The organism is Streptomyces sp. NPDC002935, from assembly GCF_040611295.1.
GTDB lineage: Bacteria > Actinomycetota > Actinomycetes > Streptomycetales > Streptomycetaceae > Streptomyces.
In genome coordinates this window covers 169830-227500 of sequence record NZ_JBEXNW010000014.1, presented here as the reverse complement: position 1 = coordinate 227500, position 57671 = coordinate 169830, and the positions used below count along the sequence as shown (strand labels likewise).

The following is a 57671-nucleotide window of genomic DNA, read 5'->3' as shown; positions in this document are numbered from 1 at the left end:
GCGCCTCCGAAGAGGTGCGGGCCGTCGTCGTGGAGCTACTCGACGTCACTGGTCGGTGTCGTCCTTCTTCTCATCGTCGCCTTCGCCCTCGACCACGGGGATGAGGGAGAGCTTGCCGCGGGAGTCGATCTCGGCGATCTCGACCTGGACCTTGGAGCCCACGGCCAGGACGTCCTCGACGTTCTCCACGCGCTTGCCGCCGGCGAGCTTGCGGATCTGCGAGATGTGCAGCAGTCCGTCCTTGCCCGGGAGCAGCGACACGAACGCACCGAAGGTCGTCGTCTTCACGACGGTGCCCAGGTAGCGCTCGCCGACCTCCGGCATGGTCGGGTTGGCGATCGCGTTGATCGTGGCGCGCGCGGCCTCGGCCTGCGAGCCCTGCTGGGCACCGATGTAGATGGTGCCGTCGTCCTCGATCGTGATGTCGGCGCCGGTGTCCTCCTGGATCTGGTTGATCATCTTGCCCTTGGGGCCGATGACCTCACCGATCTTGTCCACGGGGATCTTGACGGTGATGATCCGCGGGGCGTTCGGGGACATCTCGTCCGGCGTGTCGATCGCTTCCATCATCACGTCGAGGATGTGGAGGCGGGCGTCGCGGGCCTGCTTGAGGGCCGCGGCCAGGACGGAGGCCGGGATGCCGTCCAGCTTGGTGTCGAGCTGGAGAGCGGTCACGAACTCCTTGGTGCCGGCGACCTTGAAGTCCATGTCACCGAAGGCGTCCTCCGCACCGAGGATGTCGGTGAGGGCGACGTAGTGCGTCTGGCCGTCGATCTCCTGGGAGATCAGACCCATGGCGATACCGGCGACGGGGGCCTTGAGCGGCACACCGGCGTTCAGCAGCGACATGGTGGAGGCGCAGACCGAGCCCATGGACGTCGAGCCGTTGGAGCCGAGGGCCTCGGACACCTGACGGATCGCGTAGGGGAAGTCCTCGCGGCTCGGCAGGACCGGCACGATCGCGCGCTCGGCGAGCGCGCCGTGGCCGATCTCGCGGCGCTTCGGGGAACCGACGCGGCCCGTCTCACCGACGGAGTACGGCGGGAAGTTGTAGTTGTGCATGTAGCGCTTGCGGGTCACCGGGGAGAGGGTGTCCAGCTGCTGCTCCATACGGAGCATGTTGAGGGTGGTGACGCCCAGGATCTGGGTCTCGCCACGCTCGAACAGCGCCGAGCCGTGCACGCGCGGGATGGCCTCGACCTCGGCGGCCAGCGTACGGATGTCCGTGACGCCGCGGCCGTCGATGCGGACCTTGTCCTTGATGACGCGCTCGCGGACCAGCTTCTTGGTCAGCGCGCGGTACGCGGCGGAGATCTCCTTCTCGCGGCCCTCGAACTGCGGGAGCAGCTTCTCGGCGGCGATCTCCTTGACGCGGTCCAGCTCGGCCTCGCGGTCCTGCTTGCCGGCGATGGTGAGCGCCTGGGCGAGCTCGCTCTTCACCGCGGCGGTGAGGGCCTCGAAGACGTCGTCCTGGTAGTCCAGGAAGATCGGGAACTCGCCGGTCGGCTTGGCGGCCTTCGCGGCGAGGTCCGACTGCGCCTTGCACAGGACCTTGATGAAGGGCTTCGCGGCGTCGAGGCCGGCGGCCACGACCTCCTCGGTCGGCGCCTCGGCGCCACCCTGAACGAGCTGGATCGTCTTGTCGGTGGCCTCGGCCTCGACCATCATGATCGCGACGTCGCCGTCCTCCAGGACGCGACCGGCGACGACCATGTCGAAGACGGCGTCCTCGAGCTCGGTGTGCGTCGGGAACGCGACCCACTGGCCGTTGATCAGCGCGACGCGGACGCCGCCGACCGGGCCGGAGAAGGGCAGACCGGCCAGCTGCGTGGACGCGGAGGCGGCGTTGATCGCCACGACGTCGTACAGGTGGTCGGGGTTGAGGGCCATGATCGTCGCGACGACCTGGATCTCGTTGCGAAGGCCCTTCTTGAAGGACGGACGCAGCGGGCGGTCGATCAGGCGACAGGTGAGGATCGCGTCCTCGGAGGGACGGCCCTCACGGCGGAAGAAGCTGCCGGGGATCTTGCCGGCGGCGTACATCCGCTCCTCGACGTCCACCGTCAGGGGGAAGAAGTCGAGCTGGTCCTTGGGCTTCTTGGAAGCGGTGGTGGCCGACAGCACCATGGTGTCGTCGTCCAGGTACGCGACGGCGGAGCCGGCGGCCTGCCTGGCCAGCCTGCCCGTCTCGAAGCGGATGGTGCGGGTGCCGAAGGAACCGTTGTCGATAACGGCCTCGGCGTAGTGGGTCTCGTTCTCCACTAGCGTTTTCTCCTCGTCTTCGTCCCGTCCTGCCCGTGTGGCAGGGGGACGGTGGCGGAGAGGCGCTCCTTCTGGTGCGGGCCGGTCTTCGATCGAAGCACCCGGGGCTCTTTCGCCCGGGCGCCACTACCGAGGACCGGCGGCGGCGAGGTGCGCTTCTCCTCGTTCATTGTCGTGAGATGCCCTACCCGGCGGGTACGGCGTCATCACGCTGTGTTCGTACGTGCTGTTTCCTGCGTATTGCGTTGTGCTACCACACTACAAAGCGTCCGTGACACTCCGCACGTACAGAGCGCGTGCGGCAGCACATACAGCAAAAGGAGCGGCTCCCAAGAAGTGGGAACCGCTCCCTTCACGGCGTCTTACTTGGCGCCCGCCGCACCGCGGCGGATGCCCAGGCGTTCGACCAGCGCACGGAAACGCTGGATGTCCTTCTTGGCCAGGTACTGCAGCAGGCGGCGACGCTGACCGACCAGGATCAGAAGACCACGACGGGAGTGGTGGTCGTGCTTGTGCGTCTTGAGGTGCTCGGTCAGGTCCGAGATCCGGCGCGAGAGCATGGCAACCTGGACCTCGGGGGAGCCGGTGTCGCCCTCCTTCTGACCGAACTCGCTGATGATCTGCTTCTTTGTAGCGGCGTCGAGCGACACGCGTACTCCTCGTAGTCTCATGTCTGCCACCGAGTGCCCCTGGTCCACTTCTCAGGGGAGCTTCCGTTACTCGGGAGGCGGGGATCCGCTGGGCGCGGCCTCCAGAGCAGCGCTCCGGGGGTGCGTACACAAACGGCCGTTACACAGGGTACCAGCCTGGCCGGATGCGTCTGTCCGGGTCCGCAAACCTTCCCGGACGGCGCGGACCAGGCCACTAGGGTGACGGCAGAGGTCATTCGTACGTGGGGAAGGGGCCGGCGGAACATGCCCGAGGAAGCGGACAAGGACGTCAAGGCGCGCAAGGAGCGGGAGAAGGACGAGCTCTACGCCCTCGACATCTCGGACGTCGAATGGCAGAGCGCACCGGGCACGGAGGAAGACGAGGAGCGGGTCGAGATCGCGTATCTGCCCGCGGGCGCGGTGGCCATGCGGTCGTCGCTCGACCCCGGGACCGTCCTCCGGTACACGGAGGCGGAATGGCGGGCCTTCGTGCTGGGTGCCCGCGACGGCGAGTTCGACCTGGAGCCGGCGCCGCACACGGGCGGCCTGCCGACGGAGTAGCGGCGGTCGGCCCGGGGCGGCCCCGGGCCGACCGGTCGGCTGACCGGTGACCGGCTGACCGGCTGACCGGCTGACCGGCTGACCAACGGGCATCGTGGGCCGGCGGGAACGCCGGGAACTGTGGGGCCGACGCGGAGAGAGGTTTTCCGCGGCGGCCCTTTTCCCTGTCCGCCTTGCCTGTCTTCCGTCCCTGGGGTTCGGAGCGCGCGCCGAGGAACGATGCCGTCCCGGTCGTTCGTTCACGGGAGGCAAGCGCCCGTCTCGATGCCGTTGTTGTCCGCTTTGGGGGTCAATTGGGGGTCAATAGTGAGCGTGCGTACGCCACTTCTGGGCACGGTGTGACGTAGCGGGCGGCCGCGGTGGGGTGGACAGGCCTGCCCTACGGACAGTCATGGTGATTAGGCTGGGACCGGGCGCGACGCCGGAACCCGTGGACGGGTGGCTCGTGTTCAGGGGGAGCCGGGTCAATTCGGACGACCTCGTACGGACTTGGGACGTCCTCGGACGGCCTCGGACGGTCAAGGCCGTCCACGGAAGACAAGTAGACGGTCGCCCCGGCACGGCTTGAGGGTGCTCGACCACACCAGGAGGAATTGTGAACAGCGATCGGGACGGGATCCGCGGGGGCTGGGCCACGCCCGGCGATGACCAGTCCGACGCCGAGTCCGCCGTCGAGACGACGGGCGAGTTCACCATCGACTACGCGCCGCCCGCCTGGTACACGCAGAACGCCTCGGGTGGTTCCGGGGATTCGGGGGGCAAGGGCGGCTCGCAGGAGTCGAGCGACTCGGAGGCCTCGGAGAAGGCGGAGGGCTCGGAGGAGCCTGACTTCGGGGACGGCGACCTGGAGAGCGGCGCGACCATGCGGTTCTCCGCTGTCGCGCTGAAGCGTGAGATCGCGGAACGGGCGGCTTCGGAGGCCACCGAGACCGGGACCGAGGACGTGGATGCGCCTTCGCCTTCGCCTTCGACTTCGGCTTCGGCTTCGGCCGGGTCGGACAGCGAGGGTGCGGAGGCCACCGCGTCAGAGGCTGATGGCGCGGCGGAGGCCGAGGACAGCGCAGAGGACAGCGCCGGTGACAGCGCCGGTGACGACAGCGGCACGGTGGAAGCCGAGGCCGCGGCTGACGACGCGACTGCGCCCGCGGGCGCGGACGAGCCCGACGCCGTGGTCCAGCCCGAGCCCGCAGGCCGGCCCGAACACGTGGTGCAGCCCGGAGAATTGGTGCAGCCCGAAGATTTGGTGCCGGCTGAGCACACGGATGGGCCCGAGCCCGCGGTCCCGGTCCACCAGCCCACGCCGGCAGCCGCACCTGTGGCTCCGCCCGCGCCCGTGATCGACCCCGTGCTCGCCTACCAGTCGCTGGAGGCCGGCACCCAGCGTGTGATCGTGCCCGCGGTGCCGGTGCCGGACCAGCCCGCCCAGGCCGACGCCGAAGTCACCTCCCCCGGTGTCCCGTCCGACGAGGAACCGAGCGGTGCCCCCGCCGAGGCCGAGGTCGCCGACGCCGTGGAGCCGCGCTCCGCCGACGAGGCCGTCGACACGGACGGTGGGGTCCGTACAGACGACGGCCTCCAGCCGCAGGACGCCGTTCACGACGAGGTGCCGACGCCGGGGGAATCACCCGTCGCGGAGCCCCAGGACGCCGCCCCGCAGGACACTCAGGACACGGCCCCGCAGGACAGCGAGCCCCAGGACGCGGTGCCGTCGGTCCGGCCGGAGGAGCCCGAGGGCGTACAGGACACGCCGCCCGCCTGGGCTCCGCCGCCGCTGCCGCAGGGTGGGTTGCCGCCCCTGCCGCCCGCCTACCAGCCCGCGGCACCCGCCCCGGCCCCGCAGTGGCCCGCCTCCACGGAGCCCGCACCGGCCGCGCAGGACCGGGTGCCGGACCAGGCGCTGCCGCATCAGGCGCCCGCCGCCCCGGCGCCGGGCCGGCCCTTCCAGCCTCCCGCGCCTTCGCCCGCTCCGGGCCGGCCCTTCCAACACCCCGCACCTGGCCTGCCCTACCAATCCCCCGTCGCACCCGCGCCCGGCCAGCCCTTCCAGCCGCCGGCTCCGGCACCCGCACCCGCACCCGCTCCGGGCCAGCCTTTCCAGCACCCCGCGCCCCAGCCCGCGCCGTCGGCATGGTCCTCCCCCGGTGCGCCCGTCCCGGCGGGGTCGCCGCCCGGGCCCGTACCCGTGCAGCAGGCCGCATCCGAGAGCCCCGTTCCGGCGCCGCCGCAGGCTCAGCCCCCGGTAGCGCCCGCCCCGGCCGCCGAGGTGCCCGCGCCGGCCCCGCCGCAGCAGGGGAGTTACGGGTTCCCCCAGTCCGGCGCCCCGGACCCGGCGTCCGCCCCGCAGGGCAGCTACGGCTTCCCGCAGCCCGGCGAGCACGCACCGGTTCCGGCGGCCCCGCCCGCCCAGGATTCGGGATACGGGTTCCCGCAGCACAGCGCCCTCGCCCCGGAGCAGCAGGCACCCGCTCCGCCCGCCCCGGCACCCTCCCCGGGCTACGGGTTCCCGCAGCAGAGCACCGCGCCCCAGGACCAGCAGGCGGCGTACCCCGCCGCCCCGCAGGCTCCCGGCTACGGCTTCCCGCAGCCCCCCGCGCCGAACGCCGCGCCGCCGTACGCCCCGGCTCCCTCTCCCGCTCCCGTCCCGCAGCAGGGCTACGGCTTCCCGCAGCCGACGGCCGAACCGCTCGCCCCGCAGCCCGGTTACGACCTCGCGCAGCCGCAGCCGCAGCCGCAGCCCCCGGCTCCCGGCCGGCCGGCGGCGCCCGCCCCGGAGCGGGCCGCCCCGCCGTACCAGGCGCCGGCCCAGCCGGGGGCTCAGCAGCCCCAGGCCCAGACCCCGCACCAGCAGGGCCCCCAGCCCGTACAGCAGCAGCCCGCCGCCCCGGCTGCCCCCGTCGACCCGCGGGCCGGCACCGCCTGGCCGCAGCCCGTTCGGCACGATCAGCGGCAGCCCACCAATCCCGGTGCGGCCCCGCTCGGGTACACCGCGGCGGTGGAGCTGTCCTCCGACCGGCTGCTCAACAACAAGAGGCAGAAGGCCAAGAGCGGTCGTCCGGCCGCCGCGTCCTCGCGTTTCAAGCTGGGCGGGAAGAAGGAAGAGGCCGAACGGCAGCGGAAGTTGGAGCTGATCCGGACTCCGGTTCTCTCCTGCTACCGGATCGCCGTCATCAGCCTCAAGGGCGGTGTCGGCAAGACGACCACGACCACGGCGCTCGGCTCCACGCTCGCCACCGAGCGGCAGGACAAGATCCTCGCCATCGACGCCAACCCGGACGCCGGCACGCTCGGCCGCCGGGTGCGCCGCGAGACCGGCGCCACCATTCGTGACCTCGTGCAGGCGATCCCGTACATCAACTCGTACATGGACATCCGGCGGTTCACCTCCCAGGCGCCCTCCGGGCTGGAGATCATCGCCAACGACGTCGACCCGGCCGTGTCCACGACCTTCAACGACGAGGACTACCGGCGCGCGATCGACGTCCTGGGCAGGCAGTACCCGATCATCCTGACCGACTCCGGTACGGGTCTGCTGTACAGCGCCATGCGCGGGGTGCTCGACCTCGCCGACCAGCTCATCATCATCTCGACGCCGTCGGTGGACGGTGCGAGCAGTGCCAGTACGACGCTGGACTGGCTGTCGGCGCACGGCTACGCGGACCTCGTCTCGCGGTCCATCACGGTCATCTCCGGAGTGCGCGACACCGGCAAGATGATCAAGGTGGACGACATCGTCAGCCACTTCGAGACGCGCTGCCGCGGGGTCGTGGTCGTGCCGTTCGACGAGCACCTGTCCGCGGGCGCCGAGGTCGACCTCGACATGATGCGGCCCAAGGTGCGGGAGGCGTACTTCAACCTCTCCGCGATGGTGGCCGAGGACATCGCGCGGCACCAGCAGTCGCACGGGCTGTGGACGAACGACGGCAACCCGCCGCCGGTGGCCGCGCCGCCGATGCCGGGCCAGTACGTTCCCGGACAGCAGGCTCCGGGACAGCAGGTTCCCGGACAGCAGGCTCCCGGACAGCCCGCGCCGGGTCAGGCTCCGCAGCAGCCTCAGCCCGGTCAGCCGTACGCCCAGCCGGGACAGCCGTATCCGCAGCAGCCCGGGCAGCCGTATCCGCAGGCTCCGGGGCAGGGCTACCCGCAGCCCGGGCAGGCGTACCCGCAGCCGCCTCAGCCGGGTCAGCAGTTCCAGCCCGGACAGCCCTACCCGCCGAACCAGGGGCAGACCCCGCCGCCCCCGGCGCCTCAGGCACCCCCTCAGCAGTAACCCGATCGGCCCCATCGAGGGACCGATTCCCGCTCGGGCCCGCACCGTTCACGGACGGTGCGGGCCTTCGTGTTTCCGGGGAGGTCACCGGCGCGCATCCAGGGACGTCAGGAGCCGTCAGGCCGTCACCTGGGGTGCTTCACCGGTATGGACCAATGAGCGATGAATTCGCGTCAACTCGTTATTTCCGCAGGCCACATGGGGTGCATGCGCCGTTGACTCGCGCAGACGAGCGCTGGTAGACACACACATCAACCCGTCGGCGCCAGCCCGATCACGTCGTTCAACCAGCCATCTCTGTGCAAGCGATGACGCGAGGTCACCGACCCATGAACACACAAGATCAGCACCACAGAGGCCTGCTGCGCCCCCGGCTCGTCGCCGCCGCAGGGGTCGCCGCCCTCACCCTCTCCGCCGGTCTCGCGACCCCGCTCAATCCGGCGCCGCAGCAGGCCCAGGCCAAGGAGAGCAAGAAGGTCCTCACCGTCGCGGTCGCGCAGAGCATCGACTCGCTGAGCCCCTTCCTGGCGTCGCGGCTCGTCAGTACGAGCATCCACCGGCTCATGTACGAGTACCTGACCAACTACGACCCGGCGGACAACCACGCGATCCCGGGCCTCGCCACCAAGTGGGAGCCGTCCGCGGACAAGCTGACCTGGACGTACACGATCCGCTCCAACTCCACGTGGTCGGACGGACAGCAGGCCACCGCCGAGGACGCGGCGTGGACGTTCAACAAGATGATGACCGACGACGGTGCGGCCACCGCCAACGGCAGCTTCGTCGCCAACTTCAAGAAGGTCACCGCGCCGAGCGCCACCCAGCTGGTGATCGAGCTGAAGAAGCCGCAGGCCACGATGGCCGCGCTCGACGTGCCGATCGTGCCGAAGCACGTCTGGGAGAAGGTCGGCGACTTCTCCAAGTTCAACAACGACAAGAGCTTCCCGATCGTCGGCAACGGACCGTTCGTCCTGACGGACTACAAGGCCGACAGCTACGTACGTCTGAAGCCCAACAAGAGCTTCTGGCGCGGGGCGCCCAAGTTCGACGAGCTGGTCTTCAAGTACTACAAGGACGGGGACGCGGCCGTCGCGGCGCTGCAGAAGGGCGAGGTGTCCTTCGTCTCCGGTCTGACTCCGGCGCAGTCGGCCGCGCTCCAGTCCGAGCGGAACATCAAGGTCAACGACGCCCCGGGACGCCGCTTCTACGCCCTGGCCACCAACCCCGGTGCCCAGGCCAAGAACGGCAAGCACTTCGGTGACGGCGCCGAGTCGCTGCTCGACCAGAAGGTCCGCCAGGCGCTGTTCCTGTCGATCGACCGGCAGACACTGATCGACAAGGTCTTCCAGGGGCACGCCGTCGCGGGCGAGGGCTACATCCCGCCGCGCTTCTCGACGTACTTCTGGAAGCCGTCGGCGAGCCAGACGCTGGGGTACGACCCGGCGAAGGCGGCGAAACTCCTCGACCAGGCGGGCTACGAGAAGAACGGCGACGGCAAGCGCGTCGAGAAGAACGGCAAGCCGATCAACTACCGGATCCTGTGCCACGCGACCGACCCGAACGACAAGGCGGTCGGGCAGTACGTGAAGGAGTGGTTCGGGAAGCTGGGCATCGGGGTCACCCTCAACTGCCTGGACAACGTGACCGACCCCTGGCTGGCCGGCACGTACGACCTCGCCTTCGACGGCTGGTCCGTCAACCCGGACCCCGACTTCGTCCTGTCGATCCACACCTGCGGCGCCCTGCCCGCCACCCCGAAGGACACGGGCGCGACGGACAACTTCATCTGCGACAAGACGTACGACGGGCTGTACGACCAGCAGCTCGCCGAGTACGACACCACCAAGCGGACGGACCTCGTCAAGCAGATGGAGTCGCGGCTGTACGACACCGGGTACATGAACGTCATGGCGTACCCGAACGCGGTCGAGGCCTACCGCACCGATCAGATCAAGTCGATCGAGACGATGCCGAAGGCCGCGGGCAACATCTACGGCCAGGACGGCTACTGGAGCTGGTGGTCGGCGGTTCCGGCGGGCTCCTCCGGTGCGTCCTCCGACGGTTCGAGCTCGACGGGCGTCATCATCGGCATCGTCGCGGGCGTCGTCGTCCTCGTGGGCGCCGGTGCGTTCTTCGCGATGCGCCGCCGCTCGACGGCCGAGGACCGTGAGTAGCGCACGCACCGCCCCCGAGGGCGCCCCGCACGAACGAACGCGGGGTCCCGATGAACGTACGAGCGAATGAGTAGTTCATGACCGCTGAGGCAACACCCTCGCTGGTCGAGGCGACCGGCGGTCCGGCTCAGGCCGGGCCGTCGGTCCGCGGGCCGAAGGCACGCAATCGGACCGCCTATCCGCGGTACGTGGCGGGCAAGTTGGGCGGCGCGGCCGTCTCCCTGCTCGCCGTCCTCGTCACCAGCTTCTTCCTCTTCCGACTCATCCCCGGCGACCCGGTCAAGTACATGACGGGCGGCCGCCAGGTCTCCGCCGAACAACTCGCCAACTACCGCAAGGAGTTCGGGCTCGATCTGCCCATGTGGGAGCAGTTCACCGACTACTGCGGCAAGGCGCTCAGCGGCGATCTCGGCACCTCGTACCAGTTCCGCGCCCCCGTCATCGACAAGATCACCGAAGCGCTGCCGAACACGCTGCTGCTCACCGGGACGGCGTTCGTCCTCTACACCGCGCTCGGCATCTTCCTCGGCACCCGCTCCGCGTGGCGCAACGGCGGAACGAGTGACCGCGTCAACACCGGTCTGGCGCTGACCCTTTACTCGATTCCGTCGTTCTGGCTGGGACTGCTGCTCATCATCGTGTTCTCGGTGGGCATGGGCCCGATCCCCGGCCTGTTCCCGACCGGCGGCATGGAGTCGGGGGGCGAGGAGGGCTTCGCGTACGTCATCGATGTCGCCCACCATCTGGTGCTGCCGGTGGTGACACTGGTCGCCGTCGAGTACGGGCAGACCCTGCTGGTCACGCGCTCGGCGCTGCTCGACGAGATGGGCAGCGACTATCTGACCACGGCCCGGGCGAAGGGCCTGCGGGACGACCTCGTACGCCGCCGGCATGCCGTGCCCAACGCGCTGCTGCCCACCGTCACCCTGATCTTCATCAACCTCGGCCGGACGGTCGCGGGCGTGATCCTCGTCGAGACCGTCTTCTCCTGGCCCGGCCTCGGCGGGCTCTTCTACCAGGCGCTGAGCGTGCCCGATCTGCCGCTGGTGCAGGGGCTGTTCTTCGTCTTCGCGGCGGCGGTGATCGTGATGAACACGCTGGCCGATCTGATCTATCCGCTGCTGGATCCACGGGTGGGCCGATGACCACGACCGAACCGGACGGGCCGATGACGACCGAAGCACCCCCGCGGGTGTCCCAGCCGAGTCCGCGCAGCCTCGCCCGGCAGCGCCGCCGTCGCTCCGCCGCCCGCTTCTGGAAGCAGTACCGCACCCATCGGGCGGGCGTCTTCGGGCTCGCCGCCCTCGGCCTCTTCGCGCTGATCGCGGTGACGGCGCCGCTGACGGTGGGCTCCGACGTGCAGAGCGTGACCGACGCGCCGGGTGACCCGCTGGAGAGCCCGAGCGCCGAATTCCCGCTCGGCACCGACCAGTTCGGGCGCAATCTGCTCGGCCTGGTGGTGTGGGGCGCCCGTGTCTCCCTGCTGGTCGGACTGCTCGCCGCCGTGCTGTCGGTGGCGATCGGGGCACTGATCGGGATCACCGCCGGACACTTCCGCGGCTGGTACGCGACCGTCCTGATGCGGATCACGGACTGGTTCCTGGTGATGCCGACACTGGTCCTCGCCATCGCGCTGGCGACCGTGATGACCCGCTCCCTCGGCACGATCATCCTGGCGATCGGCGTCACCACCTGGCCCACGACGGCCCGGCTGGTGCGCGCGCAGACCCTCGCGGTGGAGTCGCGGCCGTACATCGAGCGGGCCAAGGCGCTCGGCGGCGGCCACTGGCACATCATGTCGCGCCATGTGCTGCCCAATGTGATGCCGCTGGTCCTGGCCCAGACGACGCTCATCATCTCCTCGGCGATCCTCGCGGAGGCGACGCTGGCGTTCCTCGGTCTCGGCGATCCGACCGTCGTGTCGTGGGGCGGCCTGCTCCAGGACGCGCGCGAGGCGGGCGCGGTCAGCGCGGGCAAGTGGTGGTACCTGGTGCCGCCGGGCGTGGCGATCGCGGTGGTCGCGCTGGCGTTCACGCTGTGCGGTCGCGCGGTCGAGTCGGTCCTCAACCCGAAGCTGGGGGTGGCGCGTTGAGCACGGCGACCGAGGGAACCGCGAGTGCTCCGAGCACGGCGAGCGGGCGACCGCTGCTGGAGGTCAGGAACCTCGAGGTGACGTACCCGGGTGGCGCGGCCGCCGTTCGCGGGGTGGACCTCTCGCTCGACGCGGGCCAGAAGCTCGGCATCGCGGGTGAGTCCGGCTGCGGCAAGTCCACACTGGCGCTGGCGCTGCTGAGGCTGCTGCCCGCGGGCACGCGCACGAGCGGGGAGATCCTCCTCGCCGGCGAGGACGTGCTGAAGATGAAGTGGGGGCGGGTGCGGGCGGTGCGCTGGGCGGGCGCGTCCATCGTCTTCCAGGGCGCCATGCACTCACTGAACGCCGTGCACCGCGTCGGCGACCAGATCGCCGAGCCGATCCTGCTGCACAAAAAAGCGACTCCGGCGGGTGCGCGGAAGAAGACCGGCGAACTGCTCGAACAGGTGGGGCTGCCGGCCGCCCGCGCGGACGCCTACCCGCACGAGCTCTCCGGCGGCCAGCGCCAACGCGTCATGATCGCCATGGCGTTGGCCTGCGACCCCCAGCTGGTCATCGCCGACGAACCGACGACCGCGCTCGACGTGATGATCCAGGCGCAGATCCTCCGGCTGATCCAGCAGCTCGTCAGCGAGCAGGAGGTGGGGCTCGTCATGATCAGCCACGATCTCGCCGTGCTCGCCGACACCTGCGACCGGCTCGCGGTGATGTACGCGGGCCGCGTGGTCGAGGAGGGACCCGCCCGGCAGGTCTACGAGGACGCCCGGCACCCGTACGGCAAAGCCCTGTCGGCGGCCTTCCCGCGCATCGGCGACACGGCGTCGCGGTTCGCGCCGCGCGGGCTGCCCGGCGATCCGCCGGACCCGTCGGCGCTGCCGTCCGGCTGCACCTTCCACCCGCGCTGCCCGGTGGCGCTGGACGTGTGCGGGACGGACGACCAGGTGCCGCGGGACGCTGGGGCGGGACGATGGGCGGCCTGTGTCCACGTGGGCACGGCCGTGGGCGCGGAACCGGTCAGGAGCACGCCATGACGACAACCCCCGCGACGACCGGCCCGCTCCTGCGCGCCGAGGGCCTGCACGTCTCCTTCCCGGGCCGGCAGGGCACCGCCCGTGCCCGTGCCGTCGACGGCGTCGACCTCGACATCCGGCCCGGTGAGATCGTCGCCCTGGTCGGCGAGTCGGGCTGCGGCAAGACGACGCTGGCCCGCTCGCTCCTCGGCCTGGTCCCGCCCTCCGACGGCGCTGTCACCTTCGACGGCAAGGCGCTGGACTACTCCTCGCGTGCCCTGAAGGCCTACCGGAAGCGCGTCCAACTGGTCCTCCAGGACCCGAGCGGCTCGCTGAACCCCCGGCACACGGTCTACGGCGCGGTGGCCGAGGGGCTGCGCATCCACCGGTACGGCGGCGACGAGCGCGCCGCGGTCGCCGAGGCTCTCTCCCGGGCGGGCCTGCGTCCTCCGGAGCGCTTCTTCCTGCGCTACCCGCACGAGTTGTCCGGCGGCCAGCGGCAGCGCGTCGTCATCGCCGGCGCGCTCGTCCTGGAGCCCGAACTCATCGTCGCCGACGAGCCGGTGGCCTCCCTCGACGCCTCGGTCCGCGGCGAGATCCTCGCGCTGCTGCTGCGGCTGCGGGACGAACTCGGCCTGTCAGCCCTCGTGGTGACCCACGATCTGGGCCTGGCGTGGAACATCGCCGACCGGGTCGCGGTGATGTACCTCGGCCGGATCGTGGAGACCGGAGCCGTCGAGCAGGTCCTGGCGGCACCTCAACATCCGTACACCCAAGCCCTGTTGTCCGTTCTTCCGGAAGCCCCGGGCGATCCCGTCGTGCTGAGCGGCGAGCCCCCGGACCCCTCCCGCATCCCCGGCGGCTGCCGGTTCCACGCCCGCTGCCAGATCCTGGCGAGCGGGGAGGCCGAGCGGGCGGGTGTGGCGGACGCCTGCCGGAGCCAGGACCTGGAGGTGCTGGACGGCGGCGGCGGAACACAGGTGGCCTGCCACTGGGCGCGGGCGGTAGGCACCGAAGCCTGACCGGTGAGGGGGCGGCCGGTGCCAGGCGAGGCACCGGCCGCCCCCGTCGCCGTACATCGGAGCGGGCCGCGCGCGAAACGGATGCGCCTGGACCCGCCGTTTCAGGAAGGCAGCCCCCGAGAGGGCACTCGGGCGGATCAGAGGCCACTCGGCAGCCGCCGAAGCGGCAGGCAGGCGAGCGGGACGGAGCGAGGGGACTACTCCCCGTCGTACGCCTCGATCAGTGCCCGTGAGCGCTTCACATCGTCGGCGATGGCCACCAGCAGGTCCTCGATGGAGTCGAACCTGGCCTGGCCGCGGACGAAGGCGAGGAAGTCGACGGCGACGTGCAGACCGTAGAGGTCGAGGCCGACGCGGTCGATGGCGTACGCCTCCACCGTGCGCTCGGTGCCGTCGAACTGCGGGTTCGTGCCGACGGAGATCGCGGCGGGCATGGCCTCGCCCTCGACGTGCAGCCAGCCCGCGTAGACGCCGTCGGCGGGGATCGCGGTGTGCGGGAGGGTCTCGACGTTGGCGGTGGGGAAGCCGAGCTCGCGGCCGCGCTGGGCGCCGCGGACGACGATGCCCTCGACGCGGTGCGGCCGTCCGAGGATCTCGCGCGCGCCCTCGACATCGCCCTCGGTGACGAGGCGCCGGGTGAGGGTCGAGGAGAACGGCTCGCCGCCACCCGCCTCACCGGACACGTACAGGTCCACGACCTCGACCTCGAAGTCGTACGTCTTCCCCTGCTCGCGCAGGAAGTCGACGTTGCCCGCGGCCTTGTGGCCGAAGCGGAAGTTGGGGCCCTCGACGACGGCCTTGGCGTGCAGCTTGTCGACCAGCACCTTCGCCACGAAGTCGGCGGGCGACAGCTTCGAGAACTCGGTGGTGAACGGCAGGATGAGCAGGGCGTCCACGCCCAGTTCGGCCATCAGTTCGGCGCGGCGGTGGTGCGGGGCGAGCAGCGGCGGGTGGCTGCCGGGGCGGACCACCTCGCTGGGGTGCGGGTCGAAGGTGACCACGACGGAGGGAACGCCCAGCTCACGGGCGCGGTCCACGGCATGCCGGATGATCAGCTGGTGTCCGCGGTGCACCCCGTCGTAGGAACCGATGGTGACGACGCTGCGCCCCCAGTCCTCGGGGATGTCCTCCAAGCCACGCCAGCGCTGCACTGTGACCGCTCCTTGTCGAACCCGTGTCCGTGATTGCTCATTCGCAGCTCTAAGGGTGCCATGCCGTGTGCGCTCGGCTTGCATCGGCATCGGGCTGTGACACATTGCTCAGCGCCGTGGAGCGCCGTGCGCGGGCGGTGGTTCAGGCGGGAACCCGCGCCCCGGCCAGGTTCTCGATCATGCGGCGGGTGCTGGGGCCGACCACGCCGGACCACTCCTCGGGGGTGCCGGTCAGCCAGCGGGCGAGCAGGGTGGCGAAGCCCGGGACGCGCCGGGCGAGGTCGACGAGGCCCCGGTCGAAGCCGGTGGCCCCGGCCGGTGTGCGGACGAGGAGGAGGCCGACGCGGTGCACCAGCTCGCGGGTGCGCTCCTCACCCCGCCGGTCGAGGCCGTCCACGGCGGCCCTCAGGACGGCGTCGAGAACGGCCGGCTCCCGCTCGTGCGCCAGCAGCAGATCGAGCAGCTCGCGCCGCAGCGGGGCCGAGGCCTTGCCGCCCGGGGCGGCGAGGACCTGGGCCAGCGCCGTCCGCACCAGCACGGAACAGCCCTCCAGCAGACAGCTGACCAGGGGAAACAGCACCCCGGCAGCGGCGCTCCCGTCGTCGAGGCGCCGGTCCACGTACGCGGCCAGGTACGCGGTGGCGCCGGGGCACAGGTCCACGGCCTCCCGCACCATCGCGGCGACGCGGCGGGCCAGCGCCGGCGTGGTGACGTCGGCGAGGGTGCGCAGCAGCTCGGCCGTGTCGGGGCCGGGCCGGCGCAGCCGGTCACGGAAGGCGGCGAGCACGAGCTCCTGATGGGTGGTGAGCGCGGCGGCCAACGCGCTCGGGGGCAGCCGTGCGTCGCCGGCCGCGAAGCGCTCCAGGGCCTGCGGCAGGTAGTGGGCTCGCGTGAGCGGATCCCGTACGAGGATGCCGAGCGCCCCGCCGTGCAGCGTGCAGTCGGCGGGGCGGGCGAGCAGGGCGAGGGCGGCGTACCGCAGCAGCTCGCGGTCGGCCGAGGTCCCCGCGAACGGCGCCGCCCGCAGCCCGTAGGCGACGGCCGCCACCCGCCGCGCGGGCTGTTCGTCGTGCGCCCACCGGTCCACCGCCCGGCACACGGCCGACGGCTCCTCCTCGGCAAGCACGGCCAGCAGCTCGTCGCCCCGCCGGTGCGCGCAGGCCACCAGGGCTTCGGCCAGATCGTCCAGCGCCCGCCGCCGGTGCGCGTACAGCAGCGCCTGCGCGGCCGTCGCGACGGTCGCGTGCGGGGTCGCGGGGAGCGGTCGCTCGTCGTCGAACCAGCGGGTGAGGTGGTGGTGCACGGCGGTGGGGTCGGCGGCGAGGAGACGGGAGACGGTGTCGAGGTAGCGCGGGGCGGCGGGGGCCTCGCCGGGGCACGGGGGCTCGGCCGCCGGGGCGCGGCGGGCGTCGGCGACCACCAGGCGCCTGAGCAGGTCGAAGCGCTCCGCGTCCGGTACGGGCAGCGCCGCCCAGAAGGCCGGACCGAACTCCGCCGGTACGGCTCTCCCGTGCTCCCGCCACGTCACGATCCGCTCGGTGAGCAGCCGCAGCACCCCGAGGTACGGGGTCGCGTCGGGTACCCGGAGCAGGACGGTGGAGCAGAGTCGGGCGGCCCACCAGAGGGGGTCGCCGAGCGGGTCCTGCGCGTCGGGCAGCAGATCGTCGACCGCGTGGACGAGGTCCTCCAGACGGAGGGTCAGTTCGGCGGTGCCCTTTTGACGGGCCAGCAGGAGCAGGGTCTCCACGACGGGGCCGATGCGGTGGCGGGGGACGGGAAGGGTGTCCGCCCCGGAGTCCGCCGCCGTGGACCGGGAGCGGCGTGCGTGCCGACGGCCGGGCGCCGTGGTCCCCGTGTGCCCGGGGTCGGTGCCGGGCGCGGTGTCGGGTGCGGTGTCGGGTGCGGTGCGCCTCCGGTGGACCAGGCTGTGCAGGGCCGCGTCCAGGTCGAGGTGGGTGCCCTGGATCCAGTCGGCGAGCTCCTCGTGGGCGAAGCGGTAACCGTCGCCCGCGGGGACGAGGAGTCCCTCGGTGAGAACGGCGTTCGCCCAGCCGGTGATGCCCGCGAGGCGGCGTCCCGGGGCGGGGCCCCAGGGGAAGACGGCTTCGAAGGACGCCCCGTCCAGTTCGCCCTGCCCGGGTCCCAGGCAGCGGCGCGCGGCCTCGTGCACCTGGCCGGAGACCCGGGCGGCTAGCCGGCGTACGGCGGTGCCGCGCACGCCGTTCGCCGCGGCGAGCCGGACCGCGACGCGCAGGCACATCAGGTCGAGGTGGGCGGCGAACACGTCGTCGCGGTCGAGCCGCCCGGCCGGGACGTCGGGCACCGTGGCCCGTACCTCGGACAGCAGCCGCAGCACCAGCGGATGGCCGGCGTCGGCCGGCGCCAGGGTGCCTTCGGGAATCCCGGCGCGCGACCGGGCCAGCCGGGCCTCCTCCTCGGTCAGATCGCCGAGCCGTACGCAGGCGGGCAGGCCGTCGGCGTCCCCGTCCCGCGGCGGCTGCCCGCCCGGGTACGCCGACGGCCGGTGCAGCAGCTCCGCGGGAAATCCCGCCCCCGCGCGCTCCCAGTACTCCGCCCGGCACCCGATGACGAGCCGTACGCCGGTCTCCGCCAGCCAGGCGGCCGTTCCCTCGGTCCAGGCGGGGAGCCGGTGGGCGAGCTCGGGCGGCATCTCCTCGGGACCGTCGAGGAGGAGGAGCAACGGCCGACCGACGGCACGCGCCGCCAGGGCCAGCCGGTTGGGCCCGATGTCGCCGAGTTCGCCGCCGTATCCCTGGGGAGGGAGCACGCCCGCGTCCGCGCGCCGCCGCGCGCCCCCTCCCCCGGCCGCCCCGGGGCCCTGCCGCGACGCCGCCACGATCCTGCCGGCGCGCTCCAGGGCGCGTGTCGCCGCGTCCGCCACCGAGGTGTCGTCGGCGAGGAGGTCGGCGCCGCGCAGCCACAGGGTGGGGGCCGGTTCCGGGCCCCTGAGGCGGCGGGCGGCGAGGGCGGCGAGTTCCGTCGTACGGCCACTGCCGGGCGGGCCGACGAGTCCGAGGACGGCGGCCGGGCCCCTCTCGAAGGCCGTGAACTCCCTGATGACATCGGCCCGTTCGACGGGTTCGGGACCCATGCCCGCGGCACCGGTCGGGGCCGGCGGAGGGGGCCCGTCCGATCCCACCGAGGTCGCGGTGAGTTCCAGCGCTCCCGCGAGATTCAGATCGGCGCCGTACGCGGGCACGGTCTCCGCGTTACGGGCCAGCAGGTCGGCGAGCGGCCCCGCGACGCCTCGCAGGGGGACGGCGAAACCGGGTGACCGATGGCCGGCCGGGGTCTCCCCCGGCCCGGTTCCGTCCGGGGTCCGGGGAAGCAGGACGGTGCCGACGACCGCCACCACGGCGCCGGTGCCGGCGTCGAGGACCGGTCCCCCGGCGGCTCCGCCGCCCGGCCGGAGCGCGTCCGCGCCCGCCGTCCCGATCGCCAACTCCAGTGCGTCGCGCAGGAGATGGAAGCGATCGGTGGCCGTGTACGTCACGGCGGAGGTGCCCAGCACCCGCGCCTCGCGCCAGCCGCCCGCCGCGATCCGGACGTACGCACCGGTCTCGACGCGGTCCCGCACGGTGACGGGGAGCGGGCCGAGGCCGAGACCTTCGGTGCGTACGAGGGCCAGACCGGCGTCGGGCAGGGGCGTGACGGCGTCGGCGGTCACCACGCAGGTACGGTCGCCGGGGGCGTGCAGGACGAGTCGGGCCAGGCCGTCGACCGCCTCGTGGCTGGTGATCACGGTGCCGTGGTGGTCGGCCGCGAAACCCGTGCCGCGTGGGCGGCCCGCCAGGTCGCAGACGCGTACCAGCGCTTCGTCCCACGTCTGTCCGGTGGCGTCCGCCGCCTCTTCGGTCCCGGTCCGCGGGCCGCGTCCCGCCATGCTCGAACCTCCCCGCCGTGCTCCTGCTCCGACGGTAGGGGCGAGGTGATCGGCGGGACAGATCCTGTGGCGAACGCGCCCCCTTCTACTCCCTCGGTTCACTCCGAGCGCCCGCCCGAAGGGGTGAATACGCGAGGTCGGATGGATACACCCTTGGGTGGGGGAGCCGGGGGAGGGAGTGGAGCGGCGGGCACGAGACCCCGTGACCGCCGCTCCACGGGCGGAGTGTCCTCGCGGGCGCCCCGCCTCGTGTGCGGGGAGCCCGGGCGCCCCGCCCGGTGTGCGCCCGGGGAGCCTCAGCCGAAGACGGCCAGGCTCTTCGCCTTGCCCTTCGACTCCTCCACCAGCGCGATGAACTGCCCCTCGGGGTCGAAGACCGCGACGGTGCCCTTGCCCGCGTACTCCTCGGGCATGTCGAGCCGGACGCCGTTCAGCAGCAGCCGGGCCCGCTTGGTGTCCACGTCCCAGCGCGGGAACGCGGCCGCGGCCGCCTCCGAGATCGGCATCACCGTCAGCTCCTCCTGGAGCTGGTCGAGGGTGCGCGCGGAGTCCAGCTTGTAGGGGCCGACGCGGGTGCGGCGCAGGGCGGTGAGGTGACCGCCGACGCCCAGGTCCGCGCCGAGGTCGCGGGCGATCGCCCGGATGTACGTCCCGGAGGAGCAGACGACGGAGACGACCAGGTCGAGCACCGGGGTGCCGTCCTCGGCGACCGCGTCACGGATGTCGTACACCGCGAACGACGAGATGGTCACCGGGCGGGCCGGGATCTCGAATTCCTCGCCCTCGCGCGCCCTCTTGTACGAGCGCACACCGTCGATCTTGATGGCGCTGACCTTGGACGGCACCTGCATGATGGCGCCGGTCAGCTTGGCGACCCCGGCGTCGACCGCGTCGCGCTTCACACCGGAGGCGTCCGTCGAGGAGGTGATGTCGCCCTCGGCGTCGTCGGTCAGCGTGTTCTGGCCGAGCCGGATCGTGCCGAGGTACTCCTTCTCGGTGAGCGCGAGGTGCCCGAGGAGTTTGGTGGCCTTCTCGACACCGAGGACGAGCACACCCGTCGCCATGGGGTCGAGGGTGCCCGCGTGGCCCACCCTGCGCGTCCTGGCGATCCCGCGCATCTTGGCTACCACGTCGTGCGAAGTGAAGCCCGACGGCTTGTCGACAATGACAAGCCCGTCGGGCGTCTTGGGGTTCTGCGTCATTCCGCCGCGTCGTCCTCGTCGTCCTCGCCCGGCTTCTTGTACGGGTCCGCGTCACCCGCGAAGGACGCGCCGGCCGAGACCTCGCGCACCTTCTCGTCCGAGGCCCGTGCCTTGTCGAGCAGGTCCTCGATGGTCTTGGCGGTGTCCGGCAGGGCGTCCGCGACGAACGTCAGCGTCGGCGTGAACTTCACGCCCGCCGCCGCGCCGACGGCCGAGCGGAGCACGCCCTTGGCGCTCTCCAGGCCCGCGGCCGCCTCGGCACGCTGCTCATCGTCCCCGTACACCGTGTAGAAGACGGTGGCCTCCCGGAGGTCCCCGGTGACCCGGGTGTCCGTGATGGTGACGTGAGTACCGAGCCGCGGGTCCTTGATCCCACGCTGCAGCTTCTTGGCCACCACCTCTCGGATGAGGTCCGCCAGCCTCTTCGCCCGCGCGTTGTCGGCCACTGGTCCGTCTCCTTCTTCGCCTTGCTTGTTTCGTCAGTCTTCGTCTGTGTGGACTCTGCGCCGTACCGACAGCAGTTCCACCTCCGGCCGCGCCGCGACCAACCGTTCGCACCGGTCCAGTACGTCGGTCAGGTGCGTCGTGTCCCCGGAGACCACCGCCAGGCCGATCTCTGCCCTGCGGTGAAGGTCCTGGTTGCCCGTCTCGGCGGCACTCACCGCGTACTTCCGCTGGAGTTCGGCGACGATCGGCCGGACGAGAGAGCGTTTCTCCTTGAGCGAGTGAACGTCGCCGAGGAGCAGGTCGAAGGACAGCGTCCCCACATACATGTGTAACCGGATGTCCCGCCGGTACGGGATAGATGGCCTGCCAATGCACTTGGCAGGGACATCAGAACCGTACAACGAACCGTCGGCCGGCTCGACGGGGTTTCCGGGCCCCGGGTCGTTCACCGGCCGGGGCCGGTCACGCAGTTCCCCGCGCCCCGAAGAGGGACGCGGGGAATTGCGTGATCTTGTAAACGGCAAGCTGGCCGGCGGTGACTGCTCACCGCCGGCCAGCTCAGGCAACCGCTTTACGAGCGCGGCTTCTCGCGCATCTCGTAGGTCGCGATGACGTCGTCGACCTTGATGTCGTTGAAGTTGCCGAGGTTGATACCACCCTCGAACCCTTCGCGGATCTCGGTGACGTCGTCCTTGAAGCGACGCAGCCCGGAGATGTTGAGGCTCTCCGCGATGACCTTGCCGTCGCGGATGAGGCGCGCCTTGGTGTTGCGCTTGACCTCGCCCGAGCGGACCAGGACACCGGCGATGTTGCCCAGCTTGGACGACTTGAAGACCTCGCGGATCTCCGCCGTGCCGAGCTCGACCTCCTCGTACTCCGGCTTGAGCATGCCCTTGAGGGCCGCCTCGATCTCCTCGATGGCCTGGTAGATCACCGAGTAGTACCGGACGTCGACGCCCTCGCGCTCCGCCATCTGCGCCGCGCGGCCCGCAGCGCGGACGTTGAAGCCGATGACGATGGCGTCGGAGCCGGTCGCCAGGTTGATGTCGGACTCGGTGACCGCACCCACACCGCGGTGCAGGACACGGATGTCGACCTCTTCGCCGACGTCGAGCTGGAGCAGCGAGGACTCGAGAGCCTCCACCGAACCGGACGCGTCGCCCTTGATGATGAGGTTGAGTTCCTGCACCAGACCGGCCTTGAGGGCCTCGTCCAGGTTCTCCAGGGAGAACCGGACACCCCGGCGGGCGAAGTTGGCGTTGCGCTCACGCGCCGCGCGCTTCTCGGCGATCTGACGCGCCGTGCGGTCCTCGTCGACAACCAGGAAGTTGTCGCCGGCGCCCGGGACGTTCGTGAGACCCAGGACCAGGACGGGGGTCGACGGACCCGCTTCCTCGACGTTGTTGCCGTTGTCGTCGAGCATCGCCCGGACACGGCCGTACGCGTCGCCGACCACCATCGTGTCGCCGATGCGCAGCGTGCCGCGCTGGACCAGGACCGTCGAAACGGCACCGCGGCCACGGTCGAGGTGGGACTCGATCGCAATACCCTGCGCGTCCTGCTCCGGGTTGGCCCGCAGGTCGAGCGAGGCGTCCGCGGTCAGGACCACGGCCTCCAGGAGAGCCTCGATGTTGAGGCCCTGCTTGGCGGAGATGTCGACGAACATCGTGTCGCCGCCGTACTCCTCGGCCACCAGACCGAACTCGGTGAGCTGACCGCGCACCTTGGTCGGGTCGGCACCCTCGACGTCGATCTTGTTGACCGCGACCACGATCGGCACGTCGGCCGCCTTGGCGTGGTTCAGCGCCTCGATCGTCTGGGGCATCACACCGTCGTTGGCCGCCACCACGAGGATCGCGATGTCGGTCGACTTGGCACCACGGGCACGCATGGCGGTGAACGCCTCGTGACCGGGGGTGTCGATGAAGGTGATCCTGCGCTCTTCGCCGTTGACCTCGGTCGCGACCTGGTACGCACCGATGTGCTGCGTGATACCGCCGGCCTCGCCCGCGACGACGTTCGTCTTGCGGATGGTGTCGAGAAGGCGGGTCTTACCGTGGTCGACGTGACCCATGACGGTCACGACCGGCGGACGGACCACGAGGTCGTCCTCGTCGCCCTCGTCCTCGCCGAACTCGATGTCGAAGGACTCGAGCAGCTCGCGGTCCTCCTCCTCGGGGCTGACGATCTCGAGGACGAAGTTCATCTCGTCCGCGAGGAGCTTCAGCGTCTCGTCGGAGACGGACTGCGTGGCAGTGACCATCTCGCCGAGGTTCATCATCACGCCGACGAGCGACGCCGGGTTGGCGCCGATCTTCTCGGCGAAGTCGGTGAGGGACGCACCGCGCGACAGGCGGACGGACTGTCCGTTGCCGCGAGGCAGCATCACGCCGCCGACCGACGGGGCCTGCATGGCCTCGTACTCCTGGCGCCTCTGCCGCTTCGACTTGCGACCACGACGCGCCGGACCGCCGGGACGGCCGAACGCACCCTGTGTGCCACCACGGCCACCGGGACCACCCGGACGACCGCCGAAGCCGGGACGGCCACCGCCGCCACCGCCGGGACCACCCGGACGACCGGCGAAACCGCCGCCGCCGCCACCGGGACCACCCGGACGACCGGCGAAACCGCCGCCGCCGCCACCGGGACCGGCCGGACGACCGGCGAAGCCGCCGCCGCCCGGACGACCGCCGCCGCCACCGGGACCACCGGGACGACCGCCGCCGCCACCGGGACCGCGGCCACCGGGGCCACCGCCGGGACGCGGGCTGCCCGCGGCCGGACGCTGAGGCATCATGCCGGGGTTCGGACGGTTACCGCCCGGACCGCCGCCGGGACGCGGAGCCTGCGGACGGGGCATGCCGCCCGGAGTGGGACGGGCACCGCCCGGACCGCCCTGCGGACGCGGAGCGCCGCCGGGACCGCCCTGGGGACGGGGAGCACGGTCCTGGCCGCCCGCGCCCTGCGGACGCGGACCACCGGGAGCACCGGCGCCGCCGGGGCCGGGACGTGAACCGCCCGGACGGGGCGTCTGCGGACGCGCCATGCCGGTGGAGCCACCCGAGGTGAACGGGTTGTTGCCCGGACGGGGACCGGCCGGACGAGCACCGGGACGCGGAGCCTGGCCGCCGGGACGCGGGGCGCCCTGACGGTCGCCGCGCTCGGGACGGTCACCACGACCCTGACCACCCTGGCCGGGGCCACCGGCCGGACGGGCACCGGGACGCGGAGCCTGACCGGCGGGACGCGGGGCGCCCGGACGGGGGGCACCCGCGGCGGGAGCCGACGGAGCCGAGGGGGCCGACGACGCAGCCGACGCCGACGGGGGCGCGGTGAACTCGGGCGCGGCCGGAGCCGGAGCCGCCGGAGCGGGCTTCGGGGCCGGCTTGGGGCCCGGACGCGGGCCTGCGGCAGCCGGGGTGACCGGCGTGACCGGAGCAGCCGCGGGCTTCTCGGCCGCGGCCGGCTTCGGGGCCGGCGGGCGCGGGGCGGCCGGACGGGCCGCCTGCGCCGGAGAGGGGGCGCCCGGCTTGGCCGGGGCAGCCTTGCGTGCGGCGGGCTTGCCGCCACCGTTGCCCTGCTGGAGGGCATCTGTCAGTTTGCGTACGACGGGGGCCTCGATCGTCGAGGACGCCGAACGGACGAATTCACCGAGTTCTTGGAGCTTGGCCATGACGACCTTGCTCTCTACGCCGAACTCCTTGGCGAGTTCGTATACCCGGACCTTAGCCACTTCGCTCCTTTTAGGTCCGGGTCTGCGTCCGGACCGTCGCTACTTCATGGGCGTACTCATCGCGTGCTCATCGAGTGCTCATCGCAATCTCGACCTACTTCCAACTCGCGGAATACCAGGGCCGCACGGGGGTTCCGCGCGACGCTTTCTTACGGTGTTGCCTGCTCGACGTAGAGGCGCAACGCCGCGGTGTCGAGCGGTCCCGGAGCGCGCAGCGCCCGTGGGATCGCCCGGCGGCGGACCGCCAGATCGAGACAAGCCAGGGCGGGGTGCACGTACGCACCCCGGCCGGGCAGCGTACCGCGATGATCGGGGGCACATTCACCCTCGATCGCCACGATGCGCAGCAAGTCTCTCTTGGCCGCTCGCTCCCGGCACCCCACACAGGTGCGTTCAGGGCATGCGCGGGCTCGCGTCCGGCCAGACACTCTTAAGTCTACCTCCCCGTACCGACCTCACCCCTTTGGGGCAAGAATCGAACGGTTGTTGTCGTGATGTAAGCGATCTACGGCTCGGATCTATTCCCCGGCCTACTCGCCGCGCTGCTCGGCGGGCTGCTCGGTGTCCGGACGGATGTCGATCCGCCAGCCCGTGAGCCGGGCGGCGAGGCGGGCGTTCTGGCCCTCCTTGCCGATCGCCAGCGACAGCTGGTAATCGGGGACCGTCACGCGCGCGGAACGGGCCGCGAGATCGACGACCTCGACCTTGGAGACACGGGCCGGGGAGAGCGCGTTCGCCACCATGTCGGCCGGATCGTCCGACCAGTCGACGATGTCGATCTTCTCGCCGTTCAGTTCGGCCATCACGTTGCGGACCCGGCCGCCCATGGGGCCGATGCAGGCGCCCTTGGCGTTCAGACCGCTGCGGGTCGACCGGACGGCGATCTTCGTGCGGTGGCCGGCCTCGCGGGCGATGGCGGCGATCTCGACGGAACCGTCGGCGATCTCCGGCACCTCCAGCGCGAAGAGCTTCTTCACGAGGTTGGGGTGCGTACGGGAAAGGGTCACGGACGGACCGCGGACACCCTTGGCCACCCGTACGACGTACGAGCGCAGGCGCAGGCCGTGCTCGTAGTTCTCGCCGGGGACCTGCTCCTGCACCGGCAGGATGGCCTCCAGCTTGCCGATGTCGACGAGCACGTTCTTCGGGTCACGGCCCTGCTGGACCACACCGGTGACGATGTCGCCCTCGCGGCCCGCGTACTCGCCCAGGGTCGCGTCGTCCTCGGCGTCCCGCAGTCGCTGCAGGATGACCTGCTTGGCGGTGGTCGCGGCGATCCGGCCGAACCCCGACGGGGTGTCGTCGAACTCGCGCGCCTCCTGCCCCTCCTCCAGATCCTCGGGGTCCTCCTTCGCCCACACGGTCACATGACCGGTCTCCCGGTCGAGCTTCACGCGCGCGCGCCGACGGCTTCCCTCGGTGCGGTGGTAGGCGATGAGGAGGGCCGACTCGATCGCCTCGACCAGCAGGTCGAAGGAGATCTCCTTCTCCCGTACCAAACCCCGCAGGGCACTCATGTCGATGTCCACGGCTACGCCTCCTCTTCCTTCTTGTCCTTGCGGCTGAACTCGACCTGGACGCGGGCCTTGGCGATGTCCTCGAAGGCGAGCCGCTTGGCGGTGGGCTTGCGCCCCTTCACACCCGGCACTTCGACATCGAGACCGTCGTCCTCGACCAGCAGGATCCGGGCGAGCAGTTCGCCGCCTTCCGCCAGCTGGAACTTCACCAGGCGGTCGGTGGCACGTACGTAATGGCGGTGTTCCTTGAGCTCGCGCTCGGCACCGGGCGTTCCGACTTCGAGGGTGTATTCACCGGCACCCATCGCGTCCGTCTCGTCGAGCTTCGCCGAGAGCGCGCGGCTCACATCGGCGATCGCGTCCAGGTCGGCACCCTCGTCCGAGTCGACGACGACGCGCAGAACACGCTTGCGGCCGACGGTCTCCACTTCGATCTCTTCCAGATCGAGGCCCTGGGAGCTCACGAGCGGGTCCAGGAGTTCTCGCAGCCTCTCGCTCTGGGTCGTGCTCATCCGGGTGACTCCTCGGCCGCGTGTGCTGTTGTGGGTTGGTCGCGTGTCAGGTCAAAGGGTATCCGGTCGCGGAGGGTGTTGCCGTCCACCGGAGCGGGTGTGCTCGCGGGGACAGGTCCCGGGGGGCGTCCGCGAAATCGCGCCGGAGACAGACCGGAGACCGACCGGAGACAGATGGGAGAGAGCCGCTGGGCGGTGATCGGCCGATGCGCGGGTACCGTGATCACGGGCAGCTCGCCCATACATTCGTACGAGCCCTCCGAGGACGTCTGCCGTGTCGTTCCCCCTGCCGTCGCGCACCCCGTCGGGTCCGCGCCGAAGGACCCTGCTCGCGGCCGCCGCGGGCGCCTTCGCGCTCGCGGGCTGTTCCACCCCCGAGCCGTCCAGCGACACGACGGGCGGCAGCCCCTCGGCCGCGGACCGGGCACGCGCGCGTGCGGCCCGCGACAGCACCACGCTGGCCGGCCGGTACACCGCGGTGATCGCCGCCCATCCGGACCTGGAGAAGCGGCTCGGCCCGCTGCAGGCGGAGGTCGTGCGGCACGCGAAGGCGTTCGGGGGCGGCAGCGCGGGGTCGTCGGTGTCTCCGTCCGCGTCGGCCTCGGCGTCGTCGTCGAAGTCGGCATCCGCTCCGGCGCCGGGTTCGGGTTCGGCGTCCGCCTCCCCCGATGTCACGGCCTCGGCCAGTGCCTCCCCCGAGGTCGCGGCCCGTCCCAAGGACGCGCTCGCCGACCTCGCCTCCGCCGAACTCGCGCTCGCGGACGAGCGGACACAGGCCCTGGTGGAGGTTCCCGGCGAACTCGCCAGGCTGCTCGCCTCGGTGGCGGCGGCCGGGGCGGCCCACGCGTTTCTGCTGACGAAGGCGGCGAAATGAGCAAGCGGAACACGACCGAGGAAGCCGAGCTGAAGGCTCTGCAGGCCGCGCTGGCCGCCGAGCACGCGGCCGTCTACGGCTACGGCGTCGTCGGCGGCAGGATCGGCGAGGCCCGACGGGCGGACGCCCGGTCGGCGTACGACGCCCATCGCGCACGCCGGGACGAACTGGCGCGGGCGGTGAAGGACATGGGCGGGACGCCCGAGGCCGCGTCGGCCGCGTACGTGCTGCCGTTCGCGGTGACGGACACCGCCACGGCCGTACGGTTCGCGGCCGAGCTGGAGGAGCGGGTGGCCGCCGTGTACTCCGACCTCGTACGCGCCGCCACGGGCGACCGACGGCGCACGGCGGCCGGGGCGCTGCGGGAGGCGGCGGTCCGGGCCGTCCGCTGGAGCGGCGAGAGCGTAGCCTTCCCTGGGCTCGCCGAGCGGGCGGCCACCTCGTCCACCACGGCCACCCCGTCCGCCACGGCGCCCTCGCCGACGTAACGCGACCTGGAAGGGAACATCTCGCGCATGGACTCGCGCATGGCCTTCGAACCGCCGCAGCGCCTTCTTCGGGCGCTCGGCGAGACCCGCCGGAGCGGGTCGGAGGAGGACGAGGCCGGTGAGTGGCTGGAGAAGCTGCCCGAGCTGGCCCGACAGGCCGCCGATCTGCGCGAGTTGACCGTGGAGCGGGTGCAGGCGCCGGGTGGGCGCAGCAGTCTGGTCCTCCTGGTGCGCCAGGCCGACGGGACGCCCGCCGTGCTGAAGCTGGCGCCCGAGCGGGCACGTCCGGAGAGCGAGCGGGCCGCGCTCGCCCACTGGGACGGCCGGGGCGCGGTCCGTCTTCTCGACGCCGACGAGGCCCACGACACCCACGGCGTCCTGCTGCTTGAGCGGCTGCACCCGGACATGTCCGTACGGTCGCTGCCCGAGGCGAAGGCCCTGCTGGAGGCGGCGGGGACGCTGCGGCGGCTGTGGGTCGAGCCGCCCTCCGCCCATGTCTTCGAGACCGTCGCCGAGCGGACCGGGCGGCAGGCGGAGGCGATGCGGGCCTCGGTGGAGGCCGGAAGCGAGGCCGGGTCCGAGGCCGGGTCCGAGGCCGGTGCCCTCGTCGACGCCGCGCTCGCGGCCCGCGACGAATTGCTGGCCGGACCGCCCGAGGCACGGCTGCTGCACGGCACCTTCCGGCAGAGCAAGGTGCTCGCCGGGGAGCGCGCGCCCTGGCTGGCCGTGGGACCGGATCCGGTGGTCGGCGAGTGCGCGTTCGACCTGGCCCGGCTGGTCCGCGACCGGGTGGAGGACCTCATCGCGTCGCCGTCGGGGGCGTCGATCACCCGGCGCCGGGTCAAGCGGCTCGCCGAGTCCCTGGAGGTGGACCAGGAGCGGCTGCGCGGCTGGACCCTGTTCCGCGCGGTCGAGTCGGGCGTCCGGGCGGGCCGGGTCGGCCGACTCCGCGACGCCGAACTGCTCCTGGAGTTCGCCGGCTGGCTCTAGGGCTGTACTAGGGCCTGTCCGGCGGATCATGCCGGAGACGCGGGGCCAGATCAGGCGCCGCAGGTTTCCTCCGACTTGATCCGCCGGACAGGCCCTAGCCCGACTCCCCCTCGGCTTCGGCGAGTTCAAGACCGTCGGACGACTGCTGGAGATCCGGAGGGAGTTCGCGGGCGAGTCCGGCGGGGTGGCAGGTCCGGATTCCCGGCGAGTCGCCACCGGCGCCCGCCCGGGCCCTGTCCGGACCGCACCTCTCCGTACGGCGACGCATGGCGCAAGGCCCGTATGGCGCCTGATACATGACGGCCCGTCATGTCCTGCACGAGCGGGGAGCGAGCCGAGAGAAAACGCCCGGCGACGCCCTCGCCTCTCGGAAGAAGAGGCCGCGGGCGCCGCCGGGCGAACGGTTAGGCCGTCAGGCGGGCGATCGCCTCGTCGACGGTCAGCTCCTCGCGCTCGCCGGTACGGCGGTCCTTCAGCTCCACGACGCCTTCGGCCGAGCGGCGGCCGGCGACCAGGATCGTCGGTACGCCGATGAGCTCCGCGTCGGTGAACTTCACGCCCGGGGAGACGCCGGCACGGTCGTCGACCAGGACGCGGACGCCCGCGGCGCCGAGCTTCTCGGACACGTCGAGCGCCAGCTCGGTCTGGAGGGCCTTGCCCGCGGCGACCACGTGCACGTCGGCGGGAGCGACCTCCTTGGACCAGCACAGGCCCTGCTCGTCGGCCGACTGCTCGGCCAGCGCGGCGACCGCGCGGGAGACGCCGATGCCGTACGAGCCCATGGTCACGCGGACCGGCTTGCCCTGCTGCCCGAGCACATCGAGACCGAAGGTGTCGGCGTACTTGCGGCCGAGCTGGAAGATGTGGCCGATCTCGATGGCGCGGTCCATCTTGAGGCCGGTGCCGCACGCCGGGCAGGGGTCGCCCGCCTGCACCACGACGACGTCGAGGTAGTCGTCGACCTCGAAGTCACGGCCGGCGACGACGTTCTTCGCGTGTGTGTTGATCTTGTTGGCGCCGGTGATCCAGGCCGTGCCGGGCGCGACACGCGGGTCGGCGATGTAGCGGACCTTCTCCAGGCCCTGCGGGCCCACGTAGCCGCGTACGAGATCTCCTCGGCCCTCGAAGTCCTCGGCCGTGACGAGCTCGACGACGGCCGGGGCGAGGTGCTCGCCCAGCTTGCCGAGGTCGACCTCGCGGTCACCGGGGACGCCCACGGCCACGATCTCGCCGTCGACCTTGACCAGCAGGTTCTTCAGGGTCGCGGAGGCGGGCACGCCGAGGTGCTCGGCGAGCGTCTCGATCGTCGGGGTGTCGGGGGTGTCCAGCTCCTCGACCGGGCCGTGCTCCTCGGAGACGGGCGTGAGCTTGAAGGTCACGGCCTCCGTGTTGGCCGCGTAGTCGCAGGCCGGGCAGTCCACGAAGGTGTCCTCACCGGCGGCGGCGGGCGCGAGGAACTCCTCGGAGGCCGAGCCGCCCATGGCGCCGGAGACGGCGGACACGATGCGGTAGTCCAGACCGAGGCGCGCGAAGATCTTCTGGTAGGCCTCGCGGTGCAGACGGTAGGACTCGGCGAGGCCCTCGTCCGTGATGTCGAAGGAGTACGAGTCCTTCATCTGGAACTCGCGGCCACGCAGCACGCCGGAGCGCGGGCGGGCCTCGTCGCGGTACTTCGTCTGGATCTGGTAGAGCATGACCGGCAGGTCCTTGTACGAGGCCACCTGGTCCTTCACCACCAGGGTGAAGATCTCCTCGTGCGTCGGGCCGAGCAGGTACTCCGCGCCCTTGCGGTCCTTGAGGCGGAAGAGGAGGTCGCCGTACTCCTCCCAGCGCGCCGAGGCCTCGTAGGGCTCCTTGGGCAGCAGGGCCGGCAGGAGGACCTCCTGGGCGCCGATCGCGTCCATCTCCTCGCGCACCACCCGGGAGACGTTGTCGAGGACCTTCTTGCCGAGCGGCAGCCAGGTCCAGATGCCCGCGGCGTTGCGCCGGACGTAACCGGCGCGGACGAGCAGCTTGTGGCTGAGCGTCTCGGCGTCCGCCGGGTCGTCACGCAATGTCTTGACCATCAAACGGGACATGCGCTGGACCTGGGCCATGATTCTCGACTCCTGCTGCGTAAGGGTGATGCCAGGAGGTTAGCCGGGCAGCGGCCGTCCCCGGAAATCCATTAGGCGTGGCGCAGCGGAAGCGGGGCGCCCATCACGGCGTACGGCTTGGGTGCGCTGGGGAACAGGACCTGCCGTGCGAGGTCCTCGTAGCCGAGGGAGCGGTACAGGCCGCGGGCCGGGCTGTCGACGTCGATCGCGGAGAGGATCGAGCGGGGTTCGGCCGCGGTGTCCGTGATGGCGGTGATCAGGGCTCGGCCGACGCCCCGGTTCTGGAAGCGGGGGTGGACGTGCAGTTCGGTGATCACGAAGGAGTTGTCGAGCCAGCCGTCGTGCCCCTGGCCGCGCAGATACGGTTCGACGACGGTGGACCACCAGTGCGCACGGTCGTTGGGCATGCCGTAGACGAACCCGACGAGCCGTCCGTCGACGGTGGTCGCGCCGAGCGCGTGGGCTCCCGGGTAGGTGAGGTGGCGCAGCACGATCTGACGTCGTACGGCGATCTCGTCGGCACCGAGCCCGAAGGCGAGCGCCTGCACGGCGAGCGCCTCGTCGACCCGCGCGGCGAGATCCAGCGTGCCGATGACCACATCGTCGGAGTCGCGGTGGCCGTGACCGGGAAAGCGCAGCATGCCGGGAGACTACCTGGCGGACAGCGGGGCATGTGAGGTCGCGCGGGGGCCGGGCAGGGCGTCAGAACAGGACACTCATGAACGCGCCGACCTCCTGGAACCCGACGCGGCGGTACGCCGCCCGCGCCGCCGTGTTGAAGTCGTTGACGTAGAGGCTGGCGACCGGGGCGACATCGGCGAGGGCGTACCGCAGGACGGCCGCCATGCCGGGGGCCGCCACTCCCTGGCCGCGGTACTCGGGGGCCACCCACACGCCCTGGATCTGGCAGGCCTGGGCCGTCGCGGCGCCGATCTCGGCCTTGAAGACGACCTTGCCGTTCTGGTCGAGGCGGGCGAAGGAACGGCCGGCGCCGACGAGTTCGGCCACCCGGGCCTGGTAGAGCAGGCCGCCGTCGCCGGCCATCGGCGAGACGCCGACCTCCTCGGTGAACATCGCCACGCACGCCGGCATGATCGTCTCCATCTCGTCCTTGCGGATGCGGCGGACGAACGGATCCGGGGCGATATCGATGGGCAGCCGGTCGGTGACCATCAACGGCTGGTGGGCGCGGACCTCGCGGGCGGGGCCCCAGCTCGGTTCGAGCAGCCGCCACAGCTGGGCGGTCGATTCGGCGGGCCCGACGATCGAGGAGCAGCGGCGGCCGCCCCTGCGGGCCCGGTCGGCGAAGCCGCGCACGGCGCGCTGGGTGGCGCAGATCGGGACGAGGTTGGCGCCCGCGTAGCAGAGGGACTGCAGCATGCCGTCCTCGTACCAGCCCCACATCTCGCCGCCGAGCCGCCACGGGTCGAGCCCCGCGACGTGTACGCGGGAGGCGACGAAAGCGTTCGCCACCGGCTCGCGGCCGAGGACAGCGAGCGCGGCGTCCAGGTCACTCGGTTCGAGGACCCTGGTGGTGGTCTGGGTCAACACGTACGGGGGCCTCACCCTGGGGTCTGCTGATTTCCGCACTGTACCTGGCGGGGTTGTGCCCCGCCGCCCCTTGCACAGCGGTCCGGTGGACGGCCGGGGCCGTGCGGAGTCGCCCGGCTGCGGGTGCGTGGGGGTTGCTCGCGCGGTTCCCCGCGCTCCTGGGGACTCGGTCCGGCCGGAGTTCCCAAGGGGACAGTTTCACCACCCCGCCGGGCCACCGGGCCGGGGCCGTGCGGAGTCGCCCGGCCGCGGGTGCGTGGGGGTTGCTCGCGCGGTTCCCCGTGCCCCTGGCAGGTCGGACCGGCCGGAGGGCCGGCAGGCGGCCGCGTTACCGTCCCGCCCGGGTCACCGGGCCGGGAGCGTGCGGAGTCGTCCGCCCTCGGGTGCGTGGGGGTTGCTCGCGCGGTTCCCCGTGCCCCTCGACTCCACCCGGTGGTGTCGAGGGGCGGGGTTCCGATGTGGTCAGCCCGCTACCGAGATCGTGGGCTCGCCGGAGGCGATGCCCTCGGCCTCCATCTGCTCGGCGAGCTTCATCGCCTCTTCGATCAGGGTCTCCACGATCTTCGACTCGGGGACGGTCTTGATGACCTCGCCCTTGACGAAGATCTGGCCCTTGCCGTTGCCGGAGGCGACACCGAGGTCGGCCTCGCGGGCCTCGCCCGGGCCGTTCACGACGCAGCCCATGACGGCCACGCGCAGCGGGACCTCCATGCCGGTGAGACCGGCGGTGACTTCCTCGGCCAGCTTGTAGACATCGACCTGGGCGCGGCCGCAGGACGGGCAGGAGACGATCTCCAGTCCGCGCTGCTTGAGGTTCAGCGACTCCAGGATCTGCAGGCCGACCTTGACCTCCTCGACCGGCGGGGCCGAGAGGGAGACGCGGATGGTGTCGCCGATGCCCTCGGAGAGCAGGGCGCCGAACGCGACGGCGGACTTGATCGTGCCCTGGAAGGCGGGGCCGGCCTCGGTCACGCCGAGGTGCAGCGGGTAGTCGCAGGCGTCGGCGAGCTGACGGTAGGCGTTGACCATGACGACCGGGTCGTTGTGCTTGACCGAGATCTTGATGTCCCGGAAGTCGTGCTCCTCGAAGAGGGAGGCCTCCCAGAGCGCGGACTCGACGAGCGCCTCGGGCGTCGCCTTGCCGTACTTCTGGAGCAGGCGCTTGTCGAGCGAGCCCGCGTTGACGCCGATCCGGATCGGGGTGCCGGTGTCGTTCGCGGCCCGCGCGATCTCCTTGACCTGGTCGTCGAACTGCTTGATGTTGCCGGGGTTGACGCGGACGGCGGCACAGCCGGCGTTGATCGCGGCGAAGACGTACTTCGGCTGGAAGTGGATGTCCGCGATGACCGGGATCTGGGACTTCTTGGCGATCGTGGCGAGGGCGTCGGCGTCGTCCTGGGTGGGACAGGCGACGCGCACGATCTGGCAGCCGGACGCGGTCAGCTCGGCGATCTGCTGAAGCGTGGCGCCGATGTCCGACGTACGCGTGGTCGTCATCGACTGCACCGAGACGGGTGCGTCTCCACCCACGGCCACGGTTCCGACCTGGATCTGCCGGGTCTTCCGGCGCTCGGCCAGCTTGGTCGGAACGGACGGCATGCCGAGAGAAATCGCAGTCATCTGCTGTGCAACCCCAAGTTGTGGATCAAGGTCCCGGAATCGTGGGCTCCAGGCTTCGAGATTACGGTACGGGCGTCCGGCCGAGCACATCACGCCCCCGCCGCTAAACCCACTCAATGGAAGGCGGCCGGACACCCAGGGTGCCCGGCCGCCGCCAACGCCGTCTTGCTAGGAGATTTTCACCGGGTTGACCACGTCCGCGATCAGGACGAGGACGGTGAAGCAGACGAAGATCCCCGCCACCACGTAAGCCACCGGCATCAGCTTCGCCACGTCGAACGGGCCCGGGTCCGGGCGGCGCAGCACCCTCGCGAGGTTGCGGCGCAGCGACTCCCACAGCGCGCCAGCGATGTGCCCGCCGTCGAGCGGGAGCAGCGGGAGCATGTTGAACAGGAACAGGGAGAGGTTGAAGCCCGCGACCAGCAGCAGCATCATCGCGACCTGCTGCGATGCCGGGATGTCCAGGGTGAAGACATCGCCGCCGATGCGTGCCGCGCCGACCACGCCCATCGGGGAGTCGGCCTTGCGCGGACCGTCGCCGAAGGCCGCGTCCCACAGGTCGGGAACCTTGCCGGGCAGCGCGACCAGGGACTCGACGCCGTTCTGCATCATGTCGCCCATACGGTCCACGGACTGTCCGAAGGACTGCTGGACGATGCCGGAGGCGGGCGTGAAGCCGAGGAAGCCGGCGTACACGTACTTGCCCTCGACATAGCCGCCGTTGCCGTCGGTCTTGCTCACCTGGTTCTTGATCAGGTGGGCCTTCAGGGCGACCTGCTGCCCGTTGCGCTCGACGGTGATCGTGACGTCCTTGCCGGGGTTGGCCCGGATGTCGGACTGGAGGACCGCCCAGTCCTCGACCGCCTTGCCGTCGAACGCGACGATCTTGTCGCCGCCCTTGAGCCCTGCGGCCTTGGCGGGCGCGGCCTGGTCGTCCTTGGCGCACTTCGACCGGTTCTCGCTCTGCTGGATGACGCAGTCCGAGACCTTGCCGACCGTGGTGGTCTGGGTCTGGACGCCGAACGTCATCATCACGCCGAGGAAGATCACGACGGCGAGGACGAGGTTCATGAAGGGGCCGGCGAACATCACGATCACGCGCTTCCACGGCTTGCGCGTGTAGAAGAGGCGGGTCTCGTCGCCGGGCTTCAGCTCCTCGAAGGCGGCCGAGCGGGCGTCCTCGATCATGCCCCGGAAGGGGGACGTCGAGCGGGCCTCGATGCGGCCGTCCGGGCCGGGCGGGAACATGCCGATCATGCGGATGTAGCCGCCGAGCGGGACGGCCTTGATGCCGTACTCGGTGTCGCCCTTCTTGCGCGACCAGATGGTCGGGCCGAAGCCGACCATGTACTGCGGCACCCGGATACCGAAGAGCTTGGCCGTCGACAGATGCCCCAGCTCGTGCCACGCGATCGAGATGAGCAGGCCCACCACGAAGACGACTATGCCGAGGATCATCATCAAGGTCGTCATGCACGAGCCTCCGCGGTTGTCGTCTGTGCCGTCAGTTCACGGGCCCGGGCGCGCGCCCAGGTCTCCGCTTCGAGGACGTCCGCGACGGTCAGGGAAGTTCCCGTACGCGGTGTGCCGTGTTCCTCGACGACCCGGGTGACGGTCTCCATGATCCCGTTGAACGGCAGTGTGCCGTTCAGGAACGCGTCCACGCACTCCTCGTTGGCGGCATTGAACACCGCCGGGGCCGTACCCGCGAGCTGCCCCACGTGCCGGGCGAGTCCCACCGACGGGAAGGCGTCGTTGTCGAGCGGGAAGAACTCCCAGCTCGACGCCTTCGTCCAGTCGAAGGCGGGTGCCGCGTCCGGGACGCGCTCGGGCCAGCCGAGCCCGATGGCGATGGGCCCCCGCATGTCGGGGGGCGTCGCCTGGGCGATCGTCGAGCCGTCCGTGAATTCCACCATCGAGTGGACATACGACTGCGGGTGCACGACCACCTCAATCCGATCGAAGGGAATGTCGTAGAGGAGATGCGCCTCGATGACTTCCAGTCCCTTGTTGACCAGGGTCGCGGAGTTGATCGTGATGACCGGGCCCATGGCCCAGGTGGGGTGGGCGAGGGCGTCGGCCGGCGCGACGTCCGCCAGCTCGGCCTTCGTACGGCCGCGGAACGGGCCCCCGGAGGCGGTCACGACCAGTTTGCGCACGTCCGCGCGGGTGCCGGAGGCCAGCGCCTGGAACAGGGCGGCGTGTTCGGAGTCGACCGGGATGATCTGGCCGGGCTTGGCCAGCGCCTTCACCAGCGGGCCGCCGACGATGAGCGACTCCTTGTTGGCGAGCGCGAGGGTGCGGCCCGCCTCCAGGGCGGCGAGGGTGGGCGCGAGGCCGATGGAACCGGTGATGCCGTTGAGGACGGTGTGGCAGTCGGAGGCGGCGACCTGGGTGGCCGCCTCGGCTCCGGCGAGGATGTCGGGAAGGGGCTCACCGGGGGCGTACCGGGCCGCGAGGGCTTCCCTGAGCGCCGGGACGGCGTCCTCGCGTGCGACGGCGACCGTCCGCACCCGTAGCCGGTGGGCCTGCTCGGCGAGCAGGGCGACCCTGCCGCCCGCGGCGGAGAGCGCGGTGACCCGGAACCGGTCGGGGTTGCGCAGCACGAGGTCGATGGCCTGGGTGCCGATCGAGCCGGTGGATCCGAGGATCACGACATCCCGGACTCCGTCCACGGGGTCGAAGACAAGATGCGGATCAGCGAGGGGGGCTGGACTGTCGCTCATCCCCCCATTGTGGCCGCATCGCGTCCGCGGATGGACAGGGCGTCCCTCATTCACTCCGCCTCACCGGGGTTTCCCGGCGGCCGACCGCGCCGAGGGGCTGTGCGGGGCGTGGCGACCGCGGGCGGCCGGCGGCGGGCGGGTGCGTACCGGCCGGGGGTTCGGGCGTGGCCGGCCGCCGTACTGATCCGCAGGTCAGCGCTTGCGGCGGCGTCTGGCTTTGGACCGCGGCGGCCGGGCGCGGTCCCGTGCGGGCGGGCCGTCGTCGGGTCGGGGAGCGGCCGGCGCGGCCGAGGGGTCCTCGGTGTGGAGGAACGCGCCTTTGACCACGCCGTCCGCCGTGTCGAGCGTAGGTGCGGTGAAGTGGAGGCCGTCGGTGCGGTCGCGGCGTTCGAGGGCCCCGGTGGCCGGGGCCGCGGCCTCCAGGTTGAAGACATAGCCGACGGACTCCTCCTTGATGGCGTCGGTCATCGCTCCGTACATGTCGAAGCCCTCGCGTTCGTACTCGATGATCGGCTCGCGGCCGAGTGTCCAGCGCAGGCCGATGCCGTCGCGCAGGTAGTCCATCTCGTAGAGGTGCTCGCGCCATTTGCGGTCGAGGACGGAGAGGACGACGAGGCGCTCCAGATCGCGCAGGGTCTCGGAGCCGAGTTCCGCCTCGCGTTCCTCGTACCGGGTGCGGATGTCGTCGGTCACCGCTTCGACGACCCGCTCGGTGGTCAGGCTGTCGCGGCCGCCGTGGCGGTCCTCCAGTTCCTCGACGGTGATCGCCACGGGGTACAGCTGCCCGAGTGCGCTCCACAGCCGCTCCAGGTCCCATTCCTCCGGAAAGCCTTCGCCGGTCTCCTGCTCGATGTACGCCCGGACGGTGTCCTCCATGAAGTGGACGATCTGTTCGCGCAGGTCCTCGCCGGCCAGGACGCGGCGGCGTTCGGCGTAGATGAGCGTGCGCTGCCGGTTGAGGACCTCGTCGAACTTCAGGACGTCCTTGCGGGACTCGAAGTGCTGCTGCTCCAGCTGTGCCTGGGCGGAGGCGATGGCGCGGGTGACCATCTTGTTCTCGATGGGTACGTCGTCGGGGACGTTCGCCATGGCCATCACGCGGTCGACGACGTTGGCCCGGAACAGCCGCATCAGGTCGTCCTCCAGCGAGAGGTAGAAGCGGGAGGCGCCGGGGTCGCCCTGCCGGCCGGAGCGGCCGCGCAGCTGGTTGTCGATGCGTCGTGACTCGTGGCGTTCGGTGCCCAGCACGTAGAGCCCGCCGAGTTCCTTGACCTCGTCGTGTTCGGCCGCGACCGCGGTGGTGATCCGGTCGAGCACCCGGTGCCGCTCCTGCGGGTCCGCGTCCTCGCCCGTCTCGGCGAGCGCCATGGCCTCGGGGTTGCCGCCGAGCATGATGTCGGTGCCGCGGCCGGCCATGTTGGTGGCGACGGTGACGGCGCCCCGGCGTCCCGCCTGGGCGACGATCTGGGCCTCGCGCTGGTGGTTCTTGGCGTTGAGGACCTCGTGCCGGATGCCCTGCCTGCGCAGCCACCTGGAGAGCACCTCGGACTTCTCGACGGAGGTGGTGCCGACCAGGACCGGCTGGCCGAGCTCGTGCTTCTCGGCGATGTCGGCGACGATCGCCGCGTACTTCGCCTCCTCGGTGCGGTAGATCTGGTCGGGGTCGTCGCGCCGGACCATGGGCCGGTTGGTGGGGATCGGGACGACGTGGAGCTGGTAGATCTGGTGGAACTCGGCCGCCTCGGTCATGGCGGTGCCGGTCATGCCGGCGAGCTTGTCGTAGAGGCGGAAGAAGTTCTGGAGGGTGATCGTGGCGAGGGTCTGGTTCTCGTCCTTGATCGTGACGCCTTCCTTGGCCTCGATGGCCTGGTGCAGTCCCTCGTTGTAGCGGCGGCCGGCGAGGATGCGGCCGGTGTGCTCGTCGACGATCAGCACCTCGCCGTCCACGACGACGTAGTCCTTGTCCTTCTTGAAGTGCTCCTTGGCCTTGAGGGCGTTGTTGAGGTGCCCGATCAGCGGGGTGTGGTCGGACTCGTAGAGGCTGTCGATGCCGAGCTGGTCCTGGAGGTAGTCGACGCCGGGGTCCAGGATCGCCACCGTGCGCTTCTTCGGGTCGTACTCGTAGTCGTGGCGCATCCGCAGTTCGGCGAGGTGGTCCTTGTCGGCCTGCGTGGTGAACTGCTCCTCCTGCACCCGTACGCCCTTCATGTGCTGGGCGAACGCGGCGAAGGCCTCGTACCAGTGCGTCGGCTGGTCGGCCGGGCCGGAGATGATCAGCGGGGTGCGTGCCTCGTCGATGAGGATCGAGTCGGCCTCGTCGACGATCGCGAAGTGGTGGCCGCGCTGGACGAGTTCGTCCTTGGACCAGGCCATGTTGTCGCGCAGATAGTCGAAGCCGAACTCGGTGTTGGTGCCGTAGGTGATGTCGCAGAGGTACTGGGCGCGCCGTTCGGCGGGGGTCGACTGTGTCTTGACGACACCGACGGTCAGGCCGAGGAAGCGGTAGGCGCGCCCCATCCACTCGGCGTCACGCCGGGCCAGGTAGTCGTTGACGGTGACGAGGTGGACGCCTTTGCCGGTGAGGGCGTTCAGATACACCGGCAGGGTGCCGACGAGGGTCTTTCCCTCGCCGGTCTGCATCTCGGCGATGTTGCCGAGGTGCAGCGCCGCTCCGCCCATGATCTGTACGTCGAAGTGGCGCATGCCGAGGATGCGGCGGGACGCTTCGCGCATCGCGGCGAAGGCTTCCGGCAGCAGGTCGTCGAGGCTCTCTCCGGCGGTGTACCGCTCCTTGAACTCCGGGGTGAGTGCCTGGAGTTCCTCGTCGGTCAGCGCCTTGAACTCCTCCTCCAGGGAGCCGACCTGCTCGGCGACGCGTTCGAGGCGGCGCAGCATCCGGCCCTCGCCCGCCCGCATGATCCTTCCGGTGATGGCGTCGAGACCTTTTCCTGGCATGGGAATTCCCTCGCAGTCCGGCGCGGTCGATGCCGGGGAAAACCGCCGGGGCGTCGCGGTGGAGTTCCCCGTTCGCCGTTGCGTTCATTGTCGGCGCCCTGCTGCGGCGCGGCAAGCAGCGCGGTGGCGGACGGGGCCCGTCGGCGTCACCGGGACGATCGTCAGCGAATGGGTCGGTGGACGTTCTCCATCGTGCTCGCACCGGGTGTCGCGTCGGCGATCCAGGGGCCCTCGCCCGACGGGTCGACGACGCCTTCCTCCAGCCAGGTGTAGGTGCCCGACAGGACGCCCTTGACGACCTTGCGGTCGAGGTCGTCGGTGTTGGTCCACAGGCGTCCGAAGAGTTCCTCGACGCGGATGCGGGACTGGCGGCAGAAGGCGTCGGCGAGCTGGTAGGCCTCGCGGCCGTGTTCCCCTGTGGTGCGCAGGAGTTCGGCCCGTACGCAGGCCGCGCTCATCGCGAAGAGCTCGGCGCCGATGTCGACGATCCGGCCGAGGAAGCCCTGTTTGGTCTCCATGCGGCCCTGCCAGCGCGACATGGCGTAGAAGGTGGAGCGGGCGAGTTTGCGGGCGCTGCGCTCGACGTAGCGCAGATGCGGGGATAGGTCCACTTCGTGGTGGAACTCGTTGTACGAGCGCGGGAGTTGACCGGCGCCGGCGACCAGCTTCGGCAGCCACTTGGCGTAGAAGACTCCGGCGTTCGCGCCCGCCTTCGCCTTGTCCGAGAGGGACTTGTCGGGGTCGATGAGGTCGCCGGCCACCGAGAGATGGGCGTCGACGGCCTCACGGGCGATCAGCAGATGCATGATCTCCGTGGAGCCCTCGAAGATGCGGTTGATGCGCAGGTCGCGCAGGACCTGCTCGGCGGGGACGGCGCGCTCGCCGCGGGCCGCGAGCGACTCGGCCGTCTCGAAGCCGCGGCCGCCGCGGATCTGGACGAGTTCGTCGGCCATGAGGCAGGCCATCTCGGAGCCGTACAGCTTGGCGAGGGCGGCTTCGATGCGGATGTCGTTGCGGTTCTCGTCGGCCATCTGCGACGACAGGTCGAGAACGGCTTCGAGGGCGAAGGTGGTGGCCGCGATGAAGGAGATCTTGGAGCCGACGGCTTCGTGGAGGGCGACCGGCTTGCCCCACTGTTCGCGCACCGCCGACCATTCACGGGCGATCTTCAGGCACCACTTGCCCGCGCCGACGCACATGGCGGGCAGCGAGAGGCGGCCGGTGTTGAGGGTGGTGAGGGCGATCTTCAGGCCCGCGCCCTCGGGTCCGATGCGGTTGGCGGCCGGCACCCGCACCTGGTGGAAGCGGGTGACGCCGTTCTCCAGGCCGCGCAGGCCCATGAAGGCGTTGCGGTGCTCGACCGTGACGCCCTCCGAGGCGGCCTCCACCACGAACGCCGTGATGCCGCCCTTGTGGCCCTCGGACTTCGGGACGCGCGCCATGACGACGAGGAGATCCGCGACGACGCCGTTGGTCGTCCACAGCTTCACCCCGTCGAGGACGTAGTCGTCGCCCTCGCGTACGGCGGTCGTGGCGAGCCGCGCCGGGTCGGAGCCGACGTCCGGCTCGGTGAGCAGGAAGGCGGAGATGTCGGTGCGGGCGCAGCGCGGCAGGAAGGTGTCCCGCTGTTCCTGGGTGCCGAAGAGTTTCAGCGGTTGCGGTACGCCGATCGACTGATGGGCGGACAGCAGCGCGCCGATCGCGGGGCTCACCGAGCCGACCAGGGCGAGGGCCTTGTTGTAGTACACCTGGGTAAGGCCGAGTCCCCCGTACTTGGTGTCGATCTTCATGCCGAGGGCGCCGAGTTCCTTGAGCCCGTTGACGGTCTCGTCCGGGATCCGCGCCTCGCGCTCGATGCGGGCGGAGTCGATCTTCGTCTCGCAGAAGTCGCGCAGTTTGGCCAGGAACTCCTCGCCGCGCTGCACGTCCTCGTCGGCCGGGAGCGGGTGCGGGTGGATCAGGTCGAGCCGGAAGCGGCCGAGGAACAGCTCCTTGGCGAAGCTGGGCTTCTGCCAGCCCTGTTCGCGCGCGGCCTCGGCTACCTGTCGTGCCTCACGTTCGGTGACTGTGGGCTGGTGGGGTGTTGCGGACATGAGGCTCACCTCGCCGCGAATAGGGATCTTGGGACTGTTCGTTACCGACCGGTTCTACTCGATCGTATTTACCTGATTCCGGGTGACCCCACCAGTCCTCGCGCAGCGTTCGGCCCAATGGGCGCCGGCCGGGCACCGGCCGTCACGCCCCTCGCCCAGGCCCTCACCTTCACGGACAGGCACGGTCGGCGGTATTGCGCCAAAGGTCCTTGACGGGGGACGGTCTTGGTACGCCGGTCAGGGGGCCGCCGCGCGCTCAGGAGGATGCCGAAACGCGTTCAGGAATTTCCTTGTCGAAGCGCTTCGACAACCTATGGACACGGTTCCTCCACCGGGCTAGTGTCGAGCCACCCTCACTCGCCCCTATCCGCACCGCGCGCACTGTCGAAGCGCTTCACAAAGCTTGGAGAGCTGGATGGTCACCCTCGCCGAGGTCGCCCAGCACGCCGGAGTCTCGGCGAGCACGGTGAGCTATGTCCTCAGCGGCAAGCGGTCCATCTCCGCGGGCACCCGGCAGCGGGTCGAGCGGAGCATCCAGGAGCTCGGCTACCACCCGAACGCGGGCGCCCGGGCCCTGGCGAGCAGCCGGTCCAACATCATCGCGCTGATGGTTCCGCTCCGCACCGACATGTACGTACCCGTGATGATGGAGATCGCCATCGCGGTGGCCACGAACGCCCGGACGCACGGGTACGACGTCCTGCTGCTCACCGGCGAGGAGGGGCCCGACGCGGTGCGCCGGGTCACCGGCAGCGGGCTCGCCGACGCGATGATCCTGATGGACGTCGAACTCGACGACGAGCGGCTGCCGTTGCTGCGCGAGACGGACCAACCGTCCGTGCTGATCGGCCTCCCCGCCGACACCACGGGCCTGACCTGCGTCGACCTCGACTTCGGAGCGACGGGCGCGCTCTGCGCCGAGCATCTGGCGATGCTCGGCCACCGTGACATCGCTGTCATCGGCGAGGCCCCCGCCGTCTACGAGCGGCATACCGGCTTCGCCGAGCGCACGCTCGACGGACTCCGCTCCCGCTCAAGGGAGTTGGGCCTGCGGGTGCTGCACCGCCCGTGCGAGGGGGGTTATGACGCGATGGCCCTCACCCTCGCCCGCATCCTCGACGAGCGCCCGGGCACCACGGGCTTCGTCGTACAGAACGAGTCGGCGGTCGAACCGCTGCTCGCCCTGCTGCGCCGGGACGGCCGCGCCGTGCCCGAGGACGTGTCGGTGATCGCGATCTGCCCGGACCAGGTCGCCACCCAGGCCTCGGTGCGGCTGACCTCGGTCGCCATCCCCGCGCAGGAGATGGGCCGGCACGCCGTCGAGCATCTGATCGCCAAGCTCGAAGGGCACGGCAAGGACGAGGTCGTCCTGATCGCACCGGAGTTGACGGTACGGGCGAGCACGGGGCCGGCACCGGCCGCTCCCTGACCTGACCCGGGACTCTTTCGACGGTGGCCCTTCCGGGCCCCTTCTCGGACCTTCGTGTGCCCTGCCGGGGCACCCCTCTGTCCGCACGCCCTCTGCGCCCCCGCCTGCACTCCCTGTCTGCACTCCTTCATGTCTGCACTCCTTCATGTCTGCACTCCTTCAGGAGCACTCCACGTGAATCAGCCTGCCGAAACCCAGCCCCAGGTCAGCCTCGCGCAGTCCTCCCCGACCGTCGGCACCTTCCGTGAGCGGGACGGCGCGCTGGAGTGGAGCGGTCGCACGGAGACCGTCCGGATCGAACCGTGGGGTCCGGACGCCGTCCGGGTCCGCGCCCGTCTCGGCGGTCCCGTGCTCGACGGCCTGCCGGGAGCCCTGCTCGACGAACGGCAGGCCACCGAGGGCACCGTCGAACTCCAGGACGGCGAAGGACGGTTGACCGTCGGAGCACTGACCGTCGAGGTGAGCGCCGAGGGACTCCTCCGTTTCACCCGCACCGGCGACGGCGGTGAACTCCTGGCCGAGGAGCGTGCCCACTTCTGGTGGCCCGGCCCGCGGCTGTACACCCCCACCGGCAACGGCCACCACCGTCTGGAGCAGCGCTTCGCCGCGTACGACGGCGAGAGGCTGTACGGCCTCGGGCAGCACCAGCACGGGCTGTTCGACCAGAAGGGCGCGGTCCTGGACCTGATCCAGCGCAACGCCGAGGTCACCATTCCGGTGCTCACCTCCAGCCGCGGCTACACCCTCCTGTGGAACAGCCCGGCGATCGGCCGGGTGGAGCTCGCGGGCAACGGCACCCGCTGGGTCGCGGACTCCGCCCGCCAGATCGACTACTGGATCACCGCGGGCACTCCGGCCGACGCCCAGCGCCGCTACAGCGCGGCGACCGGCCGTACGCCGATGCTGCCCGAGTGGGCGGCCGGATTCTGGCAGTGCAAGCTGCGCTATCGCACCCAGGACGAACTCCTGGACGTGGCACGGGAGTACAAGCGCCGAGGTCTGCCGCTGTCCGTCATCGTCTGCGACTTCTTCCACTGGACCCACCTCGGCGACTGGAAGTTCGACCCGGCCGAGTGGCCCGACCCGGCGGCCCTGCAGGCCGAACTCGCCGGACTCGGCGTCAAGCTGGTCGTGTCGGTGTGGCCGTCGGTCTCCCCGCTCTCCGAGAACCACCAGCTCATGGAGCAGCGGGGCTACTTCATCGGCACCGAATACGGACCGATGGCGCACGCCGACTGGCCGGACAAACAGGTCGCCTCCACCGTCCAGGTGGCCTTCTACGACGCCACGAACCCCGAGGCACGCGACTTCCTGTGGTCACGGGTCAAGGACAACTACCTGGATCCGTACGGCATCTCGGCCTTCTGGCTGGACGCCTGCGAGCCGGAGCTGAAGCCGGGCTTCTCCGAGAACCTGCGCTACCACGCGGGTCCGGGTCTGGAGGTCGGCAACCTCTACCCCCGCGAGAACGCCCGCACCTTCTACGAGGGCCTGCTCGCCGCCGGGGAGACCGAGATCGTGTCCCTCAACCGCTCGGCCTGGGCGGGCAGCCAGCGCTACGGGGCAGCCCTGTGGTCCGGCGACATCGGGACCGACTTCGCGACGCTGCGCCGCCAGATCGCCGCGGGCCTCAACACCGCGCTGTCCGGCATCCCCTGGTGGAACACCGACATCGGCGGCTTCCACGGCGGCGACCCGGACGACCCGGCGTACCGCGAAGTCATGATCCGCTGGTTCCAGTTCGGCACGCTGTCGCCGCTGATGCGGCTGCACGGATTCCGCGACCCGGGCCTGCCGCTCGGTCCCGACATGACCGGCGGCCCGAACGAGGTGTGGTCGTACGGCGAGGAGGCCGGCGCGATCATGGAGAAGTACCTGCGGCTGCGCGAACGCCTGAAGCCGTACGTGCTGGACGTCATGCGGGAGGCCCACGAGGAGGGGCTGCCGGTGATGCGCCCGCTGCTCCTGGAGTTCCCGGGCGACCAGGCGGCCTGGTCGGTGGACGACGCCTTCCTCCTCGGCCCGGACCTGCTGGTCGCGCCGGTCCTCACGGCGGGCGCGACGGCCCGTACGGCGTACCTCCCGGCGGGCGCGAGCTGGACGGACGCGTGGACCGGGAAGACGTACGAGGGAGGCTCGGCCGTGACGGTCGACGCTCCGCTGGACCGGATCCCGCTGTTCCTGCGGGACGGGGCGCGCCTGCCGGTGGCCGAATAGCCGGATGCGGCCGGCCCCGGGAGGGGCCGGCCGCACTGTCACGTGGTGATCAACTGCTGCTGACCGTCAGGTTGTTGGTCGCGAAGTCGAGCCCGCCCGCGGACGAGGTGATCTCGAAGCCGAACTGCACGTCGCCGATGGTCTCGCCACTGGACATCCAGCCCTTGGTGTTCGCGATCCACCTCATGATCGGGAGGATGTTGACGGTGCCGGACGTGGAGTCGGAGCTGCGCAGGAACGAGAAGACGTCGTTCGCGCCGTTGTTGCCCTTGTAGACGGTCCAGGTGTTGCCGTTCAGCGTGAGCGTGCCCTGGGAGGTGCCGAGCGCGCCGACCGCGCCGTTGTAGTTGACCCAGAGCATGGTCTCGTAGTCGTAGTCGGTGTCCCAGATGTCGTACGAGGTGTTGTACGCGCCGGAGGACGGGACGGTGACGTTGTAGGTGCTGGTGAGGGAGGACAGCCCCGAGATCGTCTTGCCGACGTACTTCTTGGAGTTGGGGTAGGACTTGATGCCGCCGGTGTTGGGGTGGTTGGCCCAGACTCCCCAGTTGGTGCCGGAGTTGGCCCAGATGCACTGGCTGCCCGCGCCGGAGCCCCAGATGTTGTTGTAGAGCGTGTAGCCGTTGAGCGTGCTGTTGCCCCACTGGTCGCAGGAGGACCAGACGGCGGCCTGGGCGGGGGCCGAGCCGAGGCCGATCGTCGCGCCGAGGGCGAGTGCCGGGGCGACGAGGACCTTGGTGATCCTGTTCAGGGTGCGAAGTGTCATGGTGTCCCTTCCATGAGTGGGGGGAAGTGCGGGGGGGGTCTACCGCGGCCCCAGGGTGAGGACGCGGTCTTCTCCGGCGCTCAGTGAGAGCGGTCGCGCGCCGGTGGAAGTCTGCAGATCGATGCGGCAGGTGCGGCTCGGTCGCAGCACGGCGGTGGCACCGTCGGGGGTCCAGGTGAGGTCGGCCTCCGCGCCGAACCGCGTCCGGATGCCACGGAGTTCGCCGCTCGGGAGGCCGACGGGGAGCGCGGGGAGCAGGACGAGCCGCTCCGGGGTGGACTGGATCAGCGTCTCGATGAGGACGGCGGGCAGGGTGTGGGCGGCGTCGGCGTTGTAGACGTGCCGGTTCGGGTAGTGGCCGCTCATCAGGGAGACGTGGAAGAAGTCGCCGGCCAGGACGTTGTCGAGGGCGCCCGCCACGCGCTCCGCGTCCCGAAGCCGGGCGGCCACCAGGGCGTGGTGGAGGTGGCCGTGCGCCGAGTCGTTCTCGGCGCCGCGCAGTTCGAGGGCGCGACGGGCCGCCGCGGCGAGCCCGGGGGTGTCGTACGGGTTGATCTCGTCGAGCGGCCAGACGCCGTAGAGATGGCTGAGGTGCCGGTGGTCGTAGGTGTCGTCGAGTCCGGGCCGGGCCCACTCGGCCAGCGCGCCCTCGGCGTTGACCCGGTGCGGCGGCAGCCGGTCGGCGAGCGCGCGCCAGCGCTCCGCGTCGGGCCCCGGGTGGTAGGCGGCCGCCGTACGCAGGGCGTGCCGGGCCGCCGAGAGGTCCATGGCGGCGTTGACGGTGATCCATCCGGCGTTCGCGGGACGGTTCTCCGGGGAGTAGGACGGCACGATCACCAGGTGGCCGTCGTCGTCGGTCCGGGTGAGGAAGTCCTCGTAGAAGCACGCCACTTCGGCGAGTGCGGCGGCCAGCCGCGGGTCGCGTGCGCCGCGGGTCTCGTCGTGGTCCACGAGGGGCTTGAGCAGCCAGTCGGCGCCCGCGGTCCATACATGCAGCGGGTACGCGCGGCTGAGGTGGTAGATGTGGCCCGACTCGCCGTCGGTGTGCGCGGGGGCCACGACACCGCGCGCGCCGAAGACGGCTCGGGCGTTGTCCCGCCAGTTCGGCAACTGGCCGTGGATCAGGGCGGCTTGCGCCTCGGTGACCTCGGGGAGTGCGGCCGCGGCGGCCGACGCGGTCTGCAGGTTGAGGTTGGCGTCCGTGGTGAACGCCCCGGACCAGGCGGTGTCCCAGTCGCCGGTCCAGAGCCCGGTCAGCCGGGGCGGCAGCGTGCCGGCCGAGGAGAGCAGGTGGTAGCGGCCGGCCGCGAAGAGCCGCTCCAGGAGGGCGGGGCTCTTCGGACGTCGGATCAACTCCGACCCGGGGAGCGCTCGTTCGGAGGAATCGGCGCGCAGGTCGAGGGTGACCCGGAGGTAGGCGGCGCGGTGCAGGGCGGTGTGGCGGGACAGCAGGTGGGCGTACGCGTGCTCGATGTCCTCGTCACCGTGGCCCGCCCCGGGCAGCAGCTCCCGCAGCGCCCGGACCTCGGCGAGGGCGTCCAGGTCGCCCGGGTGCCGGCGTACCCGGGTGAGCAGCAGCATCGAGCGGGCGCCCTCGACCCGTACGCCGGGAAGGGCGGGGCGGGTCCGGCCGTCGGTGACGAGGAGCGTGACCCCGGTGTACGCCAGGTCGCCGGCCGGATAGCGGGCGCGCAGCGTGAGGAGGGCGCCCTCGGGGGTGCGGCCGGCACCGTGTCCCACCGCCAGGTCGGCGGGCGCGCCCGGCAGCCGGTGGTCAAGCGTCACGTCGACCGCGAGGTCGGAGGCGGTCACGTACTGCGCGATCACGTCGTCGGCGCGGGAGACGAAGACCTCGCTGCGCCAGTCGGCGCACCCGGCGGCGACGACACCGGTGGTGAAGTCGGCCTCCCGCCGGTAGGCGCCGCGCTCCGTGGCCGGGCGGCGCAGCCGCAGCTGGAAGGCGGGGTGGAAGGGCTGCACCCACAGCAGCGGCCGTCCGTCGGTGAAGTCCTCCCCGGCCCTCACGTCTCCGGCCAGCAACCGGTCCTGTACGTCGGCGAGGCGGTCGGCGAGCTCGGGCGGTCGGGAGTCCGCGCTGCCGTTCGGACGGATCAGACGATGGTGGTTGACGATCACCCGGTCGTCGTTCGGATCGCCGAACACCATGACGCCGTGCGTGCCGTTCCCGCTCAGGAAGGCGTCCTCCCAGCGGGCGGCGGGCCGGGGTTCCCAGGTTCCGTGGACGGGGGCAGCGGTAGGGGCGCCGTCCGTTCGGGTGGCGGCGGTGGCAGTGTTTTCGCTTCGGGCGCCGGCGCAGGGGGCGTCGTCAGCGTGGACGTGGTCCGTCACGGGGCGAGCACCACCGCTCCGTAGCGCTCCAGTCGTACGGAGTCGCGCACACAGGCGCCGCCGAGCAGGTCGCGGTGGGTGCCCGGTACCTCGACGGTCACCGCGTCGCGCCCGTGATTGAGCAGGAAGAGCAGATCGCCGCGCCGGACGGCCTCGACACCCTCGGGCAGCCCGGCGAGCACCGGCCGGACACCCGCGTCGTCCGCTGCCCGCGCCAGCAGTGCGCGCAGGGCGGCCGGTTCGGGAAGGGTGGAGAGGTACCGGGCGGCGCCCCTGCGGAGCACGGCGGGCAGTCCGTCCAGCTCGCCGCCCCGGTAGCGGGTCTCGACGACCGCGGTCCGGTCCGGCTCGATCTCCTCGGACCAGAGCGTGCCCGTGAAGCCGTCGCACGCGACGGTCTCGCCCGCGTCCAGCGGCCACCACTCGTGCAGGGTGCGGATGCCGAACAGGTCGCGCAGCCGCTCGTCCATGCCGCCCGGCCGCACCCGGTCGTCCTCGTCGGCGACGCCGGTGTGGAAGCCGCAGACGAGCGTGCCGCCCGATCGCGCATAGGCGAGGAGGTTGTCGATCGCCGGGTCCGTGAGCAGATACAGCTGGGGCACGACGACCATCCGGTAGGCAAAGAGGTCGTGCTCGGGGTGCGCGAACGCGGTGGTGAGGTGGGCCTCCCACAGGGCGCGGTGCCAGGCCCGTACGACCTCGGCGTAATCGGTCTCCGTGGAGAGGCGGCCGTCGTGCGTGCCCGCCCACCAGGAGTTCCAGTCGTGCAGGATCGCGACACCCGAGACGACATGACGATCCGTCACATGTGGGCCGATGCGGGCGAGTTCGGCGCCGATCCGCTTGATCTCCTGGAAGGTGCGGCCCTGCTCCCCCGCGTGGCCGATCATCCCCGAGTGGAACTTCTCCGCGCCCTGCCGGGACTGCCGCCACTGGAAGTAGCAGACGGCGTCGGCGCCGCGGGCCACGGCCTGGAGCGACCACAGGCGGTTCAGGCCGCGCGGCTTGGGGTGGTTCACGCCGCGCCAGTTGACCGCTCCGGCCGCCTGCTCCATGAGCATCCAGGGACCGCCCGCGGTCTGGGAACGCGTCATGTCCTGGACGAGTGCGCCGTTCTGCGCGCCGAGGGGGTCGCGCGGGTCCGGATAGATGTCGACGGAGACGACGTCTTCCTCGGCGGCCCATCGCCAGGCGTCCTGCCCGGCCCACATCGGCATGAAGTTGCTGGTCACCGGCGTGTGCGGGCTGTGGCGGCGCACGATGTCACGCTCGGCGACGTAGCACTCCAGGAGCATGTCGGAGGTGAACCGCTTGAAGTCGAGCACCTGCGTCGGGTTCTTCATGTAGTGCGCGTGACGCGGTGGAAGGACCTCGGGCCAGCCGTCGTAGCCCTGACCCCAGAAGGCCGTTCCCCAGGCCGTGTTGAGGGCGTCGATCGTGCCGTACCTGTCCCGGAGCCAGCGGCGGAAGGCGGCGGCCGCCTCGTCGCCGTAGTCGAAGGTGCAGTACTCGTTGTTGATGTGCCACATCGTGAGGGCGGGGTGGCTCGCGTAGCGGGCGGCCAGGTCCTCGGTGATGGCGGCGGCGCAGCGGCGGTAGACGGCGCTGGAGTGCGAGAAGTGCTGCCGGGAGCCCCACCATTCGATGCGGCCGTCCTCGTCCCGGGGCAGCGTCCCGGGGTGCAGCCGGCCCATCCAGGGGGGCGGTGAGGAGGTGGGGGTGGCGAGCACGACGCCGATGCCGTGCTCGTGCATCAGGTCCATCAGCCGGTCGAGCCAGCCGAACTCCCGTGCTCCCGGGCGTGGTTCCAGCCTGGCCCAGGAGAAGACGCCGAGGGTGACGGAGTTGACGCCGGCCTCCTTCATGAGGCGTACGTCCTCGTGCCAGGTCTCCTCGGGCCACTGCTCGGGGTTGTAGTCGCCCCCGAAGAGAATGCGGCCCCGGGTGGCGTCGCTCAGGCTGGGCCGCCCGGATTCCGGAGCGGTTCCGCGGGGCGTGCGCATGACCTACCTCGATCGTGACGTGTGGACCGCCGCGGCCGACCGCCGGTCAGGGGCAGGTCGGCCGCGGCGAGCGGAGGGGCGGCGAAGAAGTGGGCGTGCGGAGGCTCGCGAGGGTGCGGGGGGCGGCCGGGGTCAGCCCTTCACGGCGCCGGTGAGCATGCCCTTCTTGAAATGCCGCTGGACGAAGGGCGAGAGGACCGCCACCGGCAGCAGTGCCATCACCATGACGGCCATCTGGACGGCGAGCGGCGACAGTTGGCCGGTGTTGATCTGTGTGGCGAGTCCGACGGGGCGCTCCTGCTTCTGCACCAGCTGGATCATGACGTTCTGCAGCGGCATCATCTTCTGGTCGGTCAGATAGATGGAGGCGTTGAACCATGCGCTCCAGTAGCCGACCGCGTAGAACAGCGAGATGACCGCGAGGACCGCGCGGGAGAGCGGCATCACGATCTGCCACAGGATGCGCCAGTCGCCGGCGCCGTCGATGCGGGCGCTGTCGACGAGTTCGGGTGAGATGCCCATGAAGAACGCGCGCAGCACCAGGATGTTGAAGACGCTGACCGCGCTGGGGAGGATCAGCGCGAGATAGGTGTCGGTGAGGCCGAGGGCCTGCACCAGCAGATAGGTGGGGATGAGTCCGGCGCCGAAGAACATCGTGGCGAGCAGCAGCATCAACAGCCAGCGGTGGCCGAGCGATCCGATGCGCGAGAGACCGTAGGCGCACAGCACCGAGACCGCCATGCTGAACAGGGTGCCGACCAGGGTCACGCCGACGCTGACGAGCGCGGCGCGCTGCACCTGCCCGCCGGTGAGCAGCTCCTTGTAGGCGACGAAGGTGACGCCCTTGGGGATGACCACCAGCCCGCCGGCCGCGTCGATGGTCTTCTTCGACTGGAGGCTGGTGACGATGACGATCCAGAGCGGGAAGAGGATCGCGAAGGCGGCCAGGGTGAGGGTGAGCCCCTTGCCCGCGAGGCCGGCCTTCGACGGCACCTCCTCCCAGGGCGGCCGGGGCGGTGCCGCCCAGCGGCCGGGCTTGTCGCGCGGTTCGTACGTCACGGCGGTCATTTCTTGTACACCCCCTGCTCACCCATGAGGTGGGCGACCTTGTTGGCGGTCAGGACGAGCCCCAGGCCGACCACGCCTTTGACCAGTCCGGCGGCGGCGGCATAACCGAAGTCCTGGTTGCGGATGCCGTTCCACCAGACGTAGGTGTCCAGGACCTCGGAGGCGCCGGGGCCCACCGAGTCGCGCTGGAGCAGGAGTTGCTCGAAGCCGACGGTGAGCGCGTCGCCGACGCGCAGCACCAGGAGCAGGGCGATCACCGGGCGCAGGGCGGGCAGGGTGATGTGCCACATCCGGCGCCGGCGTCCGGCCCCGTCCATGGCGGCGGCCTCGTACAGGTCGGGTGAGACGGCCGACAGGGCCGCGAGGAAGACGATGATGCCCCAGCCCGCGTCCTTCCAGACGCCTTCGGCCGTCACCAGGAACTTGAAGATCCCCGGATCGGTCATCAGGTCGATGCCCTGGTGCCCGTGTTGGCGCAGGGTCTGCGCGATGATGCCCGCCCCGCCGAAGATCTGCTGGAAGACGGTGACGACGAGGACCCAGGAGAAGAAGTGCGGGAGGTACATGACCGCCTGGGCGACCGCCCGGACCCGGGGCCTGACCACGCTGTTGATGAGCAGCGCGAGCAGGACCGGGATCGGGAAGTACAGCACCAGCTGGAGGAAGAAGAGCACGAACGTGTTCTGCACCGCGTGCCAGAAGGCCGAGTCCGCGAAGATCCGCTGGAAGTTCTCCAGGCCGATCCAGGGGCTCTCGAACATCGCGACGAAGCCGTTGTCGCTCAGATACGGGTCGTAGTCCTGGAAGGCGACGACATTGCCCAGGACCGGGATGTAGGTGAAGACGAGGATCAGCGCGATCGCGGGCAGGGTCATCAGGATCAGGGTGCGGTCGCGTCTGAACCGCAGCCGGAAGCCCAGCTTTCCGGCGTCCTGTCCGGCGCTCTTCCGGGCCCGCCGGGTGGCGCGCGCGGAGGCGCCGTCCGGTGGACTCCCGTCCGGGCTCCTCTTGCCCGCCTTGGCCCCGGCCCTGCTCCGAGGCACCGTGCTGTGGGACACGGCCTTCTCCTTGCCTCAGTCCTGGGTCACTTGGCCGCGGAGCCGTTGTCGTCGAGCAGCTTCTTGTACCAGGCGCGCAGGTCGTCGCCGCCCTTCTGCTTCCAGTCCGCGACGGCCTGCTGCATGTCGCTGATCTTCTTGCGGCCCCGGACGACGTCGTCCTCCAGCTGCTCGAAGTCGTTGGCGAGGTTGGTCCACCGGTTGGGCTCGGTGATGGTCAGGCCGTAGAAGGAGGACTTCTTGGTGAAGGCGCCCATGCGCTGCTGCCACTCGACCTGGAGCTTGGCGATCTCCGGCAGATCGGGGTGGGCGAGGTAGGCCGCGGGGCCACCGGTGTAGTCGTAGGCGCCGTTGACCTCGTTGGTGCCCTTGGTGGTCTTGGTCGGCAGACCGTTCTTGAGTGTGTAGTCGGTGCCCTCGACGCCGTAGACCGTGAGCATGTACTCCTTGGTGCCGTACGGAGCCGCGCAGTAGTCGGCGAGCGCGAGGAAGTCCTTGATCTGCTGCTTGGACGCCTTCTTGCTGACGAAGGTGAAGATGCCCGCGGGCTGGGTCGCCCAGAGCGTGGGGTTGCCGCCTTCGGGGCCGAAGATGTCGAACGCCCCCATCTCGAAGTCCGTCTTCTGGGTGCGCTGTTCGGCCGTCGAGCCGTACCAGTAGGACAGGTCGCCGTTGAAGACGAGGGACTGGCCCGCGGTGAAGCGGTTGGACGCGTCGCCCTTGACGGCCTTGGCATCGGGGTGGACGACGTCGGCCGCGTACAGCTTGCGCGTCCACTCCAGAGCTTCGAGGTACTCGTCGGTCTCGATCCGGTTGACCAGCTTGCCGTCCCTCAGGTCCCACCAGAGCGCCTTGTCGCTGCCGTTGAGGACGCCGTAGATGTTGAAGGCCGTCCACTTGAGGTCGTCGCAGGCCCACACCTTCGCCTTGGCGTCAGTGGCCTCCTTCGCCCAGGCCAGGAACTCGTCGGGCGACGTGGGCGGGGTGTAGCCCTTCTTGGCGAAGATGTCCTTGCGGTAGAAGGGCGCGATGTTCGTGACGTACGAGGCCGGCATCGGGATCGCGCGCAACTGGCCACCGAAGATGGAGCGCTGCCATGCGTCGGTCGGTACGGCCGCGAGGTTCGGGTATTCCTTGACCTTGTCGCCGGACAGATACGGGCCGAGGTCGGCGAACTTGGCGTTGATGGCGCTGGGTATCTTGCCGTTCAGGTTCCAGCCCGGGACGACCACCACGTCCGGGATGTCGCTGGAGGCGAGGATCGCGCCCAGCTTCTCGTCGTAGGTATTACCGTCCTGGTTCTGCCAGGTCGCCTTGACGCCGATGGCCTCGTTCATGGCCGTGTAGTACGCGTTGTCGTCGGCCGGCGGGCTGCCCCAGAACGGCGACATGATCTTCAGGTCGCTGCCGCCGCCCAGCTTCTTCGGGACGGACGTCTTCAGCGCTTTCAGGTCGATCGCCCCGGTGAAGCCCGCCGCCGATCCGTTCTTCGACGGAAGGTCGGGCGTGACGACGCTCGACGCCACGAACGTCGGAAGGATCTTCTGGGCGTCCTTCCCCGAGGTGGTGCCGTCCTTCTTGCCGTCCTGTCCGCCGCCGCAGGCGGCGAGCAGGGGCATTCCGCCGGCCACGGCGGCCGCTGCGACCGCCGTGGAGGCGAGGAAGCTTCTCCGGCTGGGGGCGGAGGTGGCGGAGTTCGGCGTCATTGCGTCAACCCTTCATGGCGCACAGCAGGACACCCGGCGGGGGAGCCGTCGGCTGCGGTGTCTTGAGTGGATCCGGCTGAGCCGAAGCGGTCCTCGGAGGGCTGGGGCCTCCGGGGAGGAGAGCCTCACAGTCGAAGCGCTTCGATGTTGCTGCGAGGTTAAGTGAACGCCTGGGGGTGCACAAGGGTCGATCCCAAGATTCCTCGGAGGTGTCACGTAACAGAGCGGCTCCGCCTGGCACTTGACATCACGGCCGAGAAACGCGGTTGAGGTGCCCGGGTGTCTTGACACCCACCTCTCTGTCGAACGACCATCGAAGCGCTTCGAAAGTGTCTCGTCGCTCCACCGCAAAGGGATCACCACGTGACCGCACAGACGCCGCCCATGCCGCCCTTCCGTGACGCGAGCCTGCCCTTCGCGAAGCGCGTCGACGACCTGCTGGCGCGGCTCACCCTCGACGAACGGATCGCGTTCCTGCACCAGTTCGCGCCAGCCGTCGAACGACTCGGTGTGCGGGCCTTCCGCACCGGTCAGGAGGCGCTGCACGGGGTCGCCTGGATGGGTCCGGCGACGGTGTTCCCCCAGGCCGTCGGGCTCGGCGCGACCTGGAACGGCGATCTCGTGCGCCGGATCGGCGAGGCCGTCTCGGCGGAGGTCCGCGCGATGCGCGCCGACGACGACCGCGTGGGCCTCAACATCTGGTCCCCCACGGTCAATCTGCTGCGCCACCCGCTGTGGGGCCGCAACGAGGAGGGCTACGCGGAGGACCCGGCGCTCACCTCCGCCCTCGCCACCGCGTACACCCGCGGGCTGCGCGGCGACCACCCGGCCTACTGGCGCACGGCACCGGTCCTCAAGCACTGGCTCGCGCACAACAACGAGACGAGCAGGGACACTTCGTCCTCGTCCGTCCGCCCGCGAGTGCTGCACGAGTACGATCTGCGCGCCTTCCGCGAGACCGTCGAGGCGGGCGCGGTCGCCGGAGTGATGCCCGCGTACAACCTGGTCAACGGCCGCCCCAACCACGTCTCGCCCCATCTGCGCGAGCAGTTGCGCACCTGGACCGACCAGGAGCTGCTGGTCTGCTCGGACGCGGGCGCGCCCTCCAACCTGGTCGACTCCGAGCACTACTTCGACACCCACGAGGAGGCGACCGCCGCCTCGCTCCGGGCCGGCGTCGACAGCTTCACCGACCACGGCACGGACGGCTCGCTGATCGCCGGACGCGTCCGGGGCGCCCTGGATCGGGGCCTGTTGAGCGAGGCCGACATCGACACGGCGGTCCGCCGCCAGCTCACCGTGCGCTTCCGGCTCGGCGAGTTCGACCCGCGCCTCGACCCGTACGCCGACACCAAGGACTTCGACACACCCGCCCACCGGGCGCTCGCCCGGGAAGCCGCGGAGCAGGCGATCGTCCTCCTCAAGAACGACGGCCTGCTGCCGCTCGGCCCCGACGTCCGGGTCGCGGTCGTCGGCCTGCTCGCCGACGAGTGCAAGCTCGACTGGTACAGCGGCACGCTCATCCACCGCTCGACCCCGCTGGAGGGCCTGTACGAGCGGTTCGGCGCCGAGCGGGTGGACTTCGCCGAGGGCGTGGACCGCGTACGTCTGAGGACGTCGTCCGGCCGGTATCTCGCGGTGCCCGCCGCCGAGGACACGTACGAGGAGGTGCGCGGCGCGGAGGGCGCCCTCGATCCGGCGCTGCTCGCGGGCCGTACGGACCTGCCTCCGCTGACCGCCGACGCCGTCGGCAGCGAACTGGCGCTGATCGACTGGGGCGAGGGCATCCTCACCCTGCGCGCCCCCGACGGCCGCTATCTCTCGGTCGCCGACGACGGCCTCGTCCGCGCCTCCGCCGACCAGCCGGGCGGCTGGGTGGTCCAGGAGACCTTCCGCCTGGAACCCTCCGCATCCCATGAGAACGGCCACCTCCTGAAGCACCTGGGGACGGGCAGGTACGTCTCTGTCGCCGCCGACGGTGTGAAGGTTGCCGACGACCCCGGGAACGCCGAGATCTTCGAGCTGGAGTTCACCGAGCGCGGCGAGGACGCGGTGGCCCGCGCCGCCGCGTCGGCCGACGTGGTCCTCGTCGTCGCGGGCAACGACCCGCACATCAACGGCCGCGAGACCGAGGACCGTACGACACTGCGGCTGCCCGCCCATCAGGAGCGGTTGCTGCGCGCCGCCCGCGCCGCGAACCCGGACACGGTGCTGGCCCTGGTCTCCGCCTACCCGTACGCGGTCGACCACGCCGACCTGCCCGCGCTGCTGTGGACCGCGCACGGCGGCCAGGCGGCGGGCACCGCGCTGGCCCGCGTCCTCGCGGGCGACGTCTCCCCCGCGGGCCGCCTGCCGCAGACCTGGTACGCCGGGGACGACGACCTGCCCGGCCTGCTCGACTACGACGTGATCGGCGGCCGTCAGACCTATCTCTACTTCGAGGGGACTCCGCTGTTCCCGTTCGGACACGGCCTGTCCTACGCCTCGTTCGCCTACGCCGATCTTCAAGTCCGGCGAAACGCGGACGCGTTGACGGTCTCCTGCACGGTCACCAACACCTCGACGGTGACCGCGGACGAGGTCGCCCAGCTCTACACCCGCGCGGTCGCCCCGTCCGTGCCCCGTCCGCGCCGCGAGCTGGCGGCGCACCATAGGGTCCGGATCGCTCCGGGCGCCTCGGCGACCCTCTCCTTCGAACTCCCGCTCTCCGTCTTCGAGTTCTGGGACGTGGCACACGGCCGCCGACGCCTGGAACCCGGTGCGTACGAGCTGCTGGTCGGCGCGTCCAGTCAGGACATCCGGCTCGGCGCGACCGTGGAACTCGAAGGCGAGCCGGGCACCCCCCGTCCCGTCCGCGAACACGGCCTGAACGCCGTCGACTTCGACGAGCAGCGAAACACGGCCATCGTCGACCGTACGAAGGTCGCGGGCGACGCGGTGACCCCGGTGGACGGCGGCACGGGCGAACTTGTCCACCGGGACTGCGACTTCGGCGACGGCGTCACCCGGATCACCGTCGAGGCGGCGGGCGAGGGGGTCGTCGACGTGTCCCTGGACGGCGGACCGACGGTCGCCGAGCTCGCGCCGAGCGGGTCCGAGGGGCCCTACGACTACCGAACCCTCGCCACCGCGTTCACCGCCGGCGGTGTGCACGACGTCCACCTCAGACTGCGCG

40 protein-coding genes (2 of these 40 cut by a window edge) are annotated in these 57671 nt (G+C 71.0%); 13 read left to right on the top strand and 27 right to left on the bottom strand.

Annotated features, from left to right (window positions below; all coding sequences use genetic code 11):
* From ABZX90_RS21275 to rpsO, 3 genes are all read right to left on the bottom strand, one after another.
* Window positions 1-49 carry the start of a pitrilysin family protein gene (locus tag ABZX90_RS21275; protein ID WP_355206929.1) on the bottom strand. It extends 1331 nt beyond the left edge of the window, so only the first 49 of its 1380 coding nucleotides appear in the window; it begins with the start codon at window positions 47-49; the stop codon falls past the left edge of the window.
* Window positions 46-2262, bottom strand: a complete 2217-nt coding sequence (locus ABZX90_RS21270; protein ID WP_351123404.1) for a polyribonucleotide nucleotidyltransferase — start codon at window positions 2260-2262, stop codon at window positions 46-48. Before ABZX90_RS21270 ends, ABZX90_RS21275 begins: the two co-directional genes overlap by 4 nt.
* 362 nt (window positions 2263-2624) lie before the next feature.
* Window positions 2625-2912: a 30S ribosomal protein S15 gene (rpsO, locus tag ABZX90_RS21265; RefSeq protein WP_351123407.1), complete on the bottom strand. Its 288-nt coding sequence runs from the start codon at window positions 2910-2912 to the stop codon at window positions 2625-2627.
* 264 nt (window positions 2913-3176) lie between these two features.
* On the opposite strand from rpsO, the gene ABZX90_RS21260 reads away from it, so the two are divergent.
* From ABZX90_RS21260 to ABZX90_RS21230, 7 genes are all read left to right on the top strand, one after another.
* Window positions 3177-3473 (top strand): DUF397 domain-containing protein, encoded by a 297-nt coding sequence (locus ABZX90_RS21260; RefSeq protein ID WP_355206925.1) that lies wholly within the window; start codon window positions 3177-3179, stop codon window positions 3471-3473.
* A gap of 595 nt (window positions 3474-4068) precedes the next feature.
* A complete protein-coding gene (locus ABZX90_RS21255; RefSeq protein ID WP_355206923.1) occupies window positions 4069-7740 on the top strand; it encodes an SCO5717 family growth-regulating ATPase in 3672 nt (1223 codons plus the stop codon).
* A gap of 329 nt (window positions 7741-8069) precedes the next feature.
* Entirely contained in the window at window positions 8070-9914 is a 1845-nt protein-coding gene (locus ABZX90_RS21250; RefSeq protein ID WP_355206920.1) for an ABC transporter substrate-binding protein, read from the top strand.
* A gap of 77 nt (window positions 9915-9991) precedes the next feature.
* Entirely contained in the window at window positions 9992-11059 is a 1068-nt protein-coding gene (locus ABZX90_RS21245; protein ID WP_351123419.1) for an ABC transporter permease, read from the top strand.
* A gap of 23 nt (window positions 11060-11082) precedes the next feature.
* The gene (locus ABZX90_RS21240; protein ID WP_351123817.1) at window positions 11083-12006 is read left to right on the top strand and encodes an ABC transporter permease; all 924 of its coding nucleotides are present in this window, start codon (window positions 11083-11085) and stop codon (window positions 12004-12006) included.
* A complete protein-coding gene (locus ABZX90_RS21235; RefSeq protein WP_355206917.1) occupies window positions 12003-13037 on the top strand; it encodes an ABC transporter ATP-binding protein in 1035 nt (344 codons plus the stop codon). Before ABZX90_RS21240 ends, ABZX90_RS21235 begins: the two co-directional genes overlap by 4 nt.
* Window positions 13034-14038, top strand: coding sequence for an ABC transporter ATP-binding protein (locus tag ABZX90_RS21230; protein ID WP_355206914.1), 1005 nt, complete (start codon window positions 13034-13036; stop codon window positions 14036-14038). The genes ABZX90_RS21235 and ABZX90_RS21230 overlap by 4 nt, the downstream gene beginning before the upstream one ends.
* A gap of 197 nt (window positions 14039-14235) precedes the next feature.
* Here the strand turns inward: ABZX90_RS21230 and ABZX90_RS21225 are convergent, their stop codons facing one another.
* The 9 genes from ABZX90_RS21225 to rimP all read right to left on the bottom strand — a co-directional run bounded on the left by ABZX90_RS21225 (window position 14236) and on the right by rimP (window position 26507).
* Window positions 14236-15189, bottom strand: coding sequence for a bifunctional riboflavin kinase/FAD synthetase (locus tag ABZX90_RS21225; protein WP_351123428.1), 954 nt, complete (start codon window positions 15187-15189; stop codon window positions 14236-14238).
* A gap of 142 nt (window positions 15190-15331) precedes the next feature.
* Window positions 15332-19093 (bottom strand): trypsin-like peptidase domain-containing protein, encoded by a 3762-nt coding sequence (locus tag ABZX90_RS21220; protein ID WP_355206911.1) that lies wholly within the window; start codon window positions 19091-19093, stop codon window positions 15332-15334.
* 296 nt (window positions 19094-19389) lie between these two features.
* Entirely contained in the window at window positions 19390-20295 is a 906-nt protein-coding gene (gene truB / locus ABZX90_RS21215; protein ID WP_351123434.1) for a tRNA pseudouridine(55) synthase TruB, read from the bottom strand.
* On the bottom strand, window positions 20292-20741 hold the full coding sequence (rbfA, locus tag ABZX90_RS21210; RefSeq protein WP_261709639.1) for a 30S ribosome-binding factor RbfA: 450 nt from the start codon (window positions 20739-20741) through the stop codon (window positions 20292-20294). The genes truB and rbfA overlap by 4 nt, the downstream gene beginning before the upstream one ends.
* 33 nt (window positions 20742-20774) lie before the next feature.
* On the bottom strand, window positions 20775-21068 hold the full coding sequence (locus ABZX90_RS21205) for a DUF503 domain-containing protein (protein WP_351123437.1): 294 nt from the start codon (window positions 21066-21068) through the stop codon (window positions 20775-20777).
* A 245-nt stretch (window positions 21069-21313) separates the two neighbouring features.
* Window positions 21314-24478 carry a translation initiation factor IF-2 gene (gene infB, locus ABZX90_RS21200; protein ID WP_355206906.1) on the bottom strand — a complete coding sequence of 1055 codons (3165 nt, stop codon included), beginning with the start codon at window positions 24476-24478 and terminating at the stop codon, window positions 21314-21316.
* A gap of 149 nt (window positions 24479-24627) precedes the next feature.
* Entirely contained in the window at window positions 24628-24906 is a 279-nt protein-coding gene (locus tag ABZX90_RS21195) for a YlxR family protein (RefSeq protein ID WP_351123443.1), read from the bottom strand.
* A 102-nt stretch (window positions 24907-25008) separates the two neighbouring features.
* Entirely contained in the window at window positions 25009-26007 is a 999-nt protein-coding gene (gene nusA / locus ABZX90_RS21190) for a transcription termination factor NusA (protein ID WP_266763332.1), read from the bottom strand.
* A 2-nt stretch (window positions 26008-26009) separates the two neighbouring features.
* The gene (rimP, locus tag ABZX90_RS21185; RefSeq protein ID WP_351123449.1) at window positions 26010-26507 is read right to left on the bottom strand and encodes a ribosome maturation factor RimP; all 498 of its coding nucleotides are present in this window, start codon (window positions 26505-26507) and stop codon (window positions 26010-26012) included.
* 274 nt (window positions 26508-26781) lie between these two features.
* Between rimP and ABZX90_RS21180 the strand changes: the two genes are divergently transcribed.
* The 3 genes from ABZX90_RS21180 to ABZX90_RS21170 are packed head-to-tail and all read left to right on the top strand — an operon-like array spanning window position 26782 to window position 28859.
* Window positions 26782-27381: a hypothetical protein gene (locus ABZX90_RS21180; RefSeq protein WP_355206901.1), complete on the top strand. Its 600-nt coding sequence runs from the start codon at window positions 26782-26784 to the stop codon at window positions 27379-27381.
* Window positions 27378-27869 (top strand): ferritin-like domain-containing protein, encoded by a 492-nt coding sequence (locus tag ABZX90_RS21175; protein ID WP_351123455.1) that lies wholly within the window; start codon window positions 27378-27380, stop codon window positions 27867-27869. Before ABZX90_RS21180 ends, ABZX90_RS21175 begins: the two co-directional genes overlap by 4 nt.
* Window positions 27870-27908: 39 nt before the next feature.
* Entirely contained in the window at window positions 27909-28859 is a 951-nt protein-coding gene (locus tag ABZX90_RS21170) for an aminoglycoside phosphotransferase family protein (RefSeq protein ID WP_355206947.1), read from the top strand.
* Window positions 28860-28953: 94 nt separating this feature from the next.
* Here the strand turns inward: ABZX90_RS21170 and ABZX90_RS21165 are convergent, their stop codons facing one another.
* From ABZX90_RS21165 to ABZX90_RS21125, 9 genes are all read right to left on the bottom strand, one after another.
* Window positions 28954-29127 (bottom strand): hypothetical protein, encoded by a 174-nt coding sequence (locus ABZX90_RS21165; protein ID WP_355206898.1) that lies wholly within the window; start codon window positions 29125-29127, stop codon window positions 28954-28956.
* Window positions 29128-29263: 136 nt separating this feature from the next.
* The gene (locus tag ABZX90_RS21160; protein ID WP_351123458.1) at window positions 29264-30955 is read right to left on the bottom strand and encodes a proline--tRNA ligase; all 1692 of its coding nucleotides are present in this window, start codon (window positions 30953-30955) and stop codon (window positions 29264-29266) included.
* A 71-nt stretch (window positions 30956-31026) separates the two neighbouring features.
* On the bottom strand, window positions 31027-31596 hold the full coding sequence (locus ABZX90_RS21155) for a GNAT family N-acetyltransferase (RefSeq protein WP_351123461.1): 570 nt from the start codon (window positions 31594-31596) through the stop codon (window positions 31027-31029).
* Between the two features lie 61 nt (window positions 31597-31657).
* Complete coding sequence (locus tag ABZX90_RS21150) at window positions 31658-32506, bottom strand: GNAT family N-acetyltransferase (RefSeq protein ID WP_355206894.1); 849 nt, start codon at window positions 32504-32506, stop codon at window positions 31658-31660.
* A 462-nt stretch (window positions 32507-32968) separates the two neighbouring features.
* The gene (ispG, locus tag ABZX90_RS21145; RefSeq protein ID WP_351123467.1) at window positions 32969-34126 is read right to left on the bottom strand and encodes a flavodoxin-dependent (E)-4-hydroxy-3-methylbut-2-enyl-diphosphate synthase; all 1158 of its coding nucleotides are present in this window, start codon (window positions 34124-34126) and stop codon (window positions 32969-32971) included.
* A gap of 168 nt (window positions 34127-34294) precedes the next feature.
* Window positions 34295-35599, bottom strand: coding sequence for a site-2 protease family protein (locus tag ABZX90_RS21140; protein ID WP_351123470.1), 1305 nt, complete (start codon window positions 35597-35599; stop codon window positions 34295-34297).
* Window positions 35596-36852: a 1-deoxy-D-xylulose-5-phosphate reductoisomerase gene (gene dxr / locus ABZX90_RS21135; RefSeq protein WP_355206890.1), complete on the bottom strand. Its 1257-nt coding sequence runs from the start codon at window positions 36850-36852 to the stop codon at window positions 35596-35598. Before dxr ends, ABZX90_RS21140 begins: the two co-directional genes overlap by 4 nt.
* 192 nt (window positions 36853-37044) lie before the next feature.
* Window positions 37045-39807 (bottom strand): preprotein translocase subunit SecA, encoded by a 2763-nt coding sequence (gene secA, locus ABZX90_RS21130; protein ID WP_355206887.1) that lies wholly within the window; start codon window positions 39805-39807, stop codon window positions 37045-37047.
* Between the two features lie 161 nt (window positions 39808-39968).
* Complete coding sequence (locus tag ABZX90_RS21125; protein ID WP_355206884.1) at window positions 39969-41900, bottom strand: acyl-CoA dehydrogenase family protein; 1932 nt, start codon at window positions 41898-41900, stop codon at window positions 39969-39971.
* A 415-nt stretch (window positions 41901-42315) separates the two neighbouring features.
* On the opposite strand from ABZX90_RS21125, the gene ABZX90_RS21120 reads away from it, so the two are divergent.
* Both ABZX90_RS21120 and ABZX90_RS21115 read left to right on the top strand, forming a co-directional pair.
* Window positions 42316-43329 (top strand): LacI family DNA-binding transcriptional regulator, encoded by a 1014-nt coding sequence (locus ABZX90_RS21120; RefSeq protein WP_351123481.1) that lies wholly within the window; start codon window positions 42316-42318, stop codon window positions 43327-43329.
* 174 nt (window positions 43330-43503) lie between these two features.
* The gene (locus tag ABZX90_RS21115) at window positions 43504-45546 is read left to right on the top strand and encodes a glycoside hydrolase family 31 protein (protein WP_355206881.1); all 2043 of its coding nucleotides are present in this window, start codon (window positions 43504-43506) and stop codon (window positions 45544-45546) included.
* Between the two features lie 49 nt (window positions 45547-45595).
* Here the strand turns inward: ABZX90_RS21115 and ABZX90_RS21110 are convergent, their stop codons facing one another.
* The 6 genes from ABZX90_RS21110 to ABZX90_RS21085 form a co-directional block, all read right to left on the bottom strand.
* Window positions 45596-46312 (bottom strand): hypothetical protein, encoded by a 717-nt coding sequence (locus ABZX90_RS21110; RefSeq protein WP_355206878.1) that lies wholly within the window; start codon window positions 46310-46312, stop codon window positions 45596-45598.
* Window positions 46313-46351: 39 nt separating this feature from the next.
* A complete protein-coding gene (locus ABZX90_RS21105) occupies window positions 46352-48661 on the bottom strand; it encodes a glycoside hydrolase N-terminal domain-containing protein (RefSeq protein WP_355206875.1) in 2310 nt (769 codons plus the stop codon).
* Window positions 48658-50664 (bottom strand): beta-galactosidase, encoded by a 2007-nt coding sequence (locus ABZX90_RS21100; RefSeq protein ID WP_355206872.1) that lies wholly within the window; start codon window positions 50662-50664, stop codon window positions 48658-48660. The genes ABZX90_RS21105 and ABZX90_RS21100 overlap by 4 nt, the downstream gene beginning before the upstream one ends.
* 132 nt (window positions 50665-50796) lie before the next feature.
* Entirely contained in the window at window positions 50797-51732 is a 936-nt protein-coding gene (locus ABZX90_RS21095; RefSeq protein ID WP_355206869.1) for a carbohydrate ABC transporter permease, read from the bottom strand.
* Entirely contained in the window at window positions 51729-52790 is a 1062-nt protein-coding gene (locus ABZX90_RS21090) for an ABC transporter permease subunit (protein WP_355206867.1), read from the bottom strand. The genes ABZX90_RS21095 and ABZX90_RS21090 overlap by 4 nt, the downstream gene beginning before the upstream one ends.
* A 26-nt stretch (window positions 52791-52816) precedes the next feature.
* Window positions 52817-54496 (bottom strand): Tat pathway signal sequence domain protein, encoded by a 1680-nt coding sequence (locus ABZX90_RS21085; RefSeq protein ID WP_355206864.1) that lies wholly within the window; start codon window positions 54494-54496, stop codon window positions 52817-52819.
* A gap of 363 nt (window positions 54497-54859) precedes the next feature.
* On the opposite strand from ABZX90_RS21085, the gene ABZX90_RS21080 reads away from it, so the two are divergent.
* Window positions 54860-57671 carry the 5' portion of a glycoside hydrolase family 3 C-terminal domain-containing protein gene (locus ABZX90_RS21080; protein ID WP_355206861.1) on the top strand. Its footprint extends 38 nt past the window's final position, so only the first 2812 of its 2850 coding nucleotides appear in the window; the start codon lies at window positions 54860-54862; its stop codon lies beyond the right edge, outside the window.

What these genes read in the sequence shown, in the direction of transcription:
- ABZX90_RS21120 (WP_351123481.1), top strand. Translation starts at nt 42,316, where the DNA reads ATGGTCACCCTCGCCGAGGTCGCCCAGCACGCCGGAGTCTCGGCGAGC.
- dxr (WP_355206890.1), bottom strand. Translation starts at nt 36,852, where the DNA reads ATGAGCGACAGTCCAGCCCCCCTCGCTGATCCGCATCTTGTCTTCGAC.
- ABZX90_RS21230 (WP_355206914.1), top strand. Translation starts at nt 13,034, where the DNA reads ATGACGACAACCCCCGCGACGACCGGCCCGCTCCTGCGCGCCGAGGGC.
- ABZX90_RS21160 (WP_351123458.1), bottom strand. Translation starts at nt 30,955, where the DNA reads ATGGCCCAGGTCCAGCGCATGTCCCGTTTGATGGTCAAGACATTGCGT.
- ABZX90_RS21110 (WP_355206878.1), bottom strand. Translation starts at nt 46,312, where the DNA reads ATGACACTTCGCACCCTGAACAGGATCACCAAGGTCCTCGTCGCCCCG.
- ABZX90_RS21100 (WP_355206872.1), bottom strand. Translation starts at nt 50,664, where the DNA reads ATGCGCACGCCCCGCGGAACCGCTCCGGAATCCGGGCGGCCCAGCCTG.
- ABZX90_RS21170 (WP_355206947.1), top strand. Translation starts at nt 27,909, where the DNA reads ATGGCCTTCGAACCGCCGCAGCGCCTTCTTCGGGCGCTCGGCGAGACC.
- rimP (WP_351123449.1), bottom strand. Translation starts at nt 26,507, where the DNA reads ATGAGCACGACCCAGAGCGAGAGGCTGCGAGAACTCCTGGACCCGCTC.
- ABZX90_RS21245 (WP_351123419.1), top strand. Translation starts at nt 9,992, where the DNA reads ATGACCGCTGAGGCAACACCCTCGCTGGTCGAGGCGACCGGCGGTCCG.
- ABZX90_RS21095 (WP_355206869.1), bottom strand. Translation starts at nt 51,732, where the DNA reads ATGACCGCCGTGACGTACGAACCGCGCGACAAGCCCGGCCGCTGGGCG.
- ABZX90_RS21140 (WP_351123470.1), bottom strand. Translation starts at nt 35,599, where the DNA reads ATGACGACCTTGATGATGATCCTCGGCATAGTCGTCTTCGTGGTGGGC.
- ABZX90_RS21165 (WP_355206898.1), bottom strand. Translation starts at nt 29,127, where the DNA reads ATGCGTCGCCGTACGGAGAGGTGCGGTCCGGACAGGGCCCGGGCGGGC.
- ABZX90_RS21175 (WP_351123455.1), top strand. Translation starts at nt 27,378, where the DNA reads ATGAGCAAGCGGAACACGACCGAGGAAGCCGAGCTGAAGGCTCTGCAG.
- secA (WP_355206887.1), bottom strand. Translation starts at nt 39,807, where the DNA reads ATGCCAGGAAAAGGTCTCGACGCCATCACCGGAAGGATCATGCGGGCG.
- ABZX90_RS21220 (WP_355206911.1), bottom strand. Translation starts at nt 19,093, where the DNA reads ATGGCGGGACGCGGCCCGCGGACCGGGACCGAAGAGGCGGCGGACGCC.
- ABZX90_RS21155 (WP_351123461.1), bottom strand. Translation starts at nt 31,596, where the DNA reads ATGCTGCGCTTTCCCGGTCACGGCCACCGCGACTCCGACGATGTGGTC.
- truB (WP_351123434.1), bottom strand. Translation starts at nt 20,295, where the DNA reads ATGACGCAGAACCCCAAGACGCCCGACGGGCTTGTCATTGTCGACAAG.
- ABZX90_RS21085 (WP_355206864.1), bottom strand. Translation starts at nt 54,496, where the DNA reads ATGACGCCGAACTCCGCCACCTCCGCCCCCAGCCGGAGAAGCTTCCTC.
- ABZX90_RS21240 (WP_351123817.1), top strand. Translation starts at nt 11,083, where the DNA reads ATGACGACCGAAGCACCCCCGCGGGTGTCCCAGCCGAGTCCGCGCAGC.
- ABZX90_RS21125 (WP_355206884.1), bottom strand. Translation starts at nt 41,900, where the DNA reads ATGTCCGCAACACCCCACCAGCCCACAGTCACCGAACGTGAGGCACGA.
- ABZX90_RS21205 (WP_351123437.1), bottom strand. Translation starts at nt 21,068, where the DNA reads ATGTATGTGGGGACGCTGTCCTTCGACCTGCTCCTCGGCGACGTTCAC.
- ABZX90_RS21260 (WP_355206925.1), top strand. Translation starts at nt 3,177, where the DNA reads ATGCCCGAGGAAGCGGACAAGGACGTCAAGGCGCGCAAGGAGCGGGAG.
- ispG (WP_351123467.1), bottom strand. Translation starts at nt 34,126, where the DNA reads ATGACTGCGATTTCTCTCGGCATGCCGTCCGTTCCGACCAAGCTGGCC.
- ABZX90_RS21250 (WP_355206920.1), top strand. Translation starts at nt 8,070, where the DNA reads ATGAACACACAAGATCAGCACCACAGAGGCCTGCTGCGCCCCCGGCTC.